Below are 42,443 nucleotides of genomic sequence, written 5' to 3'. Positions count from 1 at the left end.
TCAGGATGACACAGTGCTTAAGTTGCTTTCATAGCAAAGACATGTATAGTAAAAAGACGTGTAGCTTTTTTCCTAATATAAGGTTACCTCAGACAAGCAGTAATGTCAATATTGAGTAAAAATACAATAATATTGAAATTAACTATTTGGGGTTCCTCTGAATTATCAGAGAAAGAGCGTCATAGAGTCGGGTGAGTTTACCTAAAAAGAGGCTCCCTTTACCTATAATCATTACTTGATTCACTTTGTTTCCAAGTATAAGGTCACGGGCGAGTCCGATATAGGGTACACCTGAAGGAATATGTCCCTGGTTTGGCGCAAAACCGGGTACCCCAAAGCGGTGAATTTGCTCCTCGATTTCGGAACGATCTATTTCTCCCCTTAGAATACCTAGAGAAGCGATCATACTATAGTTCCTTTTGGCTATATCACCACACCCCGTTGGTTCGATAATTTCCGGATTCACAAGTTCTGCCGCATAACGATCCATATCTACAATTCTATATCCACCCTTTGTTAAAGGTTCAGCGATAAGAGAATGATAAACCTGTTGAGGCGAGTCACCGCAGCCAACGTTCATTCTACCAATCAGATCAGTACGTATGATAGGATTTATCCCATCATCTTTACTGATATGAAATGCAAATGCTCCCAGTATGTCTTCCAAGACGGGCATATTGTGTTCAAGGTGAATCTCCGCATTGAGCCCCAGTTTTGCGCTGCACCCTCCAGCTACTACAATTACATTTGTAAAGATACCCGACTGAACTAATGCTGCAGCTTGCATCAAGGCATGCACTGGAGCAGCACAAAATGCACGCGTATCGGCTCCACTAGCATTGGAACAGGAACAGGCTTCGGCGATAGACTTGGCAAAACTTCCGCCTCCCTTCTGTCGATTGTCTCCACAGGCTTCTTCGGAAGCTTCGATAATATAGTCTACATCCTGTGGCTTAAGCCCGGTCTTCGAAAGGAGAAGTTGAAGAGCTGCTACAGCGGAAGCCTTTGCCGTCAGGTTTTCCAATACCCTGGATGCAGTTAGAGTAGAATCCGACACGGTGGCCTTCCGGACACACCCGATAATTTGTCCTCCAAAGATCAGCGGCAGGGCTTCACGTGTTTCAATCATTTTATGAACTTCTTCATTAGAGAACGAATCATTCTGAGCCGTTTTTATTCCTTTAAGCATACATAAAGCAGGATGATAACGTAGTTTTTGTAAGATGGACTGCTTGAATCCTGCTTCCAGGCACACGAGTCCGTAAACATCAACCGCATTTAGCACGCCTAGAAACTCGTCCTCGGGAAAAATTTCACCTAACTTCCCTTGGCGCTTTCCTTCGGACAAAGCATTATTATACCAGGGTCGGGGAATATTTAATAAATCCTCAGGTAAAAGATTTCCGATAAACGCTTGATTCGGTGGATAACGGACTACACTATCAAAGCTTCGTAATTGATCCTTGATCGAATGACTTAGCTGTGAACCCTTTAAGGTTGCTTGCTGAAGAAGAAGTCCCGGTGTCTGAATTAACGTATAGCTCGTCCCTTTGATGACTGGATACTTCATTCGCTCACTTCCCATGGAAAAAATCGTTTACGTACGATTGAGACCTCTTCAATAATTCTTGAAATATCAAGGATCATTTCCATCATTTCCATATGTCGTAAATAGACTTGATGATCAATGAGTTCTTTGAGTTCGACGATATGATAAGCTTTAAGCCCTAACTGGGCTGTTGGAATCGGATCAATAAACATAAGGTTACCGCCTGCCACCGATTCAGCTGCGATGACTGCCATTTCAGGATCCGCACTGCCGAGTACAGCAATAAGTTCCTCACAGCCGTATTTCTGAGCAAGTTCTTGTATTTGAACCTGATTTTCTTGATCCATTGCTCCAGCCGATGTTCAAACGTAACAATGTGTCATCGCATAAATAACTTCCCCGCCAGCGCTAATGACACATTCCTCTAAAGATTGAGCCGGAATCCCATCCCTGTCGCCAATAACGACAACTTTTTTTCCTTTTAACATAAAACATTACTCCTTTAAACTTAGTGCGTTGGTAAAATTAAAATAGTCCTATGATCAAATTAGATTTGATCATAGGACTTTACCTTCATCCCCGACACAATAATAAGGCAGGTCTCCTGGCTAACGGGTCATTGCTAAATCACAAGGCCTTCCCAGCTTATGCCAGTGGCACTTAATAGCTCGCCGATTACAGTGGTGGGTCCGCTCCGTTTATAGCCTAAATAAGACTATTTTCGGATTCCCTATTCTCCCCTTATGGGCACCTTACTAAAATTATATTTGGATAAAGTTTATAATAATCTGAATAGGTTTTCAATAGGTTTTTGGAAATTATATTCCCGCAGGCAGCTGTCTTCCCGAAACTGTGTAATATCACGATTTTCCAGCTGTGAAACGCCCACCATTTTCATAAGCGTTCTTGCTATTAAAATTACTTGTCGCACAAGCTATACACATTGCAGGCTCTAAGTCATCAAACACTTGCTTGCCACACCAAGAACAAAACCGTCGTTTTCCTTGGTGCAAAAGAACTTTACCTGCTAGTAATCGATAAGATAAGGACTTTATCTCCATACTTAAAGCTTTAGAGCGGCATATACTGATACACCTTTGACAGCGAGCGCATTTTATTGGTTCATAAATCAATGTCAACTGTTCCTTAGTTTCTTTTTTCGTTAAAGCTCCTTGCGGACATATCCCTTCACATTCACCGCAATTTGTACAACTTTCGCTTACAGTTAATGCCGGTATTGGGAGTACCTCAGTCCCGGATTTTTGGGACTTCCAGGTTTCTCCCAAGAACTGCCGTGTCTTCGGAATAAGATACCTTTCGTTGGAAGTGATACCCGGTAACATTGCTTCCAATTTCTCACGACCGATGTCTCGCCATCCCTTTTTCTCGATCTGGTCTTGTACTGACATCGTATCCCTCATGGCCGATTCACAGTTCCCATCATCAGATGCAACTCTAATCCTTATTGGTGGATGATCTTTCCATGTATTATGAACTTCTTTAAAAATCTGCACACTCGTTTCACAAGCTTTTTTATCCGCACAATTTGCGCACACTCCGGTGTATATTATTAATTCCTTCTCCCGAGCATACAACATGAGACTCAGCCATAAATCCCTGTCGAAGATCCCTAGACAAGGAATTTCATGGCCCGCTGGGATTGCTTGTGGGCAATTTAAAACAACATTCTCTGAACGTTTAATATACTCGTACAGCTTATCGGAGTTGCGATAAAAAAATCCGCCGCTAGGACAAACAGCTATGCATATCCCACATTCTGTACAGCGTTTAGCATCAAGTTCACGGTATACGGAAATGGCATGATGAGGACAGGAGTCGATACATAACCGACAAAGATTTACAAATGCTTTTTTGGTATTGAGACAACAATCGTGATTATATACAATTTGACAATTATAAATCATTAAGACACCTCTTTTGTGCAAACCCTTATATTTTCCCAACTCAAGGTCTGTTCAGGAGCGTCGACGTCGAAGTGAAACTACATCAAGTCTACTGTGATAAAAAACAAAAGCACAGGCTGATTACTTGGCCTGCGCTATAAGTTGTATTTAAAAGAAATCTCTCTATTCCTTTAAAAGGCTTATTTCGCGGTGGTAGCGTAAGGCAATTTTTCAGTGACTGTATCGTCGTCAACTTTTGATCCTTTATGTTCAAGAATATTGAAGTTTTCTGCTATGAACAGATATGCTAAACAAGCTATTGATACTAAACCTAAGCTGACTATAACCTCTGTCCAAGCAGGGAAATAATGTCCACCGTATTGGTTGATATGTTTTCCCATTCCAGTAAACAGTACATCAAACCTGTTGAGAATGACTCCGGATACATTAAGTACTGCAAACCAGATCAGGCCTTTACGGGTACTGGACAAGGAACTGAATGCGATAATTATTGGTATTATTACGCCAAGAACCAGTTCGCTTAGGAACAAGATACTGGGTAAATCAAAGGCAAAAACATTAGCAAAGGTTCCTCTTACTACCATATCCGTGATCTTTAAGATCAAATACAAGATCATTGCTCCACCGGATATTCTAGCCAACCCTCTTAAGACAGAGATATCTATTTTATGATTTAATGCCTTCCCAGCTAGAGTACTTTCTATAATAATCATGCCTGCCCCGACAAAAAATGAGGATAACAGGAAGAACAGCGGCAGAAATGCCGACCACCAAAGGGGGTTCACTTTGCCTACAAATAGGTAGAACAACTGGCCCAATGATGATTGGTGCAGAGTTGGTAGGGTGATACCGATGATCAGCATTACAGGCATTGCTTTCTTAAGGTATTTGTGTGCCCCTTTAAATACTTTCTCTGTTGCTACTTCGCAGAATTCCAATACCTGAATCAATGTATAACATGAAATGCACCAGAAAACTTCAAACAATACGCTGGCATGTCCCCATGATACATAGGGTCTCCAGAAATTGTGCCATTGTCCTACCTCAATCAATAACCCGAGTACGACAACAATATAACCTAATAATGAAGTTAGCATTGCACTTCTTGCGATTGGATAAAACTTATCCCTGCGTAGTACGTATACGATAAGGGCTACTCCATATCCGCCTCCTGCCAGGGCTACCCCTAACAGTACGTCAAATGAAATCCATAGTCCCCATGGCCACTGGTCGTTTAGATTGGTTGTAGCTCCCAGGCCTAATACAAAACGCACCAAAATTACTGCTATGGCCACGGCAGCTATGCCCGTAAACACCCACCTCATGGGGGTCATTCTAAACTTCCATTTCACACTGCTCAATTTCTCCCCTGTTCGGTTTACAAAGGTAGTAACAAGTTCCATAAATTTCCCTCCATTCTGTTTTTTGATTTATTAATCTAGAGGTTCCTTGCCTTTATTGTTAAATATATACAATCCGGCTAAGATGGCCGCCCAGCCGACTCCTATAAATGGTGTAGCTTTCATATATCCATCTGTGTAAGAAGGCAACGGCTTGGTTGTTACATCCGTTCTAAATCTCATCTGTTCAAATGGCGTATCCGAGATATAAAGCCAGGAGGTACCCCCTGCTTCTTTCTCTCCAAATACTCTATCTACATAACCGTTTTCTTTGATTCTCTTTTTTGCCTCTGCCAATAATTGCTCTCTGTCTCCAAAGATAAGTGCTCCTGTCGGGCACACTGAGGTACACGCCGGTTCCATGTCATTGGCAACTCTTGTTGCGCACATCTGGCATTTCCGTACTCCAGGAATTGCTTTCTTCCATTCGTATCTCAGTATGTCAAATGGACATGCCATCATGCAGTAACGGCAACCTACACATAGACTCTGGTCATAAATGACCGGTCCTTGGGGAAGCTTCTGAAATGCCTTGGAGAAACATGATGATACACATGCAGGATCTTCACAGTGAAAACATTGGGTTTTGACATATCTCCATACTGATGAGCCGTCCTTCTGTAAGTCATAACGATTAATTGATGTCCATTCTTCAGGCCATAAGCCGTTGTTTGGTTCCTTTGCTCTGTCTGTAGCAGTCTTGTTTTTTTCCTGAGGATCCCATTCAAGTTCATTCCATAATTTGCAAGCTACTGAACAGCTATCACAACCTACACATTTCGGGATATCTACGAGTACGCCCTTTGTCATTTTTTTCCACCCCCTAGCCTTAATATAAGTTTCTTTCGGACTTTTTAGCAACAAGCGCTTCGGCCCTGGAAATATAATGTGTATGCAGAAGTTCTTCTGCTTTTTCGCTCATCGGAGCAGTTAAGAAGTCTGCATAGACTTGTTTGATCTCGGGATTATCATGACTGTTACGCAGTTTTGCATTAGTATCAATTTTGTACAAAGATGCGGCACGCCTGTTACGAACTTCGTCTGAAGGAGGGGACGATGCTCGAGGTTGTCCGCCACCATATTGGCAGCCTCCGGGACAAGCCATGACTTCAATGAAAACCCAGGGAGCATTACCAGCTCTAATCTGATCCATAACCTTTCTGGCATTGGCCAGACCGGAAATGACAGCAACTTTTATACTACCAAAACCTGGAATATTAACTGTTGCCTCTTTAACACCCTCCATTCCTCTTACAGGGGTTAACTCCCAAAGTGATGCAGGTGGCTGTTGTCCAGTTATAAGATAATAGGCAGAGCGAGCTGCAGCTTCCATAACACCACCGGTGGTACCGAAAATTGCACCTGCCCCTGTCCCTGTACCCATCAGCTGGTCATACTCGTCGTCTGGAAGAGAAGTAAAATCGATACCAGCTCTCTTAATCATTCTGGCAAGTTCTTTTGTTGTAAGAACTACATCCACATCAGGGGTAACATTACTATCATTTAACTCTTTTCTGGCTGAAGTCATTTCAGGACGTTGACATTCAAATTTCTTTGCAGTACAAGGCATAATGGCTACCGAAAAGATCTTTTTAGGGTCTACATTCTGCTTTTCAGCATAATAGGTTTTCATTAAAGTTCCTTCCATCTGCTGAGGAGACTTCGCTGTTGATAAATTAGGAATTAGGTCAGGATAAAAATATTCGACAAACTTAACCCAACCCGGGCAACATGATGTGAACTGTGGAGTAGGGTGGTGCAATTCCCCTTTAACACGTTTAACAAGTTCTGTGCCTTCTTCCATAATTGTCAGATCAGCAGTGAAATTAGTATCAAAAATTACGTCAAACCCTAATTTTCTCAAGGCAGCAACTTGTTTGCCCTGTACATTAGTTCCGATAGGCATGCCAAATTCTTCGCCAAGACCAATACGAGTTGCTGGTGCAGTCTGCACTACAACGGTGATATTTGGATCTGCGATGGCTTTTAGTACTTTATTAATGTCATCCCGTTCTGAAATTGCTCCAGAAGGACACCATTGGATACACTGCCCACAGTTTACACAAACAATTTCACTTTTAATCGGCAGTTCGTAATTTCCAAACACCGATTGAATCTTCTCACATACTTCAATACATTGACCACAAAGAATACATTTTTGGTCATCTCTGATAATTGAGGGGTTTGCTGGATCAATTGGAACGCGACCACGAACATTTGTTGGCCAACTGCCTGGTTCATTGTATTGGGTTGGCATCCAACCGTTTCCTCCAACAGCTTTCTCGGCTGTAATTGGTTGGCCACAACCAGCCAAATTTAGTGAGACACCAGCTAAACTTGCTCCTCCAAAAAACTTAAGGAAAGAACGTCTTGATAAATTTTTCACTTTCCCTGTTTTGCTTTCCATGTGTTTTACCACCTTTTTAGTAAACTACTTACAAAATTACAGATATTGAAACTAAGATATTTTTATTACATCTTCTACCTTTTGGATTTTTAAATTAGGAACAACGTTATTTTCACTTTGTTTTTGTGAACTTTTACACTTAAAACTATAACTAAACTATAATTTAAAACTTGTGCTTAACCGTATAGAGTTATATGTTTTCCTACTTGGAAAACATACTAATTGAATAATATTTGATATGGTGAAACAGAAAAACTATATAATAGATCCAATTTTGGGGTACTTAAGATTTGAAGCTCCTTTCTTATAAAATTGTTGAGGCGAACTAGCACTCTTATTAAGTTTAATGCCTTAATATCATCTGTCACGTTTATGTACATAAAAAAAGTGTTTTGTAGATAAATAAACTTAAGAAGATTTTGAAACAGTTTAAGTAATTTTCTAGTTTTATATTTTCCGACAGTATAAAAAAAAGGCTTTAAAAGCCTTTCATAAAGGGATATTCCGACATACCATAACATTGTTTTCGGAATACGAAGTGCCGTTTCTATAAAACTACGGCATATAGGTCTTCAGAATTTTTTACTGATTCTTATCTTTATTAACTATTTCCTTCACCTGCTGTTTCGCGGCTGGAGATAATGCATCTATCAGGTAATTACGACGGATTCCATTTACTTCCTGATATTCTCTCATGATTCTTTCATTAGCCCCGTCGATCTCAACCTTCAGTTCTCTAGCAGATAATAAGGCACATCCTGCCCCCCTGATAATTAGCTGCTGTAAACCGTCTGATGTTGCAACTGTGATATTATATTTCTTCTGATGATCATGGGCAAATTTTTCAATATACTGGTCTGCCGTTTGTGCCTCCTTAGTATATACCATATGAATATTATGATAGTCTATTACTTCCTCAAAATGCCCTTGAACAAGGTAAGCATCAAACACAACGATAATCTGGCATTTTCGAATCCCCTGATAATTACTTAGAGTATCAAGTAATTTCATTCTGGCACCATCCATATTGTCATCTGCATGCTCTTTGAGTTCAGGCCAGGCGTGGATAATATTATAACCGTCCACAAGGAGATACTCTGCTTTACTTTCCTTCTCTCTGACATAGGTAACCGGTTCATAATAACTTTCCCGGGCTGTTTTGCGTTTTTTCCATACGGACTTCTTCCCTTGGTTGGCATAGAAGGTGTTATTGATGATTTGGTCAATCTCTTCTAAACTAATCCACCGCTTTTCTGTGTATGAAACCTGGTTTGGGACTGTATCTCCTGACGAATCATCGTTTTCCTGAAGATAGCTTTCAACATGCATATAGTCTTTTACGGCATACCAATCCACTAAAAAGCCAGCCCCATGTGCACAAAATACAGAACCTGTCGGATTTGTTAAATCATTTTCCGAATCATAGCCGATACTTTCTATGACCTCTGACCCATTATGGCATGGCTCATATCCTTTTAGGCTGCAAAACAACCTGCCAAGTCCTTTGGTATAGGCAACTACCTCTTTTTGATAATTCTTCATGGTAACAACAGGAGCACTTCCTACAAGAACTGCCATCTCGTCATTTGTCTGGGTTATTTTACATGTGCCATGCATTTTCTCAATGTCAGTCATTGCTCTACCTACCAGTTTCACAGGTAGTTCCAACTGAAAGGCATAATACGGCTCCAGCAATAGAGATTCTGCCTCTTTTAAACCTTGGCGCACTGCCCGGTAGGTAGCCTCTCTGAAGTCACCCCCATCGGTATGCTTATTGTGTGCCCGACCTGAGACCAATGTAATTTTCATATCTGTAATCCCTGACCCGGTTAGAACCCCCTTATGGGCTTTTTCGGTTAGATGAGATAGAATAAGCCTTTTCCAGTTTTTACCTAACACATCCTCACTGCATTCTACCCCAAACTGCAGACCACTTCCCGGCTCACCCGGCTCCATTAAGAGGTGGACCTCCGCATAATGCCGTAGTGGCTCAAAGTGCCCTACCCCTTCAACGACATTAGCAATCGTCTCCTTATAGACTATCCTTCCTGCATCGAAGGCCAAATTAACACCAAAACGGCTTTGTATAAGGCTCTGCAGAATCTCAATTTGCACCTCTCCCATAATCTGTGCCTGAATTTCTTGCAGCTGCTCATCCCAGACAATATGAAGTTCCGGCTCTTCTTCTTCAATCTGACGCAGCTTAGGAAGCATCACTCTTGGGTCACAGCCTTCCGGCAGAATAATCTGATAGGACAGCACTGGTTCCAATACTGGTGTATCAGAAGCTTCCTCTATCCCTAAGCCTTCTCCCGGTCTGGTTTGGCTGAGCCCTGTCACTGCACATATAGAGCCTGCCTCTACCTCGTTAACTTGCTCGTATTTATGTCCAGAATAAACACGGATTTGATTAATCTTCTCTTTCCAGACACTATTCGTTATGACATCTTTTACTTTAAGCCTTCCGCCAGTAAGCTTCATATAGGTAAGGCGGTTACCCTGCTCATCTCTTGCTATTTTATATATTTTAGCCCCAAATTCATCGGGGTAGGAAGGTATCCTAGCATATTTCACAACGTCCTGCATAAATTGCTCAACGCCCTCTAATTTTAAAGCAGAACCAAAAAAGCACGGGAAAACTTTGCGCTCAGTGATAGCTTTTTTGATCTGTGAAATTTCAATATGTCCCGTTTCTAGTAAAGTTTCCATCATTATTTCTTCACACATGGCTAGTTGTTCGTAGAACTCGTCCGTCTGAATTTGACTAAATTCAATACACCCATCATCCAGCTGCCTTTTCAATTCCTTCATTAACTTGTCTTTATTAGTCCCATTCTGATCCATTTTATTTACGAATAGAAAAACCGGTATCTGATACAAGTGCAGGAGGCGCCACAATGTTTTGGTATGCCCCTGCACCCCGTCCGCACCGCTTACTACTAAAATAGCATAATCCAGCACCTGAAGTGTTCTCTCCATTTCAGCCGAAAAATCCACGTGTCCCGGAGTATCCAGTAAGGTAATCTGAATCTTGCCTATTTCAAACATAGCCTGCTTGGAAAAAATGGTGATTCCTCTTGCTCTTTCTAGCTCGAAAGTATCTAAATACGCATCCTTATTGTCCACCCTTCCCAATCGACTAATTTTACCGCTCAGGTACAGCAAACTCTCAGATAATGTTGTCTTGCCCGCATCTACATGGGCTAATATTCCAATGACTAAGCTTTTCATAATCTATTTCAAATCCTTCTGGTTGTTTTTAAAAATTACATCCCTTTAGGCCTGAATGACAATCTTTTATTATTATGATACTAGCAGCTATGGTATTTGACAATTAATCTTATAATCATACTTATTCTCGATGGGTATTAGTGGGGTATGTCGCAGAAAGCTAAGTTGTTTCTGCTTTCACGCTCTATCAACATCACGGTCTTATTGTTTATTCTCGCATTAAGATAGTACTGATGCACGGTATTAGGAATTTACTAAATAGTTAGACCCCCTAAATTAAAAGGGGGTCAGCAGAATATTTATCCAATAAACAGCATAAACAAGAGCTAAGTTTCGATCCTCGCGTTTTTCAAAGCCCAATTCCCTGCTATTCCTTCATGCGGTTTACATTTATAACAGGATCATTTAAGCTGCTGATTATTCCGGAAAAAACCGTTCCAAGGGTCATTGCCACCGATCCTCCGTAGCGCCTCCTCCATATTGACGCCGTTTGGATCTACTGTGTCCAGTTCATCCCACCCGATGGGCATGGACACTCCGGCCCCTTTTCTCGCTCTCAGGGAATAAGGGGCAATGCTGGTGGCGCCTCTGCCATTGCGAATCCAGTCGATGAAGATCTTGTTAGTACGCTTAGCCTTTCTCACATTGCTTGTATAGCGGTCAGGCCACTTCTGCTCCATCACTTGGGCGACGCTCCTGGCAAAATTGTGAAACCCATCCCATGTGACAGCAGGCTTTAATGGGACGACCACATGGTACCCTTTGCCACCGCTGGTCTTGAGGTAGGAGTTCAGGGAAAGTTCGGAAAGAATAGTTTTCATATCCCGCACACCCTGGCGCACCCTGCTCAAATCCATTCCCTCATCCGGATCCAGATCAAATACCATCAAATCCGGCTTTTCCAGCTCCTCCACACGGCTTCCCCAGATATGAAATTCCAGGGTGCCCATTTGCGCTTCGGCAATCAACCCGGCTGGGTTTTCAATATAGAAGTAGTCATCTACCTCACCATCACTGGAAGAGACAGGAATTGTGACGATTCCCTGGCTGCCCGGACCGGGATGCTTCTTATAGAAGCATGTCTGGGAGATGCCCTTAGGACAACGGACAATGCTTAGAACCCTGTGACTTACATAGGGCAGCATGCGCTCTGCTACCTTTTCGTAATACCGGACCACATCCCCTTTGGTGATTTCAGGCTCGGTAAAGATTACCTTGTCCGGGTTGCTAATCTTGATTCCTGCGATGATGAGGCTGTTAGCCTTGGCTTTCATGGGTCTCTCCGCTTCTTTGGCGGATGATGGGGACAATGTTCCGTCATCCGCTTTTTCCTTTTTAATATCCCTGGGATTCTTATCCCCCCGCAGGCCTTTAAAGCTTGCCTGTCTTAAGAGATGATCCTTAGTCCATTCAGCAAATTTGATTTCCGCCACCAGTTCAGGTTCAAGCCAGGTGATCTTTTCATTCGACCTGGGCTTAGGCGCGACTTGGAAAGGGGGCTCACTTTTCTGTATGCCCGCAAATTTTCCCTCCAGCTCCTTCACATCAGCTTCCCTCAGGCCGGTGCCGGCACGTCCGGCATAGACTAATTCCCCGCCGGCATAGACCCCCAGGAGCAGGGAACTTATCCCGCTGGTTTTTCGATCGGAAAGAGTATAGCCTCCGATCACAAATTCCTGCCTTTGATCACATTTAAGTTTGATCCAGTCGCCGTTTCTTGTTCCGCTGTAGACGGAACGTGCTTTTTTGCCGACGATCCCTTCCATGCCTGCCTCACAGGCTGCGCGGAAACTTTCCTGTCCCTTCCCTGGGATATGCTGGCTGTAATAGAGATTCTTAGGGGCACCCTCCAGCAAATCTGCCAGTGTCGCCTTCCTGTCGATCAGGGGCTGTTCCCGGAGATCCGCCCCATCCAGGGCCAGGAGATCAAAGATGATATAGGTAAGGCTTTGGGCCTGGGGTTTTTTCATATAATTCTGAAGAGCCTGAAAATCCGTCTTGCCCGCTGGGTCCGTGATGACCATTTCGCCGTCCAGAATCATCGCCCTGCCCCCAGCCCAATCGGTAAGGGAATAGGCGATATCCGGAAACCGCTTTGTAAAATCATTTCCGTTCCTGGTGATCAGCCGGACGCTGTTGCCTTCAATATAAGCCAGTATCCTGTAGCCATCGTATTTCAACTCATAGAGCCAATCCTCACCCACAGGCACAGTATTGACTAATTTGGCCAGCTGCACGCCGGTACTGCCGAAGGGATTCCGGGTGATCTTTTCGTCTTCCCCTTCTTCAATTTCCCTCATTGTGCGACCGGTTCTGATGCTGGTGGTAAATTCAGAAATCCCCTCGCCGGTTTTGATATACTCATCTTTTTCTTTAAGCAACAACCAGTTATCCTTCGTCTCCCCCGCTTTCCTTTTCAAGCGCACCAGAGCCCACTTCCCCTTAAGTCGACCTCCTTGCAGAACAAACTTCAGCATTCCTGAACGGAGTCCCTCATCCACATCCCCATAGGGTTCCCAGAACCCTTCATCCCAGAGCATAACTACACCGCCACCGTATTCCCCTTTGGGAATCGTCCCCTCAAAATTCCTGTATTCCAGGGGATGCTCCTCCACCTGTATGGCAAGCCTCTTGTCCCGGGTATCGTAAGAAGGGCCCTTGGGAACTGCCCAGCTCAATAGAGCCCCGTCCCATTCGAGGCGAAAATCGTAGTGATCTCTGCGAGCTATATGGTGCTGTACGACAAACCTCAGACCCGCTTCGGCCATTTCTGTCATGCCTTCCGGTTCTGAAGTCCTGGTAAAATTCCTTTTCTGATTGTATTCCTTGAGTTTTGTGGTCATAAAATTACTCCGGTTCTTTCTCTTACATAAATGCATTACCCGGGGAAAAACACTCTTTGGGACTATTGTTTCCAAATGAATTATAAGTATCCGGAATTCAATTTTCAAAACCACAGTTTTTATAATTAGACTATCCTTGGCGGCAGAGCGAAGAAGTTCACCGCTTCTGTCATCCCCTCTCCTCACAAGCCCTTTTCGGTTAGTATCTTCTCAAACCTTTTTACTGACAATATTTCATTTGTTAGAAATTCACCCTTGTAAAACAGACTATACGTGGTAAACGGAGCAGACACATTTTGTGCTTGTTCCGTTGTTTCAAAACGGATACTTTTGAATTCTATCCCTTTTTGTTTTGCAACGTTTTCAATAAGTGGAACATATTTAGCTGTAAAAGGACATTGATTTGTATAGTACAAAACAAAGCCTTCGATGATTTCTGGTCTTCTTACATGGTCTTTAAATCTTGGCTTTAGAGCCTTTTCTTCAAAGGGCAAATATAAAAGCTCGTAAGTAGGCTCTGCTGTGTCAGCTAATACAAACCCTTTGTATCTTAAAAACTTAGGATCAGAAAGAAAGGGCAATTTCTTTTTTGATGACAGTATAACCAGTCCTTTTTTAACTTTTTCCTTACTGTCCTTGATGCATTCATTTAAAAGCAAATTGGCATACCCTTGCCCCTTAAACTGTCCAGACACCCAAAGACAATTAATATACATATACCCGTCAGCTTCAATGGGTGACCAAGCTTTTTCAGCGGGGATATATTCTATAAAACATTTACCACGTACGTCACACTTTTTGAAAACCAGTCCATCATCAAACCGTTTAGAAAGCCACTGCTTTTTCGATGCAACTTGGCAGTCTTTGTTATTTGAAATGGCACAACAAATATGCTCTTTCTCAAGATTATCCTTTGTTAAGGTTATAATCTCCATATAATCACACTCCTTTCACACACACTAAGTGGGATTTTCGCTTTAAATAACCACTATCTATTTGATAAGGCTATTATACTCTATCTAATACGCCAGCCTATGTCATATTAAAGATAATGTTTCAATGTGTACAGCAGTTCTGCTTTCACATCATTTCCGTGCTTCATCTAACATCAGCTTCTTTGTCTCTAACAGCATACATACCAGCCATTTACCAAAACTATCTCTTTAAGGAACGATGAAGAAGGAATTAGCAAGCATTGGGTAGAAATTATACCTACACGTAAAAATAGGAACACGAGGTTGATTACAATGAACGAAGCACTTTTTGACCCCGTTGCTGCACATTATGATTCCTGGTATGATACTGAGCTTGGATCAGTATCTGATCAAGTTGAACGTCACCTGGCCCAGTCCATGTTTAAGGCACCAGGTCTAAAGGTTCTTGAGATAGGATGTGGTACCGGACAATATACCAGCTGGCTTGTGCAAGAGGGATATCAGGTCACAGCTGTCGATATTTCCAGTGAAATGATGGGCCTAGCCAAAAAGAAACTATCGATTGTAGAAAACAACTTAAGAGCTATGCCTGTTCACTGGTGGCATGCTGATATTACGAAAATTCTTGATCAACTTGAATTTTATGATGGTATTTTTTCCATGACCGCTTTTGAATTTGTACCTGAGCCGGAAAACGTCTTGAAAAAACTTTTTAATCATTTAAAGCCAGGGGGCTGTTTAATGATCGGCCTCATCGCCGGCATGAGTTCCTGGAGTGAATACTATGCGGAGGCAGCTCGTAACAACCCCACTTCTGTCTTCGCCCGTGCTGCTCTTTATACTAAAGAGGAAATATATTCTTGGAAAATTGGTGTATCTGTCGAAATTGGAGAATGTCTTTTCTTCCCACCGAATGTTCAAACAACATCTGAAGCCCTTTCTATCGAGGAGAAAAGAGAAGGAAATCCAGGGTTTTTAGTAGCAAAGTGGGTAAAGGGCTGATAAATTAACGAGTCAAAAAATAAGGAAGTCCAGCATTACTGGACTTCCTTATTATATAATTATTAAGTATTGTTAAGTACTTATTAGATAGAGACATTAATTTATAGACCCTTTTTTCACACAGTGGTATAATCATACTATTTAGATCACCTTAAAACGAATATTAATAATACTAAGTAATAACAAAGATTAAAAAGAAGGAACTTAACATTATGGAAAAGTCAAAGCTTATTGCAATGATCAAGAATAATCCCAATGCTCTAGCCTATGTAAGTAATCCTACTGATGAGATAAAACGTTTGGCGGTTCAACAAAACGGACTTTCCCTAAAACATATTGAAAATCCAACTCAAGAGATGCAGGAATTAGCTCTTAACAATAATGGCCGAGCGATTCAATTTATAAATAACCCTACGGAAGAAATGACGATCAAAGCGATCAATGACGGCTGGGTTAACTTAGAGTACATTAAAAATCCCACCGATGAGTTAATCAAATTAGCCATTAATCAGGCAGGCTGGGCTATAAAATATGTTAAGAATCCCAGTGAGGAATTGCAACTATTAGCTGTACGAAAAAATTACGATTCTATCAGGTTTATCAAAGAACCTTGTGACCGTGCCCAGGAAGAGGCTGTAAGAATAAGTTATGATGCCTTAAGATATATTAATTCTCCTACTCTTAAAACGGAGCTTATAGCGATCAAGAATAATGAGCGGGCAATTACCTTTATCAATGATTTGAATAAAGATAAAGTCTTAAAGTTTTTACAAGTCAATATTTTGGTAATTAACTATATCGGGAAAGAAATATCTCAAGCAGAATTAGAAGAAGTGTTAAAGGAATCCTTAGCCAACGAAAATGTTGAAGAAAAGTATGTGAGGGATTTTTTAAATTGCAATTATATTACTAAAAACAGCGATCTTATGCCCATGGACAAAATCATGTTTATTTATAAATATGGTAGTAAAAAAGCGAAAAGAATAGCTGTAGATGAAAAGTTAAAGATGCATTAGGAGTGAGACATCATGAATTATACCGATACCTTCAAAAGTGTTGGCTTAGTACTATCCACTGGTGAAGTTCCTTTAGTTGTTGGAGAAAGCGGCATCGGTAAAACAGCCTTAGCCAAAGAAATTGCTCAAGAAAATCATTGGAGTTTAATTGTTATTAATGGAAATCTCCTTAAAGAAGGTGAAATCGGCGGTTTGCCCACCATAGAATCTTATGGGACGGTTAATGGTAAAAAAAATCTGGTTGAAAAGAAATCAACAGTCTATGCTGTTCATCATAAACTAAGGGAAATCGATGAAGAAATATCTCAGGGAAAAACCGTTCTTTTATTTATCGACGAGATCAACCGTTGTGAACATACCGTCCAACAGGAACTTATGAATTTAATCTTAAATCGAGAAATTAATGGCTATAGGTTGCCTGAAGACGTAAAAATCTTAGCCGCTATGAATCCTTCCAGTAAATATGGTTCGGATTTTGATTACCAAGTTGTCGATATGGATGCAGCCCAAGAAAATAGATTTGTCTGGTTATATATGGAGCCCGATTATAATCAGTGGATTGATTGGGCCATAGAAGTCGGAATCGAGGAAAAGGTTATCGCCTTTATCTCCACTTTTCCCGAGTATCTGCATAAGGTCAACGAAGATGACCTAAGAGCTACTCCCAGAAGCTATGAGCGAATCTCCAGCAGTTATAAAATCTATAAGAAGAACAAGGATTCCATACCCCGGTCCGTGTTTTTAAATGTTGTCAAAGGAAATGTGGGGCTCTTAATTGCTGAAGAATTCGTGAGCTTTTTGGAATCCGATTACCCTTCCCTCATATCTTATGAAGAGGTTTTTTCAGAGAATTTTCTACCTGAATTAATTAGAGAAAGGGTAAATAAGGAAAGCCATACCAGACTTTATCTCGCTGCCAAGAATATTCTCAAAAGCTTAGACTCACACATCTTAGAAGATCGGGATGACTCAAGTTTTTATATCGACAGACTGATTGAGTTTTTAAAACTATATCCCGTGGATTTAATGATAGGAATCATGAAAGATATTAAGAACAGTTATCCTGAAGTTTACAAACTTGCCATAGACAACGAAGCTTTTATCGAATCATATTTTGAATCTTATCGTTTAATTAGGTGATTTAACTATGGAAACTTTCTTTGATAACCAAGTTAATGCTCTCTACGAAAAAGCCGATAGTATTACTAGTAATTTTTTCAAAGCAAAACGTAAAGATGGTAATGCTAAAGTTTATATCCCCCCAAGATTTAAAGAAGAGTTTTTTAGCCTTGTAGATAAAGTTAATCTGAGTCTTATGGAAGACAACGATAATTTCTATGGCTATTTTTTGTTGCAAATGTCCAGAGACATACGCTTTGACATTAGTAGCCCGACTGCTGTGAATTTTAAAGGGGCCAAATATGTTATATATTTTAATCCCATTATCTTTTTAACTCTTAATATTAAGCAAATGGAAAGTACCATTAAACATGAAATTCTTCATATCTTGTCCCTGCATTTAATCAGAGCCAAAGAATTTAGGGATAGCCACAGCACATTAGCTATTAATCTAGCCATGAACATCGTCGTCAGTACCTATTTAGATCATCTCCCCCCCTATTCTGTTACCTTAGAATGGGTCAATTCAAATTATTCCTTAAAACTCCTGCCCTTTAAACCCTTTGAATATTATGTAGAAGAGATTCAAGCAACCCTCGATTTACTGGAAGCAGATGAAGATATAGACGATGAAAGTGATACAGATGACTCCCATGAAAATACCGATAACTCTGGTCACAGCAAAGATAAATCCAAGGATGCTAGCCATAATGCCACTGATCCTGATCAGGACGAAATAATAGAAACAGAGTATAATCCTGAAAAAGCTCATGACGTTTGGGCAGATTCTAGTAATATCGATGAAAAAACCCTTCAAAGATTTACGGAGAAGCTGATTGATAATGCTCAAAAAGGCAGCATTCCCAAATATATAGAAAGCCTGATATCATCCCTTAAAAACAACAAAGGTCAATTGCCTTGGAATTTATATCTTAAGCGGCTGATGGGAACGGTTGAAAGTAATAAAAAGAAGACGATAACCAGAAGAAATCGAAGACAGCCCAATCGATTAGATTTAAGAGGTCAACTTAGGAGTCATAAAGCTAAAATCGTAATTGCCCTTGATATCAGCGGTAGCATTAGTGATGATGAATTTAATCAAGCCATTAAGGAAGTTCTGAATATCGTTAAGAATTATAATCATGAACTTACGATTATAGAATGTGATAGTGAAATTAGACGCGTGTATAGCGTCAAATCAGTGAAGGATATCAAAGAAAGGCCTAGTAACAGAGGGGGCACCAGATTTACCCCGGTTTTTGAATATGCCAATCATAATAAAATTAATTTATTAGTCTATTTTACGGATGGCAAAGGCGAAGAAAAGCTTCTGACAATCCCTCGTGGGTACAAAACGTTATGGATTATTTCTGGGAAAGGAGATAAGCTTTCCTTAAAAGAAGCTTATGGAGCGGTTAAGAAACTTAAGAATATCGAAATAAAAGATGATTCATTAACTATGAGTGATGTTAAAAGAGATGGATTTTCAATGCAAGACCAGGAAAGATTGAATATTTAAAGTTTTAACCACAAGTAAAGGAACCTTTTGTGTAAAGGTTCCTTTACTTGTGGTTAATCACCTCGGGTTTGGCAGTCGGGGCATGAGAAGCGCCTCAAAACTTTATGGGCTAAGCCGAAGGCAAGGGGACAACGGAAAGAGTGTCATCCCACGTAGGAATGAATATTTATAGTTTGCCTAAAGTTAACCTAAACTTAACATTTTATTAACCGTTAGTTAACACAGATGAAATAGAATAATTATGCAATAATTCCATTGGAAGTGGGCCATTTTAGATAAACAAACAGGAAGGATAGGTTTGAAGATGGATTTAACCACGGTATTGTTTAGTTTTTTTGGGGGGCTGGGACTTTTCCTTTTTGGTATTAAGTCAATGTCGGAAGGATTACAAGCGGTTGCCGGAGATCGGTTAAGAGTTTTCCTCGAAAAGGGGACTAAAACACCGCTTCGTGGTGTTCTAACAGGCACAATTGTCACAGCATTAATCCAAAGCAGTAGTGGTACTACTGTCCTAGCGGTTGGACTAGTTAATGCAGGATTGTTAACACTTAGACAATCCATCGGAATTATAATGGGAGCTAATATCGGAACGACGCTTACGGCTTACCTCATTGGTTTTAAACTTGAACACTATGCATTACCTATTATTGCACTTGGGGTTTTCTTCCTATTCTTCTTTAAAACAAAGCGAATAAATTATGTTGGACAAGTACTTCTAGGATTTGGTCTTCTCTTTTATGGAATGGATATCATGGGCGATGGTTTAAAACCCCTTCGAAGTTCCCCCTTCTTTATTGGCTTGATGACCGATGTAGAGAATAATCCTCTTCTTGGCGTGCTTATCGGAACAGTCTTTACAGTTATTGTTCAGAGTAGCAGCGCAACAATTGGTGTCTTACAAGAGCTTGCGAATCAAGGTGTTATTTCTTACTCTCAAGCAGTACCTATTTTATTCGGAGATAACATTGGAACCACCATCACGGCAATCCTTGCTGGAATTGGAGCTTCGGCTATAGCAAAAAGAGCTGCTGCTACTCATTTATTCTTTAATATAATTGGTACAGCCATCTTTTTACCTCTCTTTCTAGTGGGTATTTTTCCTAAACTTGTCGTTTTGTTAACCAACTATATATATATCCTGATTCCTGGATTTGAGGGAACTTGGAATACTCTCGGAGTTAAACTTCAGATTGCTCAAACTCACGGTGTCTTCAATCTTTTAAATACCTGCATTCAATTGCCTTTTATTGGACTCCTTGCTAATATCGTAACTAAACTAGTTCCTGGGGACCAGGAAGTCATAATCGAAGCAAAGCCTAAATATTTAGAGCCCCGTCTATTAGGGAATCCTTCTGTGGCTCTAGCCAACGCTAGCCGCGAGACATTGCGGATGGGTAGAATGGCGGGTAGTGCATTTGAAAATGCTAAAGACTACTTTTTTTATCGTAACCAACAGAATAAACTGTTAGCTATTCAATTCGAAGATGCAATCGATCAACTTGAAAACCAAATTACAGACTATGTCTTAAAGGTTTCATCCGGTAAAAGTCTCACTTCTGAGCAAACGGATCAGAATTATCGAATACTTCAAGTGATAGGGGACATAGAGAGAGTTGGAGACCATGCCACTAATCTCGTAGAACTTGCCGATTTTGCTATGGAATCAAAAGTTAAATTTTCAGAGCAAGCCAATGATGATCTCATGAATATGTTCGCCAAAGTTCAAGAGATCTTTACGATGTCCTTAGAAGTATTAAAAACTGATGATATTGCTTTGTCGGAAAAAGTACTAAAATACGATGATATTATTGACGATTTAGAAATAACTTTGCGAAAAAGACATATTGAACGTCTCAGTCAAGGGACTTGTAATGGAAGTTTCGGCGCTACCTACCTCAATATCATTAGTAATTTGGAACGTATAGGCGATCATTCCGTAAATATTGCAAAATACACTCTTTTACATAGGCAAAATTAAATAGAAGGGTTGATTTCAGAGAACTACTCTGGAATCAACCCTTTTCTAATGGAGACGAAATCATGTGTTATTCACTCAACGTTGCGTATTTATGAAGACATTCTAATACGGTAACTTTATGCCATATACTTTGTCCTCTTCACCCATGCTAGTAAAAGGCACAGCATAATTCTTTCCGTCAAAATCTCTGTAGAGAATCTTATCAAAGGAAGCATCTGTCGGGAAGCTGCTCTTTACTACCACTACAGCATCTTCAATGGTATCGGCAACCTTATATAGTTTGTAAGAGGAATTCATATCTGCCTGTGTTTGCAGCCTGACATCGTGGATGGTACCCATTACGGAAAAGTAATACTCCGTATCCGTATTCGGGTAAGCCGGATTGGCAAATTCTATGCCATATTTAAAAGGATATCCACCTTTAGGGGGGTGATTCGGGATGATAACAGAATAATAACGATTATACTCAACACTGTAACCATGAATACTTTCAACTAATGATGATTTTTTCACCCCATTAAAGGGAATCTCAGTGATGATAAGTTCTACACTTGTCTTTGTTGGAGCCTGATTTGAAGAAGGTGTATTCTGTTGAGGTTGATTCTGCCGGGAATTGTTGCCCCCATTCAGTTTAGCCTCAATCTGGGATTGCCAATTACCTGCGTTCTCCAACACAACGAGCTGATCTCTGGAAGGGGTAACTACTTGATAAACCATGGTAGGATTACCTGCACTGTCTAAGGAATTTAGTTCAAGGACCACGTGATTGGCATAAGGGCCGCTGTTTAAGATGGTAACCAAAGCACCTTCCTCAAAATAAGAATCCCCAAACGTCTTAAGATCTACAACACGGGTACGATAGTTATTGACACCATACCCACTACTGCGGGTAAAAGTGTTGTCAGTGGAATAATACACTTTTGTGCCATCGATGGACAAGGTAGGGTAGTGAAGTGTGGCTATTGAATTCGTCCAATCTTCACCGCGGTCTACGGACTGGGCTAGCAACTTCTTTTGACCATTGGTGTATTTCATAGACAAATAATTGACTGGGATTCCTTTAACAACCTCTTTGGATTTATCTTCTTCGATAAGGAGCTTAAATCCATTCCCGCCGGCGTAAGTTGCTACCTCGATCCGTCCATCATCTGCTGGCTTGGAAGCAGTATCATTTCCGGAAGTATCACTTTTATCTGTCTTTATTTCAGTTTTAGATGAATCCGTTTGATTATCTCCTTTAGTTTCTGCATCCTTTTGGGCTTCTGCTTCCAGCTCTGCTTTATTTTCCATGCTTGACTCTTCCTCCGTTTTTTGGCTGGAGGCTTCTTTAGAACAGCCAGCTAAAGATACTACCATTAGAATAATTAAAATAATGGAGAATACTTTTTTCATATAGATTACCTCTCTTAAACTATTTTTTATTTAAATTAAGACTTTGCCCTTTAAGTCTATATACAATTTAGATTCACCATCTACACCTTTGGTAAATTGATAAAAAAGATTTTGGCACCGTCTTTCTCCGCTCTTGATATGGAAAAACTACTCTCTTGAGAGTGGAGTTCTCCATTCGCTGGGTAATAGTAAGGGTAGACTTCATCAGCTTTGATTAACGTTTCTGTTTTTCCTTTGTAGGTTATGTTGAGGCTTCTGAACACCCTGCCTGAGTACAACAGTATGAAAATGATAGAGTAATTCCTTTTTTCAAACTGCATTCTCCCTTTTGAAATTGTTAGCATACACATACTTTTAGCAATTTTGTTACAATTGGAACAAACAATTTAAACCCAATACTAGACAACAATAACCAAAACAACAAATCAAATTAAAGAAAAGAGAGCAGGTTTACCTGCTCCTCGGAAAGATTATTGATGTTTTACCGGCATTAGTCCCAATTTTGGTTAGTCAGACGTTTGTAAGAATCATAGCGAACCTTGGCATATTTTTCTGCACCCTCAAAGAGTTCTTCTGCACTTTCAGGAAAAGTATTCAGCAAGGAAGAGTAACGGACTTCGCCCATGATGAACTCACGGAATGGCGTTGTCGGCTTTTCAGAATCTAGTGTAAATGGATTCTTGCCTTCCTCGATCAGATCTGGATTGAAGTGATAGAGATGCCAGTAACCGGAATCGACCGCTTTCTTGGCTTCTTGTAAACTCATGGTCATTCCTGCCTTTAGGCCATGGCTGATACAGGGCGAGTAAGCAATAATCAAGGAAGGTCCCTTATAAGCTTCGGCTTCCTTAATCACCTTAATCGTTTGAGCCATATTAGCACCTAGAGCAATTTGCGCGACATAAACATATCCATAACTCATAGCCATCATGCCTAAGTCTTTCTTCCGAATCTTTTTACCTGCTGCAGCGAATTTGGCCACCGCTGCTCTAGGAGTGGACTTGGAAGACTGTCCTCCAGTATTGGAATAAACCTCGGTATCCATGACAAAGATATTCACATCGTCACCTGAAGCTAATACGTGGTCTAATCCCCCAAATCCGATATCATAAGCCCAACCGTCTCCACCAAGGATCCACTGAGACTTTTTAATCAGATTATCTTTTAAAGCTATAATTTCTTTGAGGACTTTGTTATCCCCTACGTATCCTTTAAGTTCAGCAAGGATCTTTGCTGACGCTGCTTTAGAAGCCTCTGCATCATCCCAACCCGTAAGCCACTCTTGGAAAGCTTCCTTCAGCTCAGTACTAATCTCCATTTCTAAGGCTTGATTCAGCAAATCAACGAGTTTTTCACGGAGTTGACGAACCCCCAAGTACATACCATAGCCGAACTCTGCGGTGTCTTCAAATAAGGAATTTGCCCAACTCGGTCCTTTACCTTCTTGGTTAGTGGTATAGGGAACCGCTGGAGCACTTCCTCCCCAGATAGAGCTACAGCCGGTCGCATTGGCAATCATCATACGGTCGCCAAAAAGTTGAGTAATCAGTTTGATATAAGGTGTTTCACCGCACCCTGGACATGCCCCGTTGAACTCAAGTAGCGGCTGAGCAAACTGGCTGCCCTTAACAGTAGTCACATCAAAAAGTTTGCTCTTGTTTGTGAGGGTCATCGCAAACTTCCAGTTCTCGGTTTGTTGTTCTATTTGTTCCGCTGCTGGTTTCATGATCAGAGCTTTATCTTTGGCTGGACAAATTTCAGCACAGTTCCCGCACCCAGTGCAATCTAATGCACTCACTTGCATACGGAAATGCAGACCTTCAGCCCCTTTTCCAGCCGCTCTCTTGGTAGTGAATGTCTCCGGAATGTTTTTCTCCTTTTTGTTTAGTTCCTCATCTACCAGCTTTTCCCGTAGTTTGTTGATCTTGAAGTGAGCGCTAACATAATAACTTTCTAATTTCTCAGCCTCGTTCATTAAGAACGGGCGAATGGCTGCGTGCGGGCAAATATAAGAACATTGATTGCATTGGATACATTTATCGATCTGCCACTCTGGTACTGTGACAGCGATGCCACGTTTTTCAAAACAGGCAGTTCCTACTGGGAAAGTTCCATCTTCACGTCCTAGGAACGCGCTCACGGGGAGGCGGTCTCCTTCTAAGGCATTCATCGGGCGAAGAATATTCTTCACAAAGTCTGGTTCTTCAACTGCCGCAGCAGCCTGAGCTTGTGTGTTATCTGCATTTTCCCAATCAGCCGGAATTTCTACCTTAATAAGGGAAGAAACGCCGTGTTCAATTGCTGCTATATTCATATCCACAATGTTTTGTCCCTTATTTCCATAGGTTTTTATGACGGATTCTTTTAGATAATCAACGGCCTCTTCGACAGGAATCACGTTTGCAAGTTTGAAGAAAGCAGCTTGCATGATCATGTTAATTCGTGAACCGAGACCAATTTGACGAGCAATTGATACGGCATCAATAATGTAGAAGTTAACCTTATTTTTTGCAATCGATTGTTTCATAGAAGCCGGAAGTTTTTCTTCCAGTTCATCCACCGTCCACTGACAGTTCAACACAAAGTTGCCACTCTTCTTGACACCTTTTAGGAGGTCATATTGGTAAACATACGATTGATTATGGCAAGCGATATAATTCGCGCTCAAAGTTAAGTAAGGAGACTTGATTGGTTTTTTACCAAAACGAAGATGGGAAACAGTAATGCCTCCGGATTTCTTACTGTCGTATTGGAAATAAGCTTGCGCATAGAGCTTGGTATGATCCCCAATAATCTTAATCGCTTGCTTATTTGCACCGACTGTGCCATCAGCACCGAGCCCCCATAATTTGCAGGAAATAGTCCCTTCAGGAGCAGTTTCGATGATTTCATCTTCGGCTAGCGATTTATAAGTTACATCATCCACTATACCGATAGTAAAGCCATTTATCGGTTCATCCAATTGAAGGTTTTTGTACACTGACAGAACTTGAGAAGGGGTCGTATCTTTAGAACCCAAGCCATAACGACCGCCGACGATCACCGGTCTGATATCGCTTGTGTAAAAAATAGCATTAATGTCCAGATAAAGAGGTTCACCTATGGCACCGGGTTCTTTTGTGCGGTCAAGAACCGCAATTTTCTTAACAGTTTTAGGCAACACTTTAAAGAAGTAATCACTGGAGAACGGACGATACAGATAAACTTTAACTACTCCAACCTTTTCTCCTTTTGCCACGAGATAGTCAATTGTTTCCTCAATCGTGTCACAGATCGAGCCCATTGCAACGATGACATACTCTGCATCTTCTGCACCATAATATTGGAAAGGGTGATATTCCCGACCAGTAAGTTCCTTGTATTCTTGCATAGATTGTTCAACTAAATCAGGAACAGCAGCATAAAAGCGATTAGAAGCTTCACGGCCTTGGAAGTAGATATCCGGGTTTTGAGCAGTTCCGCGCAGAACTGGATGCTCTGGATTCAACGAACGGTCACGAAAGGCTTGCACCGCTTCCATATCTAAGAGCTTTGCAACTTCTTCATACTCTGGTACGTCTATCTTTTGAATTTCATGAGAAGTACGGAATCCGTCAAAGAAATGAAGAAACGGTATACGGGATTTAACCGTTACTAAGTGAGCAATAAAGCCCATGTCCAAAGCTTCTTGTACGTTGTGTGAAGAAAGCTGGGCAAAACCCGTTGATCGTACGGACATAACATCCTGATGATCACCAAAAATTGAGAGTGCATGCGTTGCCAAAGCACGGGCGCTAACATGGAATACGCACGGCAGAAGTTCACCGGCAATTTTATACATGTTTGGGATCATTAAAAGTAACCCTTGCGAAGCAGTATAAGTTGTAGTTAACACTCCTGCCTGAAGTGAACCGTGTACTGCTCCAGCAGCTCCTGCCTCAGATTGCATCTCCACTACCTTAACAGTTTGTCCGAAAATGTTTTTCCTTCCATGAGCAGCCCATTCATCAGCTAATTCAGCCATAGTTGATGAGGGGGTGATTGGAAAAATTGTGGCAACTTCTGTAAATGCGTACGACGCGTGGGCGGCGGCTTCATTTCCATCCATAGTTTTCGTTTTAGACATTATTTATATCCCTCCTAATATGTAATGTTAAATCTAACTTTAAGACTTTTTAAAGGGTGTACCCTCGTTAAGTCCACTTTCACTCCCAGATATTTCTCATACCACAATTATCAGGAGCAATTAATGCAATGCGTAAGATACCTTAAATTCACTATATCTCAAGTTCCCTACGCCAGTTCTTATATATATGCAGAATTTTCAGAATAAGAAGTTCGGCAGAATTATATCCTTTAATTTCCGTACTTAAATCTTGGTATGATATACTTGTTTAATCGGTTATCTTAATTAAATCGCATGCTATCACTCCTATTAAATATTTATTCCTCATAGAGACTAAATCATGATATTCTGTCTTAAACGCATTTGTCATTAAATCCCCCCTTTCATAAAAATTACACTAGTTTAAGCCTTGTAATTTTCTCATAAGCTTCCATATACTTTTGTGCATTTACTTTATAACATTGTTTAAATAACTCGGAACGCTCCTTAAGACCTTCTAGAGTTTAATTCCACAAATACGCTTGTCTTCTTACACTTTTTCAAAGCTGAACCTGTAAGGTAACCTCTTACTATGCATTCCGTTTTGATAATTTCTAATACTTTACCAACACTGATCTGTCCTTCAAAACTTCTTCCTTTCACATTAAACTTATTAAAAAAGGCCAATATTTATAAACTTGAATATTCAAGTTTATAAATATTGGCCTACACTGCAACAAGTATTCCATACCCTTTGCTTGGTCAACCAAACTATTATTTTGGATTATATTCTTTCCTCAATATCACAACTAACTGTTAGAACAATTACTTTTTCCCCAGTCCTTGTGCTTACGTCGGAGTGCATACTCACAATTTCAATATTAACTATATCATTTATTAGTTCTTCCAAGTGATTTCTAGCATTTTCAAACAGAGCTGTTCTCATGCCTTTAATCAATTTTATACCTTGGTCATTATTAGCAAGATTTTGTTCAGCCTGATATAAATACCCATCAATGATAATCACTATGTGGTTTTGGATTATCCTTGTTTTGATGCCCTTAGGACCACGCCCCATATACACCTTCTCAAACTTACTTACTGCATCACTTATTTGTGCCTCAATTTGACCTTTTGTGTATTTTGGAGTATCCATTTCTATCCTCTCCATGTCGTACTATAATAAATTATTTTTATAATAAAGTAAAGCTATAAAAGTACAATGACGATTTTTCTTAGATAACAAAGCTAGATACTTCCAGTATCTGTATATTTTCTCAATTCAAAATACTCACTTTAATTTAGTAAGTATACAATAGAAATTCTTTACTCGTCAATAGCATTTATTTTTTAAATTCGGGACTAATCAATGTCCCTCCTCAATTCCAGCCAAGTTCTTCCCCCAAATTCGGAATAATATTGACCACCGGACGAGGGGATTACCGACCCGAGCACAACTTTAAGGAGCTGCCACAAAATGACGTCTGTAGACATCATTTTGAGACAGCTCCTTTTGACGCTTATTGCTTATCTAGCTGCAATTACGGAACTACTAAAGATAGGGTGACTAATATACTATAAGGCATTTTCTCGAATCATATCGTACAATTCATCTGCACTTTCAGCTTGGACTAATTCATCATCGACTAAGGCGAATGGACCAACAGCACAATCACCGCAGTATCCCAAACATGATTCAACCTCTACACTAACACCATCTTTTTTTAAATTATCTGCCACATATTCAGTCCCAAACTGGAAGTTATTTTCACAAAACTTTACTTGCTTCATTTTACTCACTCCTAGCGGTTTTTGATTCTTTTATTATTTGAATTATTTCGCTGAAAGATACGTTCCCATAGTCTAGGTTCTTAAGTAGAATTTCATTTTCAATGGCACCTTTAAGGCAGGCGAAGATTTTATGTCTCCAATAACCATTGCACCAATTATCCTATCATTATTAAACAAGATCTTTCTATAATTATTTTCCTGCAGTCTGTCCACGACAATATTTGTAGCTTTATCTTCTTTAACTTCCCCCATTGAAAACAGTGATAGTTTAAATGCATTTAACGTTGTTACAGGCACAATATGATCGAAAATTGCGTTTTTACCTGAAATATTGTAACCCGCTACCTTGCCTTGCCCTATGGCTATATTCCATAACCCATAAGGTTTCCTTTTATATTCCGCAACATCTCCTGCTGCATATATATCTTGAAGGTTAGTCTCCATTCTCTCATCGACTAAAATACCATAATTAGTATCGATCTTTGTATTTCCTATAATATCAATATTAGGTTTCGTACCGATAGAATATATAACTGCATCACAATCAATGACTTCACCGCCGACTGTTTTGAAACCTTCCACCTTGTCCCGACCCGAGATTTCAGCTATCTCAGTGTTAAAGAGAATTTCAATTCCACTGGATTCAATTGCTTTTGCTAAAATATCTGATGCTTCCTCATCAAGTTCTTTACGCATAAGCCTTTGGGATCGATTAGAAAGAATAACCTTTTTACCCATTTCTGATAATATCCAAGCAGTTTCTAAACCTTGTATTCCTCCACCAATAATTAATATTTTCTCCACACCTTTTATATAGTCCATAATATTCCAGTCATCAAGCAGTGTTTTTAAGGTATATACCCCTGATGTTTTAATACCGGGTACAGAAGGTTCAATATTATGCGAACCATTAGCAATTAGTAACTTATCATAACCAATTACTTTACCATCAGATAATTGTACGCTTTTTTCCCTTGTGTCTATTGAGACAGCTCCAGTCCCTAAATATAAATTAATTTCATTATCTCTATACCATTCCTTGTTCTGAAGTAATATCTTATCTGCTTCCAGCGAGCTTAACAGGCCTTTTGAGAGCCTAATCCGGTTATAAGGATAAAACTTTTCTTCCCCAATTAGATGTATTTCACTTTGTTTATCAACTTCTCTGATTGATTTAATAGCTGAAAGAGCCGCTATTCCATTTCCAATAATCGCTATCTGTTGTGGCATCTTTTCTCATTCCCTTCAGCAAAATGGTATCCTTTTATCTTCTCCTTTCCTTCCTAAATTTACTCTACCTAAAGTAAACGTGAAGGTTGATCGACAACATAAGCGATGCTCGACAGGACGTCAGACATATTGGAGCGTCTTCTAAAATGGAATTGCACACACAAAATAGCACTTTTATTTCTTTTTGCAAGCTTAAAAGAAATAAGAGTGCCGATTAATATAAACTTATTCCTAGAACGAATTATTTTCTTTCCATTTGGCATATTCTTTTGGCATACAATTCTCACACGGGCGATATCCTGCCGAAATTGCTGTATCTTCGTCTGCGAAAAACACACGATATTTAAAATATTGCCCGTTACGAAGAAAACGAAGTGCTGATGGACAATCTAAGCGACCATATATTTTAAGCTCACGATGACCTCCTAAAGTTCCCTTAGTGTCGCTTATATAGGTGTTACCACTTGCATCAAGAAGGTTAAAAACCTTTATAAAGTTTTTTTCCATGCTAAATCCCCCTTTGTCTTTTCCCTTAATCACTTAAATGCAGTTCATCTGAAGCTTTTCAACGATCCTTTTGAATCGCTTCTCTTCGGCAAAGATGAGAATGCCGGATTATGAACCACTGCATCCGCCATGCTTAAAATCGCTGACAACCTTCTGTACAATTGACGAATATTTTCTTTTTTCATTTGTAGCTTATTGTCCATTAATTCAGCATACTAATGTTAAAATACATATTTTTAATCAATACTATTCTATCCATGATGCAATTTGCAACCACGTTTTTTAGGTCAAAAAGCTTTCATCCACGCTCTTCTAAATTTATAAAACGTTGATAAATGAAACTGAATGAATGGATGTCTTTGTCGTGACTCGACCTTTGGATGCAGCATTACAACATTGAAATTACGCAGCCCAATTTCCCTTCCTCAAACTGTAAGGCCCCTTCAGGTTTGATATATGTACAAATCGAAAAGACCATTGTCTATAAAAACAATGGTCTAGATGATATGCATATTTGGTTGGAGCGACATGATTTGAACATGCGACCTCTACCACCCCAAGGTGACTTAAACGTTTAAAACCCCTTACACATAGTCTATTAAGGAGTTCACAGTTAGTACCACTTAACAAGAAGTACCCATAGGAAAATAGTAAACTGGTTTGACCATTCCGTTTTTTTTAAGTGGTTTACAGTTTTGTAAATAGTTAATTAGTCTGCAACCCTTATATAGCAAGTGGTTTCGATACCTAAAAGTTTACAAATAGAGTAGATAATTATAATTCTCGACAATTACTTCAAGTAAAGCATTTTGACCTTTTCTCGTTAAATCGGACAGCCTAGAGTTAGGGTTTCCTTTCGAAATGGTAGAATTACCAAATAGTATTAAGGACTTACAATTAATGAACCCAGACTTAACTCATCTGATACTCTCCCCACGGAGCAAGGCCTTGAGGTCAGCAAGCCCTACTTTCCACCCATCTGCTAGTTGTAGGGCTGCCCGCTTGACCATTACATATCCCTGAACTACTTTCCACGTAAAACTCACGGCCGGTTCATCAAACGTGTAGTCACACATCCACGGCTTGGGTTTGGTCAGGCGCCCCTCCTTCTCGAACAGGCGTTCCAGAGGAGTCCCCACCCCGGCTTCGATTTTATTGTAGTTAAAAACTTCGGGGCTACCAACCGAGCGTAGAAACTCCCCGTTTTGCATAAGTTCATTGAAAGATAACGTCGGGTCGAACGGGATAAACCCGATTTTAGCCGGCAGGCCCCACTCTTTTAGCTTGAGCAAAACCTCGTGATTTTGCTCGACTGTCGTTCCCTTGCCGTAGCGGTCGAGAATACGTTGAACGCCTGACTCGATCCCCAAGCGAACCTCCACGCACCCGACATCACGCAAAGCCTTGAAAAGATCTTCCTCCACGTTGTCTACCCGGCACTCTATCGAAAATTTGAAATGCAGACCACGCCGCCGCAATTCCTCGATAAAATCCCAGGCCCTCCGAACCCCCACCTCACCGCGACCGAAGAAGTTATCATCCAGAAAATCAAGATGGCTCACGTTGAAGCACCGCTGTAGTTCCTCGATCTCGTCGACAACGTTGCCGGCGCTGCGCGGGCGCCACTTTGGCCCTGGCGATTTAGAATTCATTGCAGCTGGACAGCAAAAGATACAGTGCCCATCGCACCCCCTGGAGGAGATAACCATTGGCAGTCGGCCCCACCTGAGGATATGTGGGAGCGTATCCCGAGCCGGAAAAGGCAGCGCATCGAGATCCTCTATGAGAGGGCGAGGCCCGTTGGCCCGAACCGTGTCGCCTTCCCGATAATGCAAGCCGAGTATCTTAATTAAAGAATCTCCGGAGGGTCTCGGGGTGCCGTACGAGTTAAGGGCCTCTAGTAGCTCTGGCAGCGTTTTCTCGCCCTCCCCCACCATGAGGCTATCCAGGCCTGGAACTAACTCAAGAATCTCAGACTCCATCATCGTGGCGACTGGCCCGCCCGCTGTAATATGTCCCGTGTAGCCCCCACGACGCAGGCGCTCCACCAGGTCGATCACATATGGCATGTTGACTTGGAGCAGACGAAAGCCGACCAGATCTGGTTTTTGGTCCTGAACACATTTGAGCGTTGCGGGCACACCGAGCCGGAAAAGTGACGCATCAAGAATGGTGACCTGGTATCCTAACTGCCTGAGAACGGCAGCCAAGTAACCGAGTCCGAGATTTTCGCTGTGAGGTTCCCAAAGCCGGAGATCCGCAGGTGGGTTGATGAGCATGATTTTTTGGAATGCAACGTGCATAGGTAATCCTCCTTGTTTTATATTGGACCCATATTTGTTTATCTAGCTAGTCGTACCTTCGTCGAACTGATTAGGGTACTCCCTCCCCCAATATTACTCGACATGTGCTTACATGAAGACTAATATAGTGTACTAATTACACATTTATCCTCTATTTCCTTCAATTAGAACAAAAGATTGCCAATTTCTTCATTTCCAGTACATACGTTAGATATAATTCCATTCCACATAGAAGATTTCCATGGTTTTTAAGTCTATATAAAATTTCCACTCGCCATCTGCACCTTCTTTGGGTAATTGGGAGGATTGGGCGTAAAAAAAGCACCGCTTAAACGATGCTTCATTTACCCTAGAAAGCAGAAAAGCCCAGTACTACATAACCAACCGCGATTCCAAAAGAAAAGATTTGTTCAAGCTTAATCCCAGCAATTCTGAATCTATGGAATTGTTATTGTGTTTTTTCCAGTGTCTCCTTGATTACTTGAAATAAGTGATCACTAACAACCGCTGTTCCGCCAAAAACAGTGTAATTGGAACCCTTATAATTACTAAGGAAGCTTCTAAGGGTCTCATCCTTACCTGGCTGTACTAGAAGAATTGGAGCTCCTTTGGCCGCAGCATAAGCGGAACCGGCTAAAGCATCGGGATAATTTCCGCCGTAGGCGAAACACAGCTCATTTATATTCGTACCATAGAGTTTTTCCAATATAATCCTCGATGTATCATACCTGTCTTGACCTGCATAACGTATTACATTTGAGCTGAAGGTTTTGAGCTTGTTTTCTATGTCAGAGCTGATAATCCCAGTTCCACCAACAATAATAATTTTTTGTGGTTTTAGTTTCTGCAGGTAATCTACGACCGTCGGAGGCAATGTATCTATTGGTGTTATTAAAATAGGCGCAGAGTTTGAAGCAGCATAACTCGAAATAGAGAGAGCATCTGGGTAGATTGCATTACTTGCAATAATCACCGTACCACCGACTGGAGGATTTAGGGTTTTTGCCACCTCCACAGCTGTGATATCCTTATTCGAACCATATAAACGTTTAACACTAACGTTAGATATCCCTAGGGTGGACACAGCTGAGACAAATGAATTATCAACTTCACTCGGGTTAGCTATGAGGTAAACATTCCCTCCCTCGTTTATTGAGTTTTTAATGTACTCCAAGGCCTGTTGGGAATCCCTGGCGCTTCGTCCGGCCAATACAATTGGAGCATTTAATTTCTTGCTTAAGACTGAACCTAAGAGAGCATTATACCAATTGTTGCCCGGTGCCACGATTACATTATCTACTCGATTGCCTCGAGCCGCCTCTGCAATTATTCGTGCGGTCTCATAAAGATCGTAACCTGCTAAACGATGTTTACTTACTTCGGGAGTACTTAAAGCATTTATATATACTTTGCCGTTTTTAAGTTCTGCATAAGTTCTTACCTCTGCTTGACCAACCACATCTCTGACAGCTTGTGAAATTTTTCCATCCCATCCGGTAGTCGATAGCATTGTATCAACACCAGGAATAGCTTTTAATGCTTCGCTCACAATAACCCCGACATCTCCATTTGCAAACAAATCATTTACTGTTACAACATCTCCTGCGATTAGTCCCTTTGCTTTTGCAATATATTCAAATTGTGCAAACATACCCTGGTAGATTGCCTTTCCCATCACATCCCGAGCATCATTACTTATAGGATCACCAAGAGGTGATAGATCATTAATGCGCTTTTGCAAACCACGTGCTATATCATCAGTTACTTCATGCATAAGAACCTTAGCATCTTCTGGCAACTTGAAATTACTATTATAAACAACCTCAAGATCTTTTACATTCGGAACTTGTGCCACAAAGGCAACAGCTTTACCATTCAGAGCTCTTTTTGCTGCAACAAATTCCTGACCGCCTGATTTCACTGTAACTGTGAAATTGTCGCGTGTTCCGTACTTAACACCAGTAACTATAACTGTGTTGCTTTCATTTGATGTTATTTTACTATTAACTTTATAAACATAATCCGTACTTTTTAACTTATCAACGGGAATAATCCCATCCTTGTAAGGATCAATATTGCTTAATGTAATATCTGCCATTGCTTTATCAATTACATTTGCAATTCTTTCACCATAGTACTCTGAATAAGGCAGTAAACCTACAATAGCATTGCCTGGTGCCTCACCTAATTTCAGAAGCTTTATTCACTACAAAATCAGCCCAATATTCACTAAATCCATTGTCTCGCATAAGGACTGTTTTTAGGTTTTTGCAGTTGCTGCAGGTAATTTCTTTTGTTTGACATTGTTTCCATATACAAAAGTTCCGCTTGCATCAGTCTGAACATTTGTCATAGTATTTAAATTCACATTCAAAATGGGCAGTACATCTAGTTCGCTTTGTTCCGAGTTATCCATAAATGCCTTGTCTATAACCTCGGATGCATCTTTCACTGCTCCTTTTGTCCAATCCTTGGCGTCATCAGTTGCTCCATCAACCCAGTCCTTGGTATCATCAGCTGCTCCATCGACCCAATCCTTGGCCTTATCAAACCATCCAGCATAGGCTGGAGCTGGAAGTGAGACTACAAGTAATGTGACCAACATCAATATTAAAATCTTTTTCATTATACTAGTTCCTCCGAAACTTATTAAAATTCTAAACTTTAGTTTCATTTAATTGTAAGAATAGTGAATTTCTAAATAATTGCTAAGTCTTTCATATAACTCCATGGAACAACGTTGCATATGTTGGACCAGCCTATTTGGTTCACCGAACCACCTTACATCCTCAAGTAAGGTCATCAACTACAAGATGATTAGCAAAGATAGACATGTTTCACCCCCAACTCAATGCTTAATAATAAGTTGTCTCCGACACTATTGGGGTAATTCCTCCTATTTTCTTTCAAGATTACTCTAATTTGATGAATTTTCAAATTATAATGCTTAATGCTACTTAATTCGAACTCGTCAAATTGTGGTCAGCTTTAGTTTTATTACATTCACCGGAAATTATGGCGCAAAACGGTTGTGGACAACAAGATAATGGGACGATTGGTGGCCCTCGTCAAGTAGTTTCACCTAATTAACTCAACTACTAATTTAGGCCATACACTCTGGAAGATGAGATGTCATATGGTACTATATACCAAATCTCACCTAAACGAGTAGTGTTGGAGGATGTTAGTGTATCGGTTATCCGGAATGCTACACTAGCGAGAGAATAGCTTCATTGGCACATCAATAAATTACGAAATATATGAAGGGGTGGAGTAAAATGTATAATAGATATAACACGCCAATTTCTAACCCATATAATTATCCCTTTCCTCGCAGGGCTGACGCCCCAATGTATCCAGGGAAAATGCTTCCTTTAAGGGACTACGGACCAAACCCTTTTGTAATGAATATCAAAGAGTCTTCACTACAAAATAATAATTTTCGTACCGCATTGTGGACCGGTAGTTATTTACAGCTTACTTTAATGAGCATTAATGTAGGGGATAGCATAGGATTGGAAATGCATCCCGATGTCGATCAGTTTATTCGCATTGAACAAGGACAAGGCCTTGTTATAATGGGAGATAGCAGAGATAGACTTAATTACCAGCAAAGAGTGGGTGATAATTATGTTATTTTTATACCCGCAGGTAAATGGCACAATCTGATAAATACTGGCTGTGTACCTCTTAAATTGTACTCTATCTATGCACCTCCTCAACACCCACACGGCACTGTTCATAAAACAAAAGCGGTTGCTGAAGAACATCACGTATAACTAATAGCGTAAAATTCTTACCAAATATAAAATACCACTGCAGGAGAATTCTTCTGCAGTGGTATTTTATATTTGATGTTACAATCCCAATATAACTTCCAGTTCCTCTTTTACAACTTTCTTTGATTTATGGGGGCATGTGCCAGTATAAAAGAGGCTGTGTACTTGGTCTACGGCTTTAAGTCTCTTTTTCATTGCGATTTTCCATGCCTCACTAATAAACCAGCTCTCCTGGTATATTAGTGAGGCAATTCCTCTGGATCCATTACCTCATATTCATTGAAAAAAAGGAGCTGAAAGAACTATTTTCAGCTCCCTTTTTATGATTAGCAAATGAGATTTCGCCTTACCTTCGGCAGTGTCGAGTAACATTGACCGCTCTACATTTGATAATTAAATGCCCGTTATACTTTTGGAGGTGTTCCTTCAGCGTTTGATACAACCGCATCGATCTGGACTAAAGCATCTTTAGGTAAAGCTGATACGCCAACAGTTCTTCGTGCAGGAACACCGCTTGGGAAGAATGTTGTGTAAACTTCGTCTACAGCATCAATATCTGCGATATTTTTAAGGAAGATATTAACTTTAACCACATCGTCCATAACGTGGTCAACACTTTCCACAATTGCCTTGATATTTTTCAAGCACTGTCCAGCCTGCTCTTTTATGCCACCAGCTACCATTTCACCAGTTTTTGGATCTAAAGGTAATTGAGCTGTAATATTATTGTAATGAGAAAAAGCTACAGTTTGTGTAGATAGAGAACTTTTTGGTGCATTTTCCGTATTGTTTGCTTCTATGATGAGTCCATGCCTGTCTTCAACAGCTTGTGGGGGGGTACCATCTCCGTGTGACACCACTGCTTCAATTTGTACCAAAGCATCCATAGGTAAAGCTGAAGCTGCAACTGTTGTCCGTGCAGGGACATAGGCTGCGGCCCTGGCGATAGCCGAGTCTGGGAAAAATGTTGTGTAAACTTCGTTTACGGCTTCAATATCCGAGAGGTTTTTGAGGAAGATATTAATTTTAACAATATCGTCAAAAGGAACGTCGATACTTTCTAAAATTGCCTTGATATTCTTTAAGCACTGTCCAGCCTGCTCTTTTACGCCACCGGCTACAACTCTGCCAGACTTTGGATCGATAGGTAATTGAGCTGTAATATTATTGTAATGAGAAAAAGCTACAACTTGCGTAGATAGAGGACATGTTGGCGCATTTGCCGTGTTATTTGTAAGCTTTATGAGGTCGCCTGCTTGTGGTGCGTTTGGAATTGTACCTTCAGCGTTTGAAACAAGTGCTTCAATTTGCACCAAAGCATCCATAGGCAAAGCTGCAACTGCGACATTCGTCCGTGTAGGAACATAGCCTGGGAAGAATGTTTTATAAACTTCGTCTACAGCATCAATATCTTTGATATTCTTAACGAATACAGTGATTCTAACAACATCGCTCATAACATGGTCGATGCTTTCTACAATTGCTTTGATATTTTTAAAACACTGTTCAGCCTGCTCTTTTACACCACCAGTTACCACCTTTCCGGATTTTGGATCGATAGGTAATTGAGCTGAAAGATTATTGTAATGAGAGAAAGCTACAGTTTGTGAATATGGACCGATACCTTTTGGAGCATTTTCCGTATTTCTTGCTAATACTGCGTTATAGTTGCTCATGATAGTATTCCCCTTTATGCTAGATTTTCTAATAATTATATTTGTGTATATTTTTTTACATCGCCTTGCCAATATCATATACTACAGACTTATCCATCAAAACATACGCCTTACATTACTGATCCTAACTGTATTAGTGTACTTATTTATCAATAAATATGTATAAATGAATTGGTATTATTTTGCTTTCCTAAAAATGTGCTGATATTTATGTTGCTTTTAATGTGACCCCTTGGTACAGCGAGACAAAGCAAGTTTCAATACGATTTTAGGGCATACATTTTACGCTTAAAGGTGCTATTAGGTTAACTGTACTCCCTGTCATAACGAATATAGGGGATACCATAGTTACAAGTTCCCAACCTTCGTTGCCGAGTTTATTAAACTGTGCATCAGATTCTCCATCAAATTCAAACTTTGATTTAAACAACCCCTTTCCATCAAAAGCAACAGTTTTGTATTCCCATCTATCCATTTTTAATTCCTCCAATTCGAAATATCTTCATCTGAAAATGTTGACCTTAATTCCTTAAAAAAACAGGCCAAAAAATGTACTTTTTTAGCCCGTTTTTTTTGCTCGCAAACACTAAATATAGTTATTTAGAGTGCCCTTATTTGCTTTTTTAACCACTATTTGTCATCAGAACTATACATTCCACGGCATTCCTTTGGATTTACCTCAGAGACAGGGCACGCAGTAACGCCAATCTCAACTTCTGTCAACAAGTTTGGCAAGATGCCACCTCGACGGTAGCTTCGCAGGCCAAATTTTATTAAAAAAAGCGCCAAATCAAGTTGAGGCGCTTTAAAATATATATGTTAATTACCAAATGCTTTTATGGCAGAATGTTTGTTGAATGCAAAAAAGCCACAGTATAGTTTATAATCCTTAAATTATTTTAAACAGCATTTTAATTCTGTTGAATTAATTAATTAACCTCTACCAGTATATAAGCTGGAATCTGAAATCCGCATTGGTACAAACGAAAATGCAATGGGACATTTTCCCGTTTTGTTCGAGTAAGATGTTTTTTACAATAACACTTCAATTGTGAACCATCCAATCATTCCTAATTGAATAAATACTTTAGCTATTGTACTGTTCAGAAATCCAATTATTGTTCCGACGGCTACTTTCACAGACTCTGTAGCAGTCTTTTTCTGAGAAATTTCAATAAGAAAGACTGCAATAAATGGTACAAGGATTAGTCCGAATGGAGGGAAGATAAAAGAACCAACAATGGTTGCTATTACCGCTACTCGCTCTCCCCATTTACTCCCTCCACTTTTTTTAACAAAGTGACTGTTCGCTATAAAATCAACAAAAAACATCAAAACCGTTAGTATAATCATAGATATCCAAAAGAACAAAGACAATGTCCCTGGATTAACTAAAAACTGATAGATTAAGAAGCCTCCCCAGATTACCAATACCGATGGAATGATTGGAAATATTAATCCAACAAAACTTAATACAAATAAGGAAATAATTAAAATCCAATAAATAAAGTCCAACTAAAACCCACCTTTAACAAAAATTAATCTATTATATACGGGATGCTATACCAATTATTCTAGAGACCTAACTTTTCAATTTGATCCATCAACCGCGTCACATCATTAATGAGCTGAAATAGTTGTGAGTTTTCAATCTTCTCTATAATGAGTTCTCCATTTACAGTTGCTTCGTTAATCGCCGTTTCTATCTCATTATTCTTCTCAATTATCTTTTGATGAATATCCTTTGCCAGAGCAGGAGTCTCAATTTGGTTGAATGCTGCGATCTCTTCTTTTAATACTGTCAACTCAACTTCTAATTCCTTTTTAAGGTCAGCGTTAGTTGCTGCCTCTTTTATCATCTGCGGAGCTTCTTCCGAAAAATTTCTTAACGTTTCAATATGTTTAGTCGCCTTGTCTACATAGTATATTGTTTGATTAACACCATCTAAAAGAGAACAACCGCTCACTAAACCTGTTGCTAAAATTAAGAATACCATAAACATTTTTCTCATATCCCATTACCCTCTCCTTACACCTTTATTTAATTTAAGTTTCAACTTCTTCATAAATTCAAATGTTAATAAGAAAATCATTATCAGTGTAAGAATTTATCAAGGTGACGAGATCTTTTTTAAAGTTCGGTGATTCAAATAAAAAACCTTTCAACTCAATTGAACCCCGCAGATAAACATCAAAAGTCATTAATGATCACTCCCTTTTTTTTCTTACTTACCCTGCGTGAGCAAATTGAAATTTCCTTAATCCCAATTAAATCATACCATATGTGGTAAAATAACTCATTGTTGTTATTCAATCAAATTCAGTTGTTTTCGGCCTTTTTCTAATGACTACTGTATGTAGTTAAACTTCTATTTTCTCAGCCTAACATATTATTTCTTTGATTTCATCTACAAACTTTGAAGAACTGCCATATATGTCCTGTCAAGGTATTTTACTTGTCAAGCATGAAAGTCCTACGCATATCGACGTAAAATAGATATATTATAAGCACTACTTGTCTGCTCATATTACAAAACCTCATAAATCCTCCACGTCTCGCTTATATCAAAGCCTTCACTCAAAGCCAGTTTTGTACTTTTTAACGATTCCTCAAACCTTTTACGATTCCTATACTTTTTAACGAAAGGTAAGGTTTCTGCCCAAGGGGGGTGCATCTGATCTGGTTGATAGTCATTTGGATTGGGAACTTGTGGACATTTATGCTGACGTGCGTTCTGGAAAAAACACCTCTGGACGCCCAAGGTTCCAGAGAATGCTGGAAGACTGCCGGAATCATAAAATTGAAATGATAATCACGAAATCAATTAGCCGGTTTGGCAGGAACACAGTAGAAACCATTTATGCAATAAATGAGCTACGCGCTCTTTTAGTTGACATATACTTTGAAAACGATAATATTCACACCAAGGGATCTCAGAATGATTTTATAATTTCCATTCTAGAAGCCTATGCACAAGCCGAAAGCCAGGCTCGGAGTGAGAACATAAAATGGGGTATCGCCAAGGGTTTTAAGGACGGAAGCTCGAAACTGTATAACAGAAAGTGTTTCGGTTACCGTCATAATCAGGAAGGCGAACTGATCATCGACGAGGAGGAAGCTCTCATCGTTCAAAAAATCTTTGACCTATACTTAAACGGATACAGTGTGATTGCTATTATTTGTGAGCTTGAGACACTAGAGATTAAATCGCCTACCGGCAAAGATAGATGGAGCAAAAGAGCAATAGAAAATATGCTTATCAATGAGAAATACATAGGCAATGTCTTAGTTGGTAAAACATATTCTAACGAATTCCCGAACAATAAGCGCTTGGTAAACAAAAACGAAAGCGATAAATATTTAGCCGAAGACTGCCATCCCGCTATTATTTCAAAGGAGAAGTTTGATCGCGTTCAAGCTGAAAAGGCACGTCGAAGTAATATTGAAATTGATCCCGACGGCGTAAAACGAAAAAGTACTCATTATAGTATGAAAAAGGGTTAACAATCTTGCATAAGTTGAACCATCTGCTTGAATGTGTACCTTGTTATATTTCCCCGAAGTAGGATAATCATCTCATGTCATCCAAAATATAGGTATATACTTAAATTATACTCGCAATAGGTATCTACCCCCTTAAAGAGCCTGAGCTAAAAGGTACTACAGAGAAAATTAAAATGACCTCTCACCAAGTGTGAAGAGGTCATTTTAAAGTGTATATAATCCCGCAAAGTTCCTCCTGACTAAACTAAACCACTGATTAACCAAGTTTCACCTACTTCATTCAAATAGACGTGTGCCCCAGCCAAACACCCTTTCTTAAGATTTAATGGTCCATTTAATAAACGGAACGTCTTAAGTGTAAAGAACTCGACCGAAAACTTTTGAACTACTTAACAACCGACTAACTGACCTAACCGACTAACCGACCTAACCGACTAACCGAACTAACTGACTAACCGAACTAACTGATCTAACCGAACTAACTGACTAACCGAACTAACTGAACCTAACTGACTAACTAAACTAACAGACCACTGAACTAAACCGACTAACTACCTAAACCGACCAACTGAACTAACCTGGATTCGAAAACTGGATTTTGGTATTCGAGAACTGAGGTAAACAGATTGGAGGAACTTTGCGGGAAAATTAGCGGAAAAACAACAAAAGCCATCCTGAAGGGTGGCTTAAATCCAATCGGCAACATTAACACTGATCTTTCCAACTTTGCCGCGGATTGATTACCAGCCCTCGTTAGTAGAAAAGTAAATGATTTAATGTATAAGATTTTTATTTAACTTCGTTTTCTTGCTTTGATATTACCATGTATCCTCCTACTCTGTCAATATAGTCTTTAGAGTTTATTAATAACTGTAGGATGAAGAAGATATCTTAAGCCTCAATGGAATTATTAGTCCTGTCTGGTTATAACAAATCCACCGAAAGAGCGGTAGGTGGAACCCGTTTTTTACCAAAGGCTTCTATAACACATAAATTTGTTGCATAATATTCTACGAATGCGTCACAGTGTTCTCCGTCAATTATACCATAACATTATCTGAGGGTATTATGGCTTGTAGATACAAAAAGGGCTCAGCTCTTGCTGATACCCTATGGTACCAAGGCTTCCGCTAATTCTTATTTTACGACGTATTATGTGAATATAAAAGCTTACCGGACCCTGAGTTGCCAAAAGGCCACGGCGCTGGCTGCAGCAACGTTCAGAGAGTCCACGTTATGGGACATGGGGATG

30 protein-coding genes and 1 riboswitch are annotated in these 42,443 nt (G+C 40.0%); of the genes, 7 read left to right on the top strand and 23 right to left on the bottom strand.

Going from position 1 to position 42,443, the window contains the following annotated elements:
• Window positions 1-142: 142 nt before the first annotated feature.
• The 9 genes from grdC to HGJ98_RS12565 all read right to left on the bottom strand — a co-directional run bounded on the left by grdC (window position 143) and on the right by HGJ98_RS12565 (window position 14,290).
• Complete coding sequence (gene grdC / locus HGJ98_RS12605) at window positions 143-1,570, bottom strand: glycine/sarcosine/betaine reductase complex component C subunit beta (RefSeq protein ID WP_291351764.1); 1,428 nt, start codon at window positions 1,568-1,570, stop codon at window positions 143-145.
• Window positions 1,567-2,037: a glycine/sarcosine/betaine reductase complex selenoprotein A gene (gene grdA, locus HGJ98_RS12600; RefSeq protein WP_291351763.1), complete on the bottom strand. Its 471-nt coding sequence runs from the start codon at window positions 2,035-2,037 to the stop codon at window positions 1,567-1,569. The genes grdC and grdA overlap by 4 nt, the downstream gene beginning before the upstream one ends.
• 88 nt (window positions 2,038-2,125) lie before the next feature.
• A riboswitch (cobalamin riboswitch) is annotated at window positions 2,126-2,319 on the bottom strand.
• A gap of 90 nt (window positions 2,320-2,409) precedes the next feature.
• On the bottom strand, window positions 2,410-3,474 hold the full coding sequence (locus HGJ98_RS12595; protein WP_291351762.1) for a 4Fe-4S dicluster domain-containing protein: 1,065 nt from the start codon (window positions 3,472-3,474) through the stop codon (window positions 2,410-2,412).
• 179 nt (window positions 3,475-3,653) lie between these two features.
• On the bottom strand, window positions 3,654-4,877 hold the full coding sequence (gene nrfD, locus HGJ98_RS12590) for an NrfD/PsrC family molybdoenzyme membrane anchor subunit (RefSeq protein ID WP_291351761.1): 1,224 nt from the start codon (window positions 4,875-4,877) through the stop codon (window positions 3,654-3,656).
• A gap of 30 nt (window positions 4,878-4,907) precedes the next feature.
• Window positions 4,908-5,684 (bottom strand): 4Fe-4S dicluster domain-containing protein, encoded by a 777-nt coding sequence (locus tag HGJ98_RS12585; RefSeq protein WP_291351760.1) that lies wholly within the window; start codon window positions 5,682-5,684, stop codon window positions 4,908-4,910.
• A gap of 19 nt (window positions 5,685-5,703) precedes the next feature.
• Entirely contained in the window at window positions 5,704-7,281 is a 1,578-nt protein-coding gene (locus HGJ98_RS12580) for a [FeFe] hydrogenase, group A (protein WP_291351759.1), read from the bottom strand.
• Window positions 7,282-7,863: 582 nt separating this feature from the next.
• Window positions 7,864-10,512 (bottom strand): translation factor GTPase family protein, encoded by a 2,649-nt coding sequence (locus tag HGJ98_RS12575; RefSeq protein ID WP_291351758.1) that lies wholly within the window; start codon window positions 10,510-10,512, stop codon window positions 7,864-7,866.
• 401 nt (window positions 10,513-10,913) lie between these two features.
• Window positions 10,914-13,355 carry a DNA ligase D gene (gene ligD, locus HGJ98_RS12570; protein ID WP_291351757.1) on the bottom strand — a complete coding sequence of 814 codons (2,442 nt, stop codon included), beginning with the start codon at window positions 13,353-13,355 and terminating at the stop codon, window positions 10,914-10,916.
• 182 nt (window positions 13,356-13,537) lie between these two features.
• Window positions 13,538-14,290 carry an N-acetyltransferase gene (locus HGJ98_RS12565; RefSeq protein WP_291351756.1) on the bottom strand — a complete coding sequence of 251 codons (753 nt, stop codon included), beginning with the start codon at window positions 14,288-14,290 and terminating at the stop codon, window positions 13,538-13,540.
• 312 nt (window positions 14,291-14,602) lie between these two features.
• Here HGJ98_RS12565 and HGJ98_RS12560 point away from each other — a divergent pair, with 312 nt between their 5' ends.
• From HGJ98_RS12560 to HGJ98_RS12540, 5 genes are all read left to right on the top strand, one after another.
• Window positions 14,603-15,292, top strand: coding sequence for a bifunctional 2-polyprenyl-6-hydroxyphenol methylase/3-demethylubiquinol 3-O-methyltransferase UbiG (locus tag HGJ98_RS12560; protein ID WP_291351755.1), 690 nt, complete (start codon window positions 14,603-14,605; stop codon window positions 15,290-15,292).
• Window positions 15,293-15,504: 212 nt separating this feature from the next.
• Window positions 15,505-16,308 carry a hypothetical protein gene (locus HGJ98_RS12555; protein WP_291351754.1) on the top strand — a complete coding sequence of 268 codons (804 nt, stop codon included), beginning with the start codon at window positions 15,505-15,507 and terminating at the stop codon, window positions 16,306-16,308.
• Window positions 16,309-16,320: 12 nt separating this feature from the next.
• On the top strand, window positions 16,321-17,448 hold the full coding sequence (locus tag HGJ98_RS12550; protein ID WP_291351753.1) for an ATP-binding protein: 1,128 nt from the start codon (window positions 16,321-16,323) through the stop codon (window positions 17,446-17,448).
• Window positions 17,449-17,455: 7 nt separating this feature from the next.
• On the top strand, window positions 17,456-18,946 hold the full coding sequence (locus tag HGJ98_RS12545) for a VWA-like domain-containing protein (protein WP_291351752.1): 1,491 nt from the start codon (window positions 17,456-17,458) through the stop codon (window positions 18,944-18,946).
• A 304-nt stretch (window positions 18,947-19,250) separates the two neighbouring features.
• Window positions 19,251-20,924, top strand: coding sequence for a Na/Pi cotransporter family protein (locus tag HGJ98_RS12540; protein WP_291351765.1), 1,674 nt, complete (start codon window positions 19,251-19,253; stop codon window positions 20,922-20,924).
• Between the two features lie 102 nt (window positions 20,925-21,026).
• Here the strand turns inward: HGJ98_RS12540 and HGJ98_RS12535 are convergent, their stop codons facing one another.
• The 10 genes from HGJ98_RS12535 to HGJ98_RS12495 all read right to left on the bottom strand — a co-directional run bounded on the left by HGJ98_RS12535 (window position 21,027) and on the right by HGJ98_RS12495 (window position 34,857).
• The gene (locus HGJ98_RS12535; RefSeq protein ID WP_291351751.1) at window positions 21,027-22,316 is read right to left on the bottom strand and encodes a hypothetical protein; all 1,290 of its coding nucleotides are present in this window, start codon (window positions 22,314-22,316) and stop codon (window positions 21,027-21,029) included.
• Window positions 22,317-22,806: 490 nt separating this feature from the next.
• Window positions 22,807-26,421 carry a pyruvate:ferredoxin (flavodoxin) oxidoreductase gene (gene nifJ, locus HGJ98_RS12530; RefSeq protein ID WP_291351750.1) on the bottom strand — a complete coding sequence of 1,205 codons (3,615 nt, stop codon included), beginning with the start codon at window positions 26,419-26,421 and terminating at the stop codon, window positions 22,807-22,809.
• A gap of 486 nt (window positions 26,422-26,907) precedes the next feature.
• Window positions 26,908-27,063 carry a phosphoribosylaminoimidazolesuccinocarboxamide synthase gene (locus HGJ98_RS22415; RefSeq protein ID WP_367142731.1) on the bottom strand — a complete coding sequence of 52 codons (156 nt, stop codon included), beginning with the start codon at window positions 27,061-27,063 and terminating at the stop codon, window positions 26,908-26,910.
• Between the two features lie 121 nt (window positions 27,064-27,184).
• The gene (locus HGJ98_RS12525) at window positions 27,185-27,556 is read right to left on the bottom strand and encodes a DUF2294 domain-containing protein (protein WP_291351749.1); all 372 of its coding nucleotides are present in this window, start codon (window positions 27,554-27,556) and stop codon (window positions 27,185-27,187) included.
• Between the two features lie 419 nt (window positions 27,557-27,975).
• Window positions 27,976-28,191: a DUF1450 domain-containing protein gene (locus tag HGJ98_RS12520; RefSeq protein ID WP_291351748.1), complete on the bottom strand. Its 216-nt coding sequence runs from the start codon at window positions 28,189-28,191 to the stop codon at window positions 27,976-27,978.
• Window positions 28,192-28,263: 72 nt separating this feature from the next.
• Window positions 28,264-29,421 (bottom strand): FAD-dependent oxidoreductase, encoded by a 1,158-nt coding sequence (locus HGJ98_RS12515; protein WP_291351747.1) that lies wholly within the window; start codon window positions 29,419-29,421, stop codon window positions 28,264-28,266.
• 231 nt (window positions 29,422-29,652) lie between these two features.
• Window positions 29,653-29,928 (bottom strand): Ada metal-binding domain-containing protein, encoded by a 276-nt coding sequence (locus HGJ98_RS12510; RefSeq protein ID WP_291351746.1) that lies wholly within the window; start codon window positions 29,926-29,928, stop codon window positions 29,653-29,655.
• Between the two features lie 917 nt (window positions 29,929-30,845).
• Entirely contained in the window at window positions 30,846-32,231 is a 1,386-nt protein-coding gene (locus HGJ98_RS12505; RefSeq protein WP_291351745.1) for a radical SAM protein, read from the bottom strand.
• Between the two features lie 448 nt (window positions 32,232-32,679).
• Window positions 32,680-34,329, bottom strand: coding sequence for a cell wall-binding repeat-containing protein (locus HGJ98_RS12500; RefSeq protein ID WP_291351744.1), 1,650 nt, complete (start codon window positions 34,327-34,329; stop codon window positions 32,680-32,682).
• 162 nt (window positions 34,330-34,491) lie between these two features.
• Window positions 34,492-34,857 (bottom strand): hypothetical protein, encoded by a 366-nt coding sequence (locus tag HGJ98_RS12495; protein WP_291351743.1) that lies wholly within the window; start codon window positions 34,855-34,857, stop codon window positions 34,492-34,494.
• Between the two features lie 634 nt (window positions 34,858-35,491).
• Between HGJ98_RS12495 and HGJ98_RS12490 the strand changes: the two genes are divergently transcribed.
• Window positions 35,492-36,010 carry a cupin domain-containing protein gene (locus tag HGJ98_RS12490; RefSeq protein WP_367142729.1) on the top strand — a complete coding sequence of 173 codons (519 nt, stop codon included), beginning with the start codon at window positions 35,492-35,494 and terminating at the stop codon, window positions 36,008-36,010.
• Between the two features lie 404 nt (window positions 36,011-36,414).
• Here the strand turns inward: HGJ98_RS12490 and HGJ98_RS12485 are convergent, their stop codons facing one another.
• From HGJ98_RS12485 to HGJ98_RS12470, 4 genes are all read right to left on the bottom strand, one after another.
• On the bottom strand, window positions 36,415-37,686 hold the full coding sequence (locus HGJ98_RS12485; protein WP_291351741.1) for a RidA family protein: 1,272 nt from the start codon (window positions 37,684-37,686) through the stop codon (window positions 36,415-36,417).
• 268 nt (window positions 37,687-37,954) lie between these two features.
• Complete coding sequence (locus HGJ98_RS12480) at window positions 37,955-38,161, bottom strand: DUF4177 domain-containing protein (RefSeq protein WP_291351740.1); 207 nt, start codon at window positions 38,159-38,161, stop codon at window positions 37,955-37,957.
• A gap of 557 nt (window positions 38,162-38,718) precedes the next feature.
• Entirely contained in the window at window positions 38,719-39,201 is a 483-nt protein-coding gene (locus HGJ98_RS12475; protein WP_291351739.1) for a DUF456 domain-containing protein, read from the bottom strand.
• A gap of 59 nt (window positions 39,202-39,260) precedes the next feature.
• Complete coding sequence (locus HGJ98_RS12470; protein ID WP_291351738.1) at window positions 39,261-39,698, bottom strand: DUF6376 family protein; 438 nt, start codon at window positions 39,696-39,698, stop codon at window positions 39,261-39,263.
• A 683-nt stretch (window positions 39,699-40,381) separates the two neighbouring features.
• On the opposite strand from HGJ98_RS12470, the gene HGJ98_RS12465 reads away from it, so the two are divergent.
• Entirely contained in the window at window positions 40,382-41,191 is an 810-nt protein-coding gene (locus HGJ98_RS12465; protein ID WP_291351737.1) for a recombinase family protein, read from the top strand.
• Window positions 41,192-42,443 lie beyond the last annotated feature (1,252 nt).

It is taken from the genome of Desulfosporosinus sp. (assembly GCF_014237355.1).
Lineage (GTDB): Bacteria > Bacillota > Desulfitobacteriia > Desulfitobacteriales > Desulfitobacteriaceae > Desulfosporosinus.
Note: the sequence above shows the minus strand (reverse complement) of the source record. Positions and strands in the feature narration are given on the sequence as shown.

Excerpts from the sequence above, each read along its gene's own strand:
- grdC (WP_291351764.1), bottom strand. The coding sequence starts at position 1,570 with ATGAAGTATCCAGTCATCAAAGGGACGAGCTATACGTTAATTCAGACA.
- HGJ98_RS12595 (WP_291351762.1), bottom strand. The coding sequence starts at position 3,474 with ATGATTTATAATTGTCAAATTGTATATAATCACGATTGTTGTCTCAAT.
- nrfD (WP_291351761.1), bottom strand. The coding sequence starts at position 4,877 with ATGGAACTTGTTACTACCTTTGTAAACCGAACAGGGGAGAAATTGAGC.
- HGJ98_RS12585 (WP_291351760.1), bottom strand. The coding sequence starts at position 5,684 with ATGACAAAGGGCGTACTCGTAGATATCCCGAAATGTGTAGGTTGTGAT.
- HGJ98_RS12580 (WP_291351759.1), bottom strand. The coding sequence starts at position 7,281 with ATGGAAAGCAAAACAGGGAAAGTGAAAAATTTATCAAGACGTTCTTTC.
- HGJ98_RS12575 (WP_291351758.1), bottom strand. The coding sequence starts at position 10,512 with ATGAAAAGCTTAGTCATTGGAATATTAGCCCATGTAGATGCGGGCAAG.
- ligD (WP_291351757.1), bottom strand. The coding sequence starts at position 13,355 with ATGACCACAAAACTCAAGGAATACAATCAGAAAAGGAATTTTACCAGG.
- HGJ98_RS12565 (WP_291351756.1), bottom strand. The coding sequence starts at position 14,290 with ATGGAGATTATAACCTTAACAAAGGATAATCTTGAGAAAGAGCATATT.
- HGJ98_RS12560 (WP_291351755.1), top strand. The coding sequence starts at position 14,603 with ATGAACGAAGCACTTTTTGACCCCGTTGCTGCACATTATGATTCCTGG.
- HGJ98_RS12555 (WP_291351754.1), top strand. The coding sequence starts at position 15,505 with ATGGAAAAGTCAAAGCTTATTGCAATGATCAAGAATAATCCCAATGCT.
- HGJ98_RS12550 (WP_291351753.1), top strand. The coding sequence starts at position 16,321 with ATGAATTATACCGATACCTTCAAAAGTGTTGGCTTAGTACTATCCACT.
- HGJ98_RS12545 (WP_291351752.1), top strand. The coding sequence starts at position 17,456 with ATGGAAACTTTCTTTGATAACCAAGTTAATGCTCTCTACGAAAAAGCC.
- HGJ98_RS12540 (WP_291351765.1), top strand. The coding sequence starts at position 19,251 with ATGGATTTAACCACGGTATTGTTTAGTTTTTTTGGGGGGCTGGGACTT.
- HGJ98_RS12535 (WP_291351751.1), bottom strand. The coding sequence starts at position 22,316 with ATGAAAAAAGTATTCTCCATTATTTTAATTATTCTAATGGTAGTATCT.
- nifJ (WP_291351750.1), bottom strand. The coding sequence starts at position 26,421 with ATGTCTAAAACGAAAACTATGGATGGAAATGAAGCCGCCGCCCACGCG.
- HGJ98_RS12525 (WP_291351749.1), bottom strand. The coding sequence starts at position 27,556 with ATGGATACTCCAAAATACACAAAAGGTCAAATTGAGGCACAAATAAGT.
- HGJ98_RS12520 (WP_291351748.1), bottom strand. The coding sequence starts at position 28,191 with ATGAAGCAAGTAAAGTTTTGTGAAAATAACTTCCAGTTTGGGACTGAA.
- HGJ98_RS12515 (WP_291351747.1), bottom strand. The coding sequence starts at position 29,421 with ATGCCACAACAGATAGCGATTATTGGAAATGGAATAGCGGCTCTTTCA.
- HGJ98_RS12510 (WP_291351746.1), bottom strand. The coding sequence starts at position 29,928 with ATGGAAAAAAACTTTATAAAGGTTTTTAACCTTCTTGATGCAAGTGGT.
- HGJ98_RS12505 (WP_291351745.1), bottom strand. The coding sequence starts at position 32,231 with ATGCACGTTGCATTCCAAAAAATCATGCTCATCAACCCACCTGCGGAT.
- HGJ98_RS12500 (WP_291351744.1), bottom strand. The coding sequence starts at position 34,329 with ATGGCAGATATTACATTAAGCAATATTGATCCTTACAAGGATGGGATT.
- HGJ98_RS12495 (WP_291351743.1), bottom strand. The coding sequence starts at position 34,857 with ATGAAAAAGATTTTAATATTGATGTTGGTCACATTACTTGTAGTCTCA.
- HGJ98_RS12490 (WP_367142729.1), top strand. The coding sequence starts at position 35,492 with ATGAAGGGGTGGAGTAAAATGTATAATAGATATAACACGCCAATTTCT.
- HGJ98_RS12485 (WP_291351741.1), bottom strand. The coding sequence starts at position 37,686 with ATGAGCAACTATAACGCAGTATTAGCAAGAAATACGGAAAATGCTCCA.
- HGJ98_RS12480 (WP_291351740.1), bottom strand. The coding sequence starts at position 38,161 with ATGGATAGATGGGAATACAAAACTGTTGCTTTTGATGGAAAGGGGTTG.
- HGJ98_RS12470 (WP_291351738.1), bottom strand. The coding sequence starts at position 39,698 with ATGAGAAAAATGTTTATGGTATTCTTAATTTTAGCAACAGGTTTAGTG.